Origin of the sequence: Amycolatopsis sp. NPDC059235 (genome assembly GCF_042754125.1) — a bacterium.
Lineage (GTDB): Bacteria > Actinomycetota > Actinomycetes > Mycobacteriales > Pseudonocardiaceae > Amycolatopsis > Amycolatopsis albidoflava.
Genome location: NZ_JBHZAG010000047.1, coordinates 1 through 57,671, shown reverse-complemented (window position 1 = coordinate 57,671; position 57,671 = coordinate 1). Strand labels below are relative to the sequence as shown.

39 protein-coding genes and 2 pseudogenes (1 of these 41 running past the window's edge) are annotated in these 57,671 nt (G+C 69.2%); 12 read left to right on the top strand and 29 right to left on the bottom strand.

The window, feature by feature from the left end; translation table 11 throughout:
• Window positions 1–10,648: the 5' portion of a TcdA/TcdB catalytic glycosyltransferase domain-containing protein gene (locus ACFXI3_RS27265; RefSeq protein WP_378403216.1), read on the bottom strand. Its footprint begins 293 nt before the window's first position; 10,648 of the gene's 10,941 nt are visible here — the first part of the coding sequence; the start codon lies at window positions 10,646–10,648; its stop codon lies off the left edge, out of view.
• A gap of 733 nt (window positions 10,649–11,381) precedes the next feature.
• Here ACFXI3_RS27265 and ACFXI3_RS27260 point away from each other — a divergent pair.
• Window positions 11,382–11,750 carry a hypothetical protein gene (locus ACFXI3_RS27260; protein ID WP_378403214.1) on the top strand — a complete coding sequence of 123 codons (369 nt, stop codon included), beginning with the start codon at window positions 11,382–11,384 and terminating at the stop codon, window positions 11,748–11,750.
• A 438-nt stretch (window positions 11,751–12,188) separates the two neighbouring features.
• On the top strand, window positions 12,189–13,076 hold the full coding sequence (locus ACFXI3_RS27255) for a hypothetical protein (RefSeq protein ID WP_378403212.1): 888 nt from the start codon (window positions 12,189–12,191) through the stop codon (window positions 13,074–13,076).
• Between the two features lie 1,318 nt (window positions 13,077–14,394).
• Here the strand turns inward: ACFXI3_RS27255 and ACFXI3_RS27250 are convergent.
• From ACFXI3_RS27250 to ACFXI3_RS27185, 14 genes are all read right to left on the bottom strand, one after another.
• Window positions 14,395–15,150, bottom strand: a complete 756-nt coding sequence (locus ACFXI3_RS27250; RefSeq protein ID WP_378403210.1) for a hypothetical protein — start codon at window positions 15,148–15,150, stop codon at window positions 14,395–14,397.
• The gene (locus tag ACFXI3_RS27245; protein ID WP_344284478.1) at window positions 15,147–15,545 is read right to left on the bottom strand and encodes a YbaB/EbfC family nucleoid-associated protein; all 399 of its coding nucleotides are present in this window, start codon (window positions 15,543–15,545) and stop codon (window positions 15,147–15,149) included. Before ACFXI3_RS27245 ends, ACFXI3_RS27250 begins: the two co-directional genes overlap by 4 nt.
• Before the next feature lie 17 nt (window positions 15,546–15,562).
• Window positions 15,563–18,850: a right-handed parallel beta-helix repeat-containing protein gene (locus tag ACFXI3_RS27240; RefSeq protein ID WP_378403208.1), complete on the bottom strand. Its 3,288-nt coding sequence runs from the start codon at window positions 18,848–18,850 to the stop codon at window positions 15,563–15,565.
• A 19-nt stretch (window positions 18,851–18,869) separates the two neighbouring features.
• Window positions 18,870–21,302 carry a hypothetical protein gene (locus tag ACFXI3_RS27235; protein ID WP_378403206.1) on the bottom strand — a complete coding sequence of 811 codons (2,433 nt, stop codon included), beginning with the start codon at window positions 21,300–21,302 and terminating at the stop codon, window positions 18,870–18,872.
• 13 nt (window positions 21,303–21,315) lie between these two features.
• Entirely contained in the window at window positions 21,316–21,546 is a 231-nt protein-coding gene (locus tag ACFXI3_RS27230; RefSeq protein ID WP_063631965.1) for a type VII secretion protein EccB, read from the bottom strand.
• A 16-nt stretch (window positions 21,547–21,562) separates the two neighbouring features.
• On the bottom strand, window positions 21,563–22,948 hold the full coding sequence (gene eccD, locus ACFXI3_RS27225) for a type VII secretion integral membrane protein EccD (protein ID WP_378403204.1): 1,386 nt from the start codon (window positions 22,946–22,948) through the stop codon (window positions 21,563–21,565).
• Entirely contained in the window at window positions 22,945–26,961 is a 4,017-nt protein-coding gene (gene eccCa, locus ACFXI3_RS27220) for a type VII secretion protein EccCa (RefSeq protein ID WP_378403202.1), read from the bottom strand. Before eccCa ends, eccD begins: the two co-directional genes overlap by 4 nt.
• Window positions 26,958–30,644 (bottom strand): hypothetical protein, encoded by a 3,687-nt coding sequence (locus ACFXI3_RS27215; RefSeq protein ID WP_378403200.1) that lies wholly within the window; start codon window positions 30,642–30,644, stop codon window positions 26,958–26,960. The genes eccCa and ACFXI3_RS27215 overlap by 4 nt, the downstream gene beginning before the upstream one ends.
• Window positions 30,645–30,710: 66 nt before the next feature.
• The gene (locus ACFXI3_RS27210) at window positions 30,711–31,265 is read right to left on the bottom strand and encodes a hypothetical protein (RefSeq protein WP_344284500.1); all 555 of its coding nucleotides are present in this window, start codon (window positions 31,263–31,265) and stop codon (window positions 30,711–30,713) included.
• A 44-nt stretch (window positions 31,266–31,309) separates the two neighbouring features.
• Window positions 31,310–31,609, bottom strand: coding sequence for a WXG100 family type VII secretion target (locus tag ACFXI3_RS27205; protein ID WP_116206728.1), 300 nt, complete (start codon window positions 31,607–31,609; stop codon window positions 31,310–31,312).
• A gap of 31 nt (window positions 31,610–31,640) precedes the next feature.
• Window positions 31,641–31,979, bottom strand: coding sequence for a WXG100 family type VII secretion target (locus ACFXI3_RS27200; RefSeq protein ID WP_344284506.1), 339 nt, complete (start codon window positions 31,977–31,979; stop codon window positions 31,641–31,643).
• A gap of 416 nt (window positions 31,980–32,395) precedes the next feature.
• Window positions 32,396–32,944, bottom strand: coding sequence for a DUF1062 domain-containing protein (locus ACFXI3_RS27195; protein ID WP_378403198.1), 549 nt, complete (start codon window positions 32,942–32,944; stop codon window positions 32,396–32,398).
• 209 nt (window positions 32,945–33,153) lie between these two features.
• Window positions 33,154–33,798: a response regulator transcription factor gene (locus ACFXI3_RS27190; RefSeq protein WP_378403196.1), complete on the bottom strand. Its 645-nt coding sequence runs from the start codon at window positions 33,796–33,798 to the stop codon at window positions 33,154–33,156.
• Entirely contained in the window at window positions 33,786–35,021 is a 1,236-nt protein-coding gene (locus tag ACFXI3_RS27185) for a sensor histidine kinase (RefSeq protein ID WP_378403194.1), read from the bottom strand. Before ACFXI3_RS27185 ends, ACFXI3_RS27190 begins: the two co-directional genes overlap by 13 nt.
• A 126-nt stretch (window positions 35,022–35,147) precedes the next feature.
• Between ACFXI3_RS27185 and ACFXI3_RS27180 the strand changes: the two genes are divergently transcribed.
• Window positions 35,148–35,927, top strand: coding sequence for an ABC transporter ATP-binding protein (locus ACFXI3_RS27180; RefSeq protein WP_378403193.1), 780 nt, complete (start codon window positions 35,148–35,150; stop codon window positions 35,925–35,927).
• A 3-nt stretch (window positions 35,928–35,930) separates the two neighbouring features.
• Complete coding sequence (locus ACFXI3_RS27175; protein ID WP_378403191.1) at window positions 35,931–38,432, top strand: ABC transporter permease; 2,502 nt, start codon at window positions 35,931–35,933, stop codon at window positions 38,430–38,432.
• 10 nt (window positions 38,433–38,442) lie between these two features.
• Here the strand turns inward: ACFXI3_RS27175 and ACFXI3_RS27170 are convergent, their stop codons facing one another.
• Window positions 38,443–39,468 (bottom strand): bile acid:sodium symporter family protein, encoded by a 1,026-nt coding sequence (locus tag ACFXI3_RS27170; RefSeq protein WP_378403189.1) that lies wholly within the window; start codon window positions 39,466–39,468, stop codon window positions 38,443–38,445.
• 100 nt (window positions 39,469–39,568) lie between these two features.
• On the opposite strand from ACFXI3_RS27170, the gene ACFXI3_RS27165 reads away from it, so the two are divergent.
• A complete protein-coding gene (locus ACFXI3_RS27165) occupies window positions 39,569–40,435 on the top strand; it encodes a LysR substrate-binding domain-containing protein (protein WP_344284524.1) in 867 nt (288 codons plus the stop codon).
• Here the strand turns inward: ACFXI3_RS27165 and shbA are convergent.
• A complete protein-coding gene (gene shbA, locus ACFXI3_RS27160; protein WP_344285332.1) occupies window positions 40,409–41,092 on the bottom strand; it encodes an RNA polymerase sigma factor ShbA in 684 nt (227 codons plus the stop codon). The two genes, ACFXI3_RS27165 and shbA, sit on opposite strands and share 27 nt — an antisense overlap.
• 51 nt (window positions 41,093–41,143) lie before the next feature.
• A pseudogene (locus ACFXI3_RS27155) lies at window positions 41,144–41,299 on the bottom strand (sigma factor-like helix-turn-helix DNA-binding protein); the annotation flags it as partial.
• A 702-nt stretch (window positions 41,300–42,001) separates the two neighbouring features.
• On the opposite strand from ACFXI3_RS27155, the gene ACFXI3_RS27150 reads away from it, so the two are divergent.
• Window positions 42,002–42,271, top strand: coding sequence for a WhiB family transcriptional regulator (locus tag ACFXI3_RS27150; RefSeq protein ID WP_020660750.1), 270 nt, complete (start codon window positions 42,002–42,004; stop codon window positions 42,269–42,271).
• 168 nt (window positions 42,272–42,439) lie between these two features.
• On the opposite strand, the pseudogene ACFXI3_RS27145 reads toward ACFXI3_RS27150, so the two are convergent.
• From ACFXI3_RS27145 to ACFXI3_RS27125, 5 genes and pseudogenes are all read right to left on the bottom strand, one after another.
• A pseudogene (locus ACFXI3_RS27145) lies at window positions 42,440–43,519 on the bottom strand (RNA polymerase subunit sigma-70); the annotation flags it as partial.
• Between the two features lie 29 nt (window positions 43,520–43,548).
• Window positions 43,549–45,099, bottom strand: a complete 1,551-nt coding sequence (locus tag ACFXI3_RS27140) for an MDR family MFS transporter (RefSeq protein WP_378403186.1) — start codon at window positions 45,097–45,099, stop codon at window positions 43,549–43,551.
• Between the two features lie 28 nt (window positions 45,100–45,127).
• Entirely contained in the window at window positions 45,128–45,736 is a 609-nt protein-coding gene (locus ACFXI3_RS27135; protein ID WP_344284532.1) for a TetR family transcriptional regulator, read from the bottom strand.
• Between the two features lie 88 nt (window positions 45,737–45,824).
• A complete protein-coding gene (locus tag ACFXI3_RS27130; protein ID WP_378403184.1) occupies window positions 45,825–47,282 on the bottom strand; it encodes an MFS transporter in 1,458 nt (485 codons plus the stop codon).
• 103 nt (window positions 47,283–47,385) lie between these two features.
• A complete protein-coding gene (locus tag ACFXI3_RS27125) occupies window positions 47,386–47,871 on the bottom strand; it encodes a MarR family winged helix-turn-helix transcriptional regulator (RefSeq protein ID WP_378403182.1) in 486 nt (161 codons plus the stop codon).
• Between the two features lie 107 nt (window positions 47,872–47,978).
• Between ACFXI3_RS27125 and ACFXI3_RS27120 the strand changes: the two genes are divergently transcribed.
• Window positions 47,979–48,722, top strand: coding sequence for an SDR family NAD(P)-dependent oxidoreductase (locus tag ACFXI3_RS27120; RefSeq protein ID WP_378403180.1), 744 nt, complete (start codon window positions 47,979–47,981; stop codon window positions 48,720–48,722).
• Between the two features lie 158 nt (window positions 48,723–48,880).
• The gene (locus ACFXI3_RS27115) at window positions 48,881–50,107 is read left to right on the top strand and encodes an LCP family protein (protein WP_378403178.1); all 1,227 of its coding nucleotides are present in this window, start codon (window positions 48,881–48,883) and stop codon (window positions 50,105–50,107) included.
• Here ACFXI3_RS27115 and ACFXI3_RS27110 read toward each other — a convergent pair.
• From ACFXI3_RS27110 to ACFXI3_RS27095, 4 genes are read right to left on the bottom strand one after another with little or no spacing between them, the layout of a single operon-like run.
• Window positions 50,104–51,456, bottom strand: coding sequence for a sensor histidine kinase (locus tag ACFXI3_RS27110; RefSeq protein ID WP_378403177.1), 1,353 nt, complete (start codon window positions 51,454–51,456; stop codon window positions 50,104–50,106). The genes ACFXI3_RS27115 and ACFXI3_RS27110 overlap by 4 nt on opposite strands.
• Window positions 51,453–52,133, bottom strand: a complete 681-nt coding sequence (locus ACFXI3_RS27105; RefSeq protein ID WP_378403175.1) for a winged helix-turn-helix domain-containing protein — start codon at window positions 52,131–52,133, stop codon at window positions 51,453–51,455. Before ACFXI3_RS27105 ends, ACFXI3_RS27110 begins: the two co-directional genes overlap by 4 nt.
• 50 nt (window positions 52,134–52,183) lie before the next feature.
• Window positions 52,184–52,357 (bottom strand): hypothetical protein, encoded by a 174-nt coding sequence (locus tag ACFXI3_RS27100; RefSeq protein ID WP_378403173.1) that lies wholly within the window; start codon window positions 52,355–52,357, stop codon window positions 52,184–52,186.
• On the bottom strand, window positions 52,354–52,749 hold the full coding sequence (locus ACFXI3_RS27095; RefSeq protein ID WP_378403171.1) for a hypothetical protein: 396 nt from the start codon (window positions 52,747–52,749) through the stop codon (window positions 52,354–52,356). Before ACFXI3_RS27095 ends, ACFXI3_RS27100 begins: the two co-directional genes overlap by 4 nt.
• Window positions 52,750–52,891: 142 nt before the next feature.
• Here ACFXI3_RS27095 and ACFXI3_RS27090 point away from each other — a divergent pair, with 142 nt between their 5' ends.
• Window positions 52,892–53,263 (top strand): helix-turn-helix domain-containing protein, encoded by a 372-nt coding sequence (locus ACFXI3_RS27090; RefSeq protein WP_344284560.1) that lies wholly within the window; start codon window positions 52,892–52,894, stop codon window positions 53,261–53,263.
• Between the two features lie 19 nt (window positions 53,264–53,282).
• Here ACFXI3_RS27090 and ACFXI3_RS27085 read toward each other — a convergent pair whose 3' ends face one another.
• Complete coding sequence (locus ACFXI3_RS27085) at window positions 53,283–54,404, bottom strand: epoxide hydrolase family protein (RefSeq protein WP_378403169.1); 1,122 nt, start codon at window positions 54,402–54,404, stop codon at window positions 53,283–53,285.
• A gap of 118 nt (window positions 54,405–54,522) precedes the next feature.
• Here ACFXI3_RS27085 and ACFXI3_RS27080 point away from each other — a divergent pair, with 118 nt between their 5' ends.
• Window positions 54,523–55,107 carry a CGNR zinc finger domain-containing protein gene (locus ACFXI3_RS27080; RefSeq protein WP_378403167.1) on the top strand — a complete coding sequence of 195 codons (585 nt, stop codon included), beginning with the start codon at window positions 54,523–54,525 and terminating at the stop codon, window positions 55,105–55,107.
• Window positions 55,108–55,129: 22 nt separating this feature from the next.
• Here the strand turns inward: ACFXI3_RS27080 and ACFXI3_RS27075 are convergent, their stop codons facing one another.
• Window positions 55,130–55,894 carry an IclR family transcriptional regulator gene (locus ACFXI3_RS27075; protein WP_378403165.1) on the bottom strand — a complete coding sequence of 255 codons (765 nt, stop codon included), beginning with the start codon at window positions 55,892–55,894 and terminating at the stop codon, window positions 55,130–55,132.
• 157 nt (window positions 55,895–56,051) lie between these two features.
• On the opposite strand from ACFXI3_RS27075, the gene ACFXI3_RS27070 reads away from it, so the two are divergent.
• Window positions 56,052–56,762, top strand: coding sequence for a CoA transferase subunit A (locus tag ACFXI3_RS27070; RefSeq protein ID WP_344284572.1), 711 nt, complete (start codon window positions 56,052–56,054; stop codon window positions 56,760–56,762).
• Window positions 56,759–57,388, top strand: coding sequence for a CoA transferase subunit B (locus tag ACFXI3_RS27065; RefSeq protein WP_344284575.1), 630 nt, complete (start codon window positions 56,759–56,761; stop codon window positions 57,386–57,388). Before ACFXI3_RS27070 ends, ACFXI3_RS27065 begins: the two co-directional genes overlap by 4 nt.
• Window positions 57,389–57,671: the final 283 nt, after the last annotated feature.

The following is a 57,671-nucleotide window of genomic DNA, read 5'->3' as shown; positions in this document are numbered from 1 at the left end:
TCCTGGCGATTTCCTCGAGCAGCAAGGCCCGGCCGCCGGGGGCGCTCAGGACGGCGTCCAGGGTGCCGTGTCGGTCCAGGATCTCGACTGCTTCGGCGATTCGGGTGACGTCAGAGCCGTCTCGGGTCGCTTTGGCCAGGTCGGAGAGGGCTTCGGTGGCGTCCGGCTTGCCCAGCAACGTGTCGGTCACGCCGTGCAGGTGAAGGACGGCGTGCTGCTCGGTGAGGTCGTCCTGGAGCGCGGCGAGTTCGCGGGCGGCGGTCCAGATCAGGTCCGGTCGTTCGTGCCGGGCGACGTCCTCGGTGAGCGAAGCCGCCGATTCGCCGCGGCCGAGTTCCGCGAGGACCCAGCCGAGCAGTTTGGCGGTGCCGTCCCGGTCGCTCAGCGCGATCGGCCCGGCTGGCGGGGTCGGGCGGAACCACCAGCGGTGCGTCGCGGTTCGCACCAGCTCTTGGAGCAGCAGGTCCGTTTCGGCGGTTCCGTTGAGCAAGTAGTCCGCGGTCGGGTGTGCGGCAGCCGACGGCCGGACGGTGACCGCGTCGGCTGGACGGTCGGTGCCGTCGGTGCGCAACTGCTCGGTGAATTTTCGGATGGCTGTCGCGTCGGTGGTCAAAATGGACAGTCCATTAGGGACGGACACATCGGACGGTGAGTAATGCACTCCGACGGTACGGCCGCGGTGCGTCCAGGGCCGAGGTGTCGCGGATGCTGGGCCGTCGTCCAGGCCGCGGAAGACCCTTGGCGTTGGCGTGCCAGTCGACATCTCGACAGCGGGGAGGGAAATCTTGACGCGACCGTCCCCTTCGGACACTCGGATCTTCACCGGGACACGGTCCAGCACCTCGGGGCCTAGGGCATCGGCGAGGTTCCCGGCCAGTTCGCGGGCCGCGGCGGTGGCGTGCGCGCGGCCGTCCGGCCCGGTTCCGGTGACCTCGATCGGCGGGACTGGGCCGTCCGTCGAACGAAGACGGGAGATCAGGTTTTCCAGCGGGGTATCCGCGACCAGGATGGCGTCGGCGGCATGCATCGTGGCGGCGCGCTGGACCTCGCCGAGGTGGTAGTGCACGCGGCTGTCGTCGATGGTCAGGAGCGCGCGGGCGGCTGGCGGCAGCGGGACGTCGTGCACCTCGCCGGTGTAGCTGCTGCGGTCGGTGACTGTGCGGACGAGAGACGACAGCTTCGGATCGGCCGCGATGTAGGACAACGCCGACTGCCACACCAGATCCGGATCGGCGTGCCGCCGCACCGCGGGTTCGACCGCGGTCAGATGCAGGTCGCCGTCTCGGTTGTGCAGGCCGCGCACCAGGGTCTGGATCACGCGCTGAGTGAGTTCCAGCGTCTCGAACCGGTCCGACAGCGGAGCTGGATCGCCTTGCGGCGGCAGGAGCCAGCTGTGGTCGCTGTTCATCCGGATCTCCGTCATGCCCGGCAGTTCGAGCGCGGAGTTCAGGCCGATCCGCCGGGCCGTTTCGGTCATCGCGACCGGGCCTGAGCGGTACATCACCGACTGCCGGTGCACCCGGCCCATCGGCGTCGCGAAGAAGCCCTGCCCGAGCGAGTCGACCTCGCGCGGCATCAGATTCGCCTGGGTTTTCCCGTAGTTCTCGCGCAGCTGGTCCAAATAGGACGCGGCGAACGGATGTCCTTTCGACATGGTGAACGCCGAGTTCGCGATGTTCCCGCCGACCCGGTGCACCGCGTAACCGGCGTCGGACTCGGCGGCGCGGACCACGTCGTCCAGGGCGTGCACGACGTTGTCCCCGTCGGTGTAGAGGCCGCCGAACCGGTGCATCAGTTCGAGCCGCAGGATGTCGCTCGCCGCCGCGAAACCCGGGCCGGTCTGTTTGACCAGTTCGGACAGGTAAAACTCTTGTGTCCGCATCGGATGTTCGCTGGTGAACACCTCGTCCACATTGAGCAGTTGGACTCGGTGTTCTGCCGCCCAGCGCAGCAGATCACGGACGTCGTGCAGCGGATCCAGGCCTTCCTCCGGGGCCGCGGTGGTCAGCGCCAACTCGGTCTGCCAGCGCGGCACGTCCGTCCACAGGATCGGGACGATGCCGTCGCCGAGGCGGTCCGCCGCGTCGCCGAAGTTCCGGCGGAAGGTGTGCATGGTGCCGGTGTCCTTGAGCGGGCCGCCCATCCAGATGGCGTGCATCAGCAGCGGGGTCGAGGTGGTCTTGGCGAGAGGTGCGACGTCGCCGGGCGCCCACGCGGCCAGCCGATCGTCCGGGCGTTCCTTCTCCAAGGTCCACTCGCGATTGTCTTCCAGGTGCGCGGGGTCAAGGTGCTCGCTGCTCAGCTGGTAGCCCTTGGCGAGGTCCAGCAGGTCCAGGAAGCTGATGCCCTGACCGGCGGTGAGGTTGCGGAAGTCGTGTCCACGCAGGAAATCCGGCGGTTCGGGGGCGCGGTACAGGCCGAACAGATCCGGTCCCAGCAGCGGAGCCGGCGGCGGGTTGTTCACTGCGGTCTGACGCAGGTCGGTCACCAGATCTTCAGGCGCGGAGTAATGGTGCTCTTCGGCGCGCGGTGCCGAGTCTGTTGTGGACTGTACCGGAGAATCGCCGAAGGTGCGGAACTGGCCGCCATCGGTGACTGCGGTGAAACCTTGCGTCGCACCGATGGCCTTGCCGAGCGTGGCCGAATCCCGGCCGAACAACGCGGGTTTGGTCGGCGCGTGCACTGTGGACGGTCCACCGAGTTCGCGGAGCGCGCGCTGGAAGTCGTGTGCGAGGCCGCCCGGACCGTCCGTCTGGCCGGTGCTGCACGCGATGAGCGTGACCGAGTGGGATTGGGCCAGCGGAGCGGCTTGAGCCACGATCCGGGCGAACGTATCGCCGTCGACTCGCACCGTCCGGCCGCCCAGCAAGGTCACCTTGACCGATTGCTCGCGGCCGTGGGCGAAGACGAACAGAGAGTCGTCATCCCACGGTGCCGCGGTGTGGTCGGCCCACTCGCCGAACCGGCGTCCGGACAGGTCCGGCGTGGTCCCGGCGGCGTTGGCCTGCTTCAAAAGCGGGTCGAACTTGTCCGGCGTCGCACCCTCCGGAAGCGTGCTGACTGTCCTGGAGTTGTTGGCCACCCACTCTCGCTCGACGCTTTCGGTGTGCTCGTCCGCCGGGAGGAACGAGACCGCGCGAACCCGGCCGGTGTTGTCGCTGATCGTCCGGATCTGGATCTCGGCCGGGTCGAAGCTGTACGGTCGATCGGTGTCAGCGTCCCGGCCGGACACTGTGTCGTTCGCCTCGACAGTGCCCGCACGGTGCTGTTCCGGGATGTTCTCCGGCGGCCGCGGCCAAGCGTGCGCGGTGATCTGGTTGTCCACTTCGGACTTGGCCTGCCACCACTTCCGCAGCGCCTCGTCGGCTTTCTCCCGGGCTTGCTGGATCCGGTTGTTCGCGTCGTCCTGCCGTGCGGTGTGGTCGGTGTGATTGTTGCGGTACTCGTCCAGCACCGCCAGGATTTCCGCGGCGCGGTCCTGGGCCGCCTGCCGCTGCTGGACCAGCTCGGCCTGCTCGTTCCGGATCTGCTGGGCCTGCCGCTGCGTGTCCCAGGCACGCGCGACCAGATCGCTTTGCGCGACGGAACCAGGTTCTTCGCCGAGCGCCAGCGAAAGAAGCTGCTCGTCGAGTTCATTGAGCCGGGCGATTTCGTCATTGCCGGCCCGCAGTGCTTGGCCCACGTCACGGGCCTCGTTCTGTGCGGTCCACACCGCTTGCCGCATTTGCTGTACTGGATTGCCGTCGACTGGAAGGTTCAGCCCGCGGGCACCGTCGGTCGTAGCGCGCACATTGTCGTTCTCGGACAGCCAAGCATCATCGAAGTCTCGCTGCGCCTTTTCGAGTTCCTCTTCCGCGGTGCGCCAATCCTCTGCGGCTTTCTTCACTGTGTCTTGCGCTGAAGCAAGCGTTTCAGGCAACGGCTGGCCGAGCGACTGTTCAAGGTCGGTTTCGCTCATCCGCGTCCGCGAAGACTGCGGCACCCGCACCTCGACCGCCGCGGTCTTGCCGTCGACTGTCGCGACGATCCGGTACTCGACGTCCAGTCCGACCAGGCCGGTCCGGCCCTTGTCCTTGCCGACGACAGACCGCTGCGCGGCAGCGGTGCTCGACGTCGGATCGCTCTGGCCGACCGGGCCTCGGACGTCGAGCCCGCCCCAGGCATGCGTGTTCCGGCCCGGGTCGGTGATTCCGCCGGTGCCGATATTGCCCTGTTGTTCGCCGGTGACCGTTTCCTTGGCCTCGCCGGTGAACGTGGACCCGGATTGGTCCGAGCGCTCCAATTTGACCGAATCGCTGAGCCCGACCAGATCCGGTTTCACCACGCGGGTGTACACCTTCACCGAGGCGTGGCTGCTGCCGGTCACGGCGGAGGAATGCAAATCCGGAGTCGCGAACGGCTTGCCGACCATGTTCGGGAGATGCGCTTGCAGCGTCTCATTGGTGATCGAAGACGAGAGTGTGTTGTGCGCGCCCGTTCCAGGTCCGGTGAGACCGTTGCCCGCACCGGCAAGTCGCAAAGCGCGGAGGGCACCAGCGCGGACATCTGCAGCACCACGGAGGCCTTCGACTGTCGAAGACTTCGGCAGAGGGCCGAACCCTTCCTGCTGCCATGCTGCGAGACGGTCCGGAGTGGACTCCGTGGTGTTGAGTTCGGTAGTTCGCGATCCGTACAGTTTGGTGTGGTACTGCTCGTCGCCGGAGATCTTCTGGTCGTCTGCGGACGACCTGGACGTCACGGTCGCCTCTTGCGAAGCGACCGGGTAGGTGCGCCCGTCCCTGGCGACGACCAATTCGAACTGGAACTGGTGTTGATACCGCGCCGACGGTCCGCTCGAGGACGAGGTCAATGCCGTGGTCGTGGCCTTGTTCTCGACGGTCTGGTCGCTCTTCGCGCGCGTCCCGGAGGCTCCCAGGTACGCGCCGTCGTAACCGCTGACCTTAGGCTGGCTGTCCTGGAACAAGCCGCGACCGGCACCGCGGATCTGCCCGCCGTAGGACGAACCGTGGCCGGAATTCTCTTTGTCCGTCACAGTCGAGTTGACGACGTGATCGACCTCGCTGCCGTCGTGCTTCACATCGAGGAACTGCGTGTCGAGGATCTTCGCTTTGAACAGCAGCTGGTAATTGTCCGTCCAGAGCACGCCCGGGTCTTGCGCCACTAGGGACACGCCGCCGTCCAGTGCACCGTCCACAAGGGACGTGACTGCTTCCGGAGACGCGGTGTCGAGTGTCCGCTGGAGGTTGTTCATTGAATCGTCCAGCACCGATTTCGGCAGCAGCTTGTCGCCGAGCTTGCCGAGCTGTTGCCGGGCGTCCTGCACCAGCTTCGAGAGGTTGGGCGCGTCTTCCAGCACCGCCGAGCCGAGCGAGCTGGATTTGCCGCCGACCAGCGGCGGAGCCGAAAGCTTGCCCGGTGCCGGGGTGCGCGGGTCGACCGGCGGCAGCAATCCTTCGGCACGAGCCTCGTCCTCGGTCATCGCCACGAAGACCGAACCCGGCAGGTGGACGTCCGCGCCCGCTCGCGAAGTCGGCCCGTTGATCAAGCTTTCCTGGCGGCTTTCCGCGATCAGCCGGACCTTGCTGTCGTACTGGACAAGCACTGTGCGACTGTCCGAAGAGGATCGGTTGGTGTGGTCGATGCTCGCGGTGATCTCATGGGACGAGCCGGAGCTGCGCTGCCACGGGCTCCACTTCGCGGTGCCGAAGAGCTGGCCTTGGCCGTGCGTGTCGGTGCCGGTCGGCCGCACGGTCAGTCCAAGCTGGACGTTGGCCTCGACGGATTGTTTTTGTGTCCCTTCGTAACCGGCCTTCGATCCGCCGGAGTACGTCCGGTCGCCGCCGCCGGTTTCCGCCACTGCGACGAGTTTCGGATTGCTCAGCGAGATGCCCATGCCCAGGCCGCCGACCCGGTCGGCTACGCGGCGTTCGTAGCGGAATCCGTTCGCGGTCCCGCCCTGCTTCAGCAGTTTCGGTGTGAGACCGCGGAAGTTCTCCGGCGAGAACATCCGGTCCACGCGGGCACGTGCTTCGCTGCCGGACAGACCGAGCACCGCGTCGCCGCCGGCGGCGCGCTGGAGCTGGCGCAGCGCCTCGTCCCGCAGCGCCTCGGTGTTGGCGAACGCCTCCACGTGCAGGAACTTCGGCGTCGTCTGGTTCTGTTGCTGAGTCAGCAGGTCGTCGATGCTCGGGGTTTCGTTCGGGGTCATCGACACGACCCCCGGTTTGCCCGGCTTGAACGCGGACGGATCCTTGGTCAGCGCGGTGCCGTCGTTGATCCACAAATCGACTTTGCCGGAGATCGGCGGCAGATCCGGATCGCCGGTCTTGGCCACAGTGGACACCTTGGGCGTGACCCGGAACGGCGACCCGGGCGTTAGCCGCCGCACCCACGGCCGGTTGCGGGTGTAGCTGGTGATCTCGACCTCGAACTCGACGTCGTGTTCGAAGACCTGCGAATTCGGGCTGCCGCCCTTGCCGGTCGTCGTGGTCACCGTCGGGCCGCCGGAGTTCTTCCACGTCCGGTTGTCCGAGTATTGCAACGGAGTGACGGTCGGGCTAATGCCGAGGTTCGCGCCCGCCGTCGCGCCCGGAATGATCACCCGGCCTTCGACGCCGACCGACCAGCCGCGTTCAGTGGTGGTCGCGCTGGTCAGCGACGGGCTCGTTTCGTTGCTGTTCTTGACCGAGCGGCCGTCCGCCTGACCGAGATGACGGCCCGGCCCGGGCTTGGCCTTGACCGTGACGTTGATGTACTCGTCGGTGAACAGGCCGCGCCGCTTCAGTTGCGCTGAAACGCCTTGCGTGAACAGACTGTCCATTTTGCCCCGGAGGGAGGCGACCGAGAACGTCGACGTGATCTTGCGGAGGTTCGCGAACCGGTCGGCGATGTCCCGGCTGGAGCCTTGGTTGTCGCTCTGGAGCTGGTCCCAGCGCGGCAGGAACTTGTCCGCGCCGGGCAGATTCCGCAGCGCGTTTTCGATCTGCGGCTGGACGCGGGTCGCGGGCTCGAACGATCCGGGCCGGGCGGTGCCAGCCGCCATGGCGGCCGCGAGATACGGGGGTTCGTAGCGGGGGCCGACGTCCTTGAACTTCACTGGGGTGTTCTTCGGAACCGGCAGTCCCTGGGCTTTCGCCTCGGGCAAGCCCATCCGCGTGTACGACGTGGCCTTTACGGTGGTCTTCTCGCCGTTCGAGGTGGTGACGTCGAGGTCGACAGTGACCTTGTACAGGCCGATGTCGCCCTTCGCGTTCACTGTGGACTTGTTGGTGAAACTGGTGCCGCTGGTGGACTGTTGGTTGACCTTCCGGGAATAGCTGCCGCTGACCCCGCCAACGCCGCCGACCGTACCGGGCACATAGGACCCGCCGCCGAAGATCGCGTTGACCTCTCCGCCGTATTTGGAGGAGACGGTCGTGCTTCCGCCGTTCACCGCGGAATCGTTGAACCGCAGCTCGCTGTCGCCGGGAATCGTGCCGAGGTATTCGACGTTCGTGGGCCGCGCCGCCAGCTGCACGGCTTCGCGGTGGGCGCCGTGCGGGCTGAGCAGGTCGTTCGACACCACCGGATTGCCCTGCATCGCGGTGCCGAGCATGCTGCGCACCCCGCCGCGGCTGAGGAACTCGCGCAGCGAGGCGCGGCCCGGGGAGCCGAATTTCGTCACCGAGGGGTGCAGGTTCTTGCTTACCTGATCGAAGAGGGCGTTCTCGTCGAAATCGACCGCCTCTGGAGAGAGGAACTCGATTTTCTTGGCCCAGTCCGGTTTCGGCTCCGCCGGCCCGACAGTCGGCTCCTGTTTCAGGTTGGCCAGATCAGTGGAAAGAACCAGTCCAACGTGTCCGTCCACTGTAGAACCGACCAGCCCGCCGGTTTCGTTGCTTACCGTGATTCGGTAGGTCACCGGGGCATCGGAGCGTTGCATATCGCCCGCTGTGCGGATCACGCGCTGCTCGGTGCCGGTCGTGGTGCCGGTGTGCTCCGCGGACGGGCTGGCGAGTTGCGCAGTACCGCCGACGGACGCGTACGGACCGGCCGGGAACATCGCGAAGTACGAGCTGCCAACAACTTTCGCGGTGGTGTCGGTGTTCGGGCTCGCGTGGGTGGTCTTGACCTCGTTCTTGACGTCGCCGATGGTCGGCTGCGGCAATTTCGTGATCTGGTCGGCGTCGACCGCGCTGAAGTCCGGTTCGGCGGTGACGTGCACCTCGTACCACTTCTCGCCGACCCGGACCATCGACTTGCGGCCATCGCCCATAAAGGACTCGAACTCGGGGCCCGAGAGAGAATCGGTGATCGCGTCGATTCCGTGCGCCCGCGACGGGTTCTGCTGGTTCGGGTTCAGGCGGTGGATCAGGTTTTCGATGCTCGTGCCGACGTCCTTCGCGCCGCGGACGTCGACCGGGACCACCGAACCGAGCGCTTTGCCGTCGCGGACGAACTCGGGCAACCGATCCGCGAGGGGACGAGTGTCCGGTGGTTCCTCGGTTTGCTCGTCCGCGACCAGTACGGCGTCGTCCTGCTGCGTTGTCTGGCTCGAGTTGGGGGCTTTGATCGGTGTGTGAAGACTCGGCTTGCCGTCCGGCTCGGGCTGTGCGCGGTTGCCCTCCGGGTGCGGCTGCGGGTTCGGTGCGGGGGCGTCGCCGAGGTGATGGTCGCGGATGTTCGCGGTGTTCGAGACGGCTTCGAGCTGGTCGAGATTGCCCTGGTTTAGCCGCGAATCGTGCCATGCGTCCGGCCCCATCACGCCAGGCTGATCGCCGCGGTTGAAGAGCATCTCGTCGTTCTTGTAGCCGTCGCTGAGGCCGAGGAAATGCATCAGCTCATGCGTGACGCCGAACGCTGAATCGTGCACGTGCCAGTTGAGCTGGTTCGTCTCCGGGGTGTTCGGGTCCACAGTGGAATCGTGCAGGTTCACCGGGATCCGGCGGCGGGGGTCGGCCTGCCAGCTGGTGTCGTCCGGATGGACGTCGTCGGCGACCCGGACGTCGAGGCGGACGTGCAGCTGGTCGCCGCCGGGCAGCCGGGAGGACTGGTTGACCCATTCCTCGAGGTGGTCCCGCAGTTCCTGAATGAATTGTTCTCGCTGCTCAGGCGACACTGATCCCGAATGCGAGGTCAGGTCGATCGGAATGGTGTGCTCGCGCACCCACTGCCCCGGCGCGATCTCGAACCGCCGCACGTCGAACCGGATGTGCGCCATCGCGCCGGCAAGCTGACCGCCCCGGAGCCCCGCGCGGTTTCCGGTGAACTGCTCGGCGATCTTCTTGATCGGATCGAACCGCTCCGAGGAGAACCTCGTGACCGGCGCGGTGTCGCGGCGCCCTTTCCAGTCCTTCGGCGCCGGCAGGGTCTTGGGGTTCGGCTTCGGCGCTTCCTTTGCCTGCCCGTTGTTTTTCGGTGCAGCAGCGGGAGTCTGCGTATTAGACGAACGGTTTCCGCTGAGATTGTCGACGAGGGCTTGACGCGTCGCCAGCGTGAGATCAGCGAGCTTCTTGCCGTCCTCGACGTTCTCCTTCATGCCCTTCACCAGCGAGGTGCGCTCGTTCTTGGGCAGATTCGCGACAACCTCCGAAAACACCTCCGGCCTGGTGGGCGTGGCACCACTCGGCGTGATCCCGTGGAACGCGGCCTTTGCGGCGATCTTGGCCAGATTGGGGTCGAGAGTCGTGTGATTGCCGAGATAATGGCCGATCTGGTCGGACCACCTGGTCTCGTTGGCATGACTCTGGGCCAGCGCGGTGATCCCGTTCGGATCGGTGCCGACCTTGCCGGCGATGCGCTGTCCGTCGGTCTGAATGGCGAGATCGGAGGAGAATTTCGCGATCGCCGCCGGATGGTCGCTGTATTGCCAGCCCGGATTGCGTTGCGACAGAACCGAATCGACGATACCTCGTCCTTCTTTGGCTCCGTAATCGAAGCTGCCCGTGTTCGGGTTCTTGATGCCGAAGGTGACATCGTTCTCGAGCTTGTTTCCCGGCATTCGCACGAAGGTATTCGGCTCCGGAAAATAGACCGTCCGCGAGTCGACCCCGGCCAGCGCCTGCCGAACATCAAGATCCAACTGCGCCGCGCGATGCGCGAGGTCCCCGTCCTCGGGCCGGACGTGATAGCCGCCGCTGATCACCTCCGGCGGGCCCTCGGGATTCTGCTGGACCGCAGTGTTGACCGCGTCGAACAGCGGCCCCGTGCGAGTGTTAAGGGAATGGACGTCGGCGTCGCCGGTGTGCAGGTAGACCTCGTTGTTGCCACCGGCTTCGCGGATCTGCTCGGTGAGCTTCTCGGTGACCGGGTTGCGGGCGATCGTTTCGCGGATGCCGCCGTAGGGGATGGTCTTCTGGTCGATGACCGGATTGCTCGGATGTTTCCAGGTGAACCCGATTATCGCTACCGGAAAGCGGTTGTCCCAGGTATTCTGGAATTGCTGGATCTTGTGATTGATGGCTTGTTCTGAGCCTGGTGTGCCGTTGATGCCGATGACGAGGCCGAAACGTCCGTCGGCGGAATTCCCGGTGAACCCGGTGGAATACTTCTCCGCGAGGGCGTGGAGTTTGTCGTCCGGAGTCGCGGCGACGGTGGCCACGACGCCGATGCTGTTCCGGTTGCCCTCGTTGCGGGTGCCGAGGTCGCCGATGACGCCGGTTTCGTGCACGACGGTGAACTTGAAGTTCTTGTGGTGCTGAGCGAAGTCGCCTTTGCCACCGGTGACCGGGGGCTGCTTGCCGACGTTCGGCCCAGGGCCGGTTGCGGGGTTCGGTTTTTTGGGTGCGGCGACGGGGGTATGGAGGTTGTGGTCTGAGGGGTTTGGTGTTGGTTTTCTGGGTCCGGCGACCGGCGTGTGGGGGTTGCGGTCTGAGGGGCTTGACGTTGGTCCTTTGAGTGCGGCAACTGGCGCGTTGCGGTTATGTGCTGAGGGGCTTGGCGTCGGTTTTTTCGGTTCGGCAACTGGCGCGTGGCGGTCGCGGTGCGGCGGGTTCGTCGCGGAGGTTGGCTTCTTGGGTGCCGCGACCGGCGTGTGGAGGTTACGGCCTGAGGGATTCGGCTTTGCGGGCGCGGCGACCGGGTCGCGGTTGTCGCGGGAGTGCGGGGCAGCGGTGGGCTTGGTGCTGATCGGTTTCGCCGGAGCGGGGGATGGACTTGACCCGTTTCCGGATGGTTTGGCAGTGGTGTTGCCCGAGGTCTGCTCCGCGACAGGGGTGGGCTTCGTGCTGGTGTCAGGGGAGGGGCCCGTGCTTCGACCGGGGTTTGGCGACGGGGCAGGACTTGGGTTGGCCGAAGGATTCGGTTTGGCAGACCGGTCCGGGCTCGGAGCAGTGTCGGGAGTCGGGCTGGCGGATTGGTTTGGACTCGCAGTCGTCTGACTGGGATTGGCAGTGGTGGTCCGAATGGTGCTCGGATCGGGTGACTTCGAGGGGTTCGTGACCGGGGTGGGACTCGGGCCGTCGACAGTGTCCTTCGGAGCGGGGCTCGGGGTCGAGCCGATGCCTTTGACACTGGTCGACGTCGGCGGCGGGACCGGCTTGGGCTCCGCGGTGAAAGCGGGGTCGGCGGAGTGGTTCGGACTGGGCCTGACGCTGGTCGAACCTGGCGTGGGGTTCGGGGAGCGGACAGAGTCGGGAGACGGGTTCGTGCCCGAGGCGTGGTTGGCGGTCGGGCTCGGAGCGGTGGTGGCGTTCGGACCGGGCGACGGGTTCGAAGTGACGTTGACGTTCGTCGCAGGGTTCGGGTTGGCCTGGAACTCCAGATCGGGGTGAGCCGTCGGGTTCGAGGAGTGGGTCGCCTGGCTGGGGTCGACGGCGGAGTGCGGGGCGGGGTCCGCGCTCCGGTTTCCGCCGAAGCCGGGGAGACCGGGGTCGTGCTGCGGTGCGGGGTTGCCGCTGGCCGCGGGTGGAGCGGAGGGGTGATGGCCGGCGGGGGACGGGGTGTGGCCGTTCGTGCCGACGGAGTCGGTGGGGTTTCCGGTTTCGACGGAGCCCTGCGTTGACGGTTGCGGGGTCGCGTCTCGGATACCGGCGGTGTCCGGTGGCGGAGTGGGTGTGCCGGTTCGGACCGAGTCCGATGTGGACGGGGGCGGGGCGGCCTGGTGGTCGGCACCGCTTCCGCCTTGGTTGACGGGGGCGGCCGGGTTGGTGTTCGTGCCCGGGTGGGTGGTGGTGCCGGAGTTGGGGTTCGAGTTCGGGTTAGTGCCCTGATTGCCGGTCGTCGTGCCGGGGCCGGAACTCTGGTTGCTGTTCGGGCTTGGAGTGGCGGCTGGGGTGTTGGAGTTTTGGTTGCCGCTCGGGCTCGTGCCGTTCTGGTTTTCGGTGTTGGGGCTGGCTCCGGGCGGGTTCGAGCTGGTGACGGCGGTGTTGTGGTTGGAGCTGCCGGACGAATCGGTGCTGCCGGCGGGGTTGGCGTTGCTGCCGGGGGCGTGGGGGCTCTGGTTGGGATTGCTGGCCGAACCGTTTTCGGGAGTGTTGTTGCCAGCGGGGTTGGAGACATGGGTCGAGTCGTTGCCGCCGGGGGTGTTCGCGGGGTGGGAACTGTTCGCCGGGTCTGGGCTGGCGGTCGAGCCCGGGCTTGGGGAGGTGGCGTTGCCGGTTGAGTGCGAGCTGCTCGGGGAGTTGGGGCTGGTTGCCGAGTCCGGGTGGTTGGCCGAGCTGGGGTTGCTCGTCGAAGTCGAGTTGGCGGTCGAGCCCGGGACTGGCGAGTTCGCGTTGCCGGTCGAGTCGCTGGGGGAGTTTGAGTTGTTCGTCGAAGGTGGGCTGCCTGCGGGGTTTGGGTTGCCGGTTGAACTGCCGTCGCTCGTCGAGTGCGAGCCGTTAGCGGAGTTGGTGGCGTCTGAAGGGGTGGGGCCACTGGTCGAGTTCTGGCCGCTCGCGGAGTTCGGGCTGGTAGCGGAGTTGGGGCCGCTGGTTGAAGGGGAGTTGCTGGCGGAGCGGGGGCTTCCGTTGGAGGCGCCGTCGTTTGTGGAGTTCGGGCTGCCGGGCGAGTTGGGGTTGCCCGTTGAGGTGGCGCTGCTCTGCGGTGTCTGGTGGCTGCCTGTGGAGTTGTTCGGCGGTACCTGGTTGCTGCCGGTGGAGTTGCTCGCCGGAGGTTGATTCGTCGCGGTGGTGGAGTTGGTGTCGGGCGAGTGGGCGTTGTTCTGGCCTTCGCCGTGGGGCGCGTTGTTGCTGGAACCGCCGGAGCCGTTCGAACCACTCTGGCCAACGCCGCCGGAGTTGCCAGGTCCGCTGGGGCCAGCGGAGTCGCCCGAGCTGCCGGGGCCGCTGGAGCTGCCGGGGCCGCTGGAGCCGCCGGGACCGCTGGAGTCACCGGAGCCGCCGGGGCCGGCGGAACTGCCGGGGCCGCCGGAGCTGCCAGGCCCGCTGGAGTTACCGGAGCCACCCGGGCCCCCAAGACCCCTGGAGCTGCCGGCACCGTCGGAGCCAGGCGGAGTGGGGCCGTTGACCGGCCCTACCTTGATATTCCCCGTCCCCTCGCCCCCGCCGGGGTCGTTCGGGCCTTTGCCTTGGCCCCCGCCGTCCTTGCCGCCGTTGAGTTTGTCGTGCAGGTTTTGTCCGGCGTGGTGCGCGCCGTGGGTGGCGGCGCCGCTCAGGCCGCCGTTGAGGGCTCCCCAGCCGAGGCTGTCCAGGTCTCCGCCGAAGAGTCCGGCGCCTGCCAGGCCGACTACCACCTCGGTGGCCGCTTCCACGCCGGCTGCGCCGAAGACGTTGTGGCCCCACTTGCCCAGGCCGCTGTGGGCACCAGCGGCGAAGGCACCGCCGATGGCGCCCAGCGCTGCGTTTTGGCCGATTTGTTTCCAGTCGAAGCCATCCCGATTGCCCTGCGCGATTTGGATGAATTCGGCCAGCATCTCCTCGGCCGCTTCTTCCGCGGCCTCCTGCGCGGCCTCGCGCGCGACCCTCGACAGCAGGCTCATCAACCGCGACATCAGGGAGCGTTCGATCTGCATGACGGCGGTCCGGCCTGCTGCCCAGATTCCCGGGATCAGCGGAGCGGTGAACGGGTTCGTCATCGCCCAGATCAGGTCGGCGGCGGTTACCGCGATCGAAATGAGGATGCCGTATTTGGCGTTTTCCACGTTCAGCGCGTATTCGCGCAGGGCCGCGGCTTGTTGCTGGGCTCGGTAGGAGAAACCGGCGCCCATGGTGCTGAGCTTGTTGGCGTAGTCGGCGAAATTGGTCGCTACGTCTCCGCCGACGTTGGAGACGACCTGTTCCGCCAGTTGGCTGAAACCGGTGCCCGCGGCGGAAATTTGCTGCGCGACTTGGTCCCATTCGGCGGCCAGTTCGCGTGCTTTGTCCTCGTCGCCCTGCGGCCAGGCGTCGCCCGCGATGATGTAGAACACCCAGTTCAGGCTGGGGTCGACCATGAGGCTCATCGCGGGGTCACCTCCTTACACAGGGCGAAAAAGAGTCAGGAGACCGGCGGCTCGGTCGGGATCGACTTCGTTGGTTCCCGACCTGCGGGCAGCCAGGCCTCGGCGGGTTCCAAGGGTTGCGTCGGGGTGGTCACCTCGCCTTCGGGCGTCTCCATTTTGTCCTCGACCGCGTGGACTGGCTTTTCCGAGCGGACGAAGACAGTCGGCTGCAGACGGTTCACCACCTTGTCCTGAACCGGACGCTCAACCGCCAGCCGCCTCAACTGCTGAGGTTCCTCGCCGGGCTTCGACGGAAGCGGTTCCTCGCCCCGATCAGGGATTCGCGCTCGCACGCTCTTCGCCTGCGTCCAGCCAGCTTCCTTGCCGAGCAGTTTGCCTTGGATTCGCACGCCGCGCCGGTATTCGGTCGGAGGTTCCTCGGTGCCGCCGGGGTCGGCTTTGCGGACCTTGTGGTTCAGGTCGGTGAAGTTCTTGAACAGGGCATTCGACCCGTCGTACGCGCCCTGGTCGGCCTCGCGGAACGACGTCGCCATGTCGCCGATCGCGTCGCGGGTCGCTTCCACCGCCAGCGCCCAGGCGTTGATTCCGTTGTAGATCTCGGCCGCCGACTGGATGTGCGTCTTCGAGAATTCGTTGCCGTTCTTGTCGTTTCCGGCCGCGTCTTCGATCCGGCCGGGGTTCGCCAGGCTTTGCACCAGCTGGGCCAGCGTGCGCAGCTCGGCGCTTTTGCCGTCGAAGCCGTCGCGGCCGCCGTCTAGTCCGTCGGCGTCGACGAAAAACTGGTCTGTCACGGCAGATTCCCTTCGTCGAATCCCGGCACCCGCGCCGAGAACAGGGCGTTGACGTCCACTTTTCCGCTCATCAGGTCCTGGGCGGAGATACCCGGCGGCAGCATGGGGGCCATCAATTCCGCGGCCGCGGCGACGGACTTTTGCCGCGCGGCGGAGATGGTTTGCACGATCACCGAAGCCAACTCCGCAGGGGCCATGCGTTTGTAGGCGCTGGTGGGGAAGGAAAGTTCGGTAAGTTCACCGGTACGGCCGACGGTCGCGGTTACCTCGCGGCGGGCGGACGTGACGGTGCTGGTGGCGGTTTCGACGTCCTGGCGGGCTTGGTCGAAGTGGTCGCGTTGGTGCTGGTAGGCGGCCATCGCGTCTTCGAGCATCTGTTCGTGTTGCGAACTCATCGGTTCCTCCCGGTGGGTCAGCCGACCGAGGCCAGACCGGGCCCGAGGGCCATGGCGCCGGTGTCGGGCGGGCGGATGCCGCGCAGGTCGGCGGCGGCGAGGGTGCGCGACGCGGCGGCTGCCGAGAGCGTGCGGGCCAGTTCGTGGGCGGCGTGCGCGGTGTGGTCGGACGCGGCGGAGAGTTCGTGGGCGAGTGCGTCGCGGACGTCGTCGGGGACCTCGTGGCCTCGTCGGATCAGGAGGCGTACGGCGATTTCGGCGAGTTCGTCCACTGTGTACTCGCCGAGTTGCCAGCCGTACGGGAAGGCGTCGCGCAGGGTGGGCAGTTGGGCGAGCAGTTCGCCGACGCGGTCGCTTTCGCCGGTGAACACCACAACAGGATCGGCGGGGCGTCGGGAGACCATTTCGGACAGTGCTTCCAGGGCTTCGATGCCGGGGGTGTGCGGCGAGGTGTCCCAGTCGCCGTCCAGGTCGACGACCAGGGTGCCGCCGGAAGCGTCTTCCACTGCGGCTCGGACCAGGTGCTCGGCTTGGCCCGGCCATTGTGGCGACAGCTCTTCGGCGAGGTTGCGGTGAACCACCTGCCCCGTCGGAGTCATGCCGAACTCGGAGAGGATTTGTGCGTATAACCGAGCGTATTCGGAACGCCCGGTGCCGCGTTTGCCGCTGATCACCAGGTTTGCCTGGTGGCCTAGCGGTTGCCGTTCGTGGGTGAGCCGGCCGAGTTTGAGCAGAAGGCGTTCGGCGTTCTCTCGTACCGATTTCTGGCCGACCAGTCCGCTGAGGCGCTTCCAGCCCGCGCTGGTTTTGACAGCGGCGGCGGGGTCGGCGGTCACCGAAACCGAGGACTTCGCCGCGGAGGGCAGTTGCGTCAGCTCGGCCTGGAGGTCGTCAGCGGTGAGGCGGTTCAGCTCGATGTCTTTGGACGGCGGATACAACGCCAGCCGCGATGCCTGGTTGTTCACCATCGCCTCGAACAGCTTCCGCGCGACCCGACCATTGCCGAACGTCGAGTTCTTCGGCACCCGCTCGAAATACTCGCGCAGCGCGGCCAGCGCGTCGTCGGTCATTTCGTAGTAGTGCTTGCGGGTCAAACCGGTCGTGATGGTGACCAGTTCGTCGACGCTGTAGTTCGGGAATTCGATCGTGCGGGTGAACCGCGAAGCGAGACCGGGGTTCGACTGCAGGAACTGCTCCATCTGCTCGGAATAGCCCGCGACGATCACCACCAGCGAATCGCGCTGGTCCTCCATGATCTTCATCAGCGCGTCGATGGCTTCCTGCCCGAAATCCGGGCCGGAACCGCCGGTCGGCGCGCTCAGCGTATACGCCTCGTCGATGAACAGCACCCCGCCGACGGCCTTCTCCACGACCTCGGTGGTCTTGATCGCGGTGGACCCGATGTACTGGCCGACCAAGTCCTGGCGGGCCACCTCGATCATGTGTCCCTTCGACAGGATGCCCAGTTCGGCGAGCACCGTGCCGTACAGCCGGGCGACGGTCGTCTTGCCCGTGCCGGGCGGGCCCGCGAACACCAGATGCCGCGACATCGGCGGCATCGGCAGGCCCATCCGCTCGCGCATCTGGGACATCTTGATCAGGTTGATCAGGCCGGTGACCTCCTTCTTCACCCCGGCCAGCCCGACCAGCGCCTCCAAATCCCCCAGCGGACCTTCGAGCACCTCTCCGGCGGCCTCGCTCACGGTCTGCTCGGCTGCGACGTCACCGGGCAGGCCAACGAGCACTTCGAGCGGCCGGGCGGAATCGGTGAGCAGGTTGTCGACGTCCGCGTGCTCGCCGCTCACGAGTTCGCCGGAGACGTCGTTGACCACGCAATCGCGGATGCTGACCGGCTCGGCGGTTTCCACGTGGAAGCCGTCCTCGCCCGCGCTGAGGATTTCGCATTCGGTGAACGACGCCTGGGCTCCGACGTACACGCCGTTGCCCCGCGCGTTGCGTACCCGGCAGCGGGAAGCGGTGAGCGTTGAACCTGCAGCGACGGTGATGCCGTCCACTGTGGAGTCGATGATCTCGCAGTCCTGCAAGGAGATTTCCGCAGTGCCGGAAACATGCAGGCCGCCGCCGCGCACCTGCACCGACTTCGCCGAGGACGGCGCGCCGCCGGCGAACGAGACCGCCTTGTCCGCCGTCGAATCGACCCGGATGTCGGTCGCGGTCAGGCGGGCGTCCTCAGTGACCTGCACCCCGGCTTCCCGCCCAGTGTCGATGGAGGCATCGGCAAGGTCCAAGGTGGACTGTCCGGAGAGGACGATCCCGACCCCGCTGTCCGGTGTCATCCGCAGCCCGCCGACGGTCACGGCGGCATCCGCGCTGACCGACATCGCGGTGTGCGTCGACCCCCGAACGGTCGCGCGCTCGAACCGCGGCCGCGCCTGATCGTCGACCAGGATCGTCACCGGGGAACCCTCGAAGGTGCAGTCCACGAACTGCGGCGCGGCGGTTCCGGTGGCCTGCACCGCGTTCGTGCCAGCCCCGGCGAACACGCACTCGCGCAGCAGCGGCTCGGCGGACGCGGCGATGTGCGCGGCCTGCATCGGTGCCGACCGGAATTGCGACGACGCAACGGAAACCCGGCCCTTGCTCGTCACGTAGAGGTCGACGTTCGCGCTGTCCCGCACGGTCAGCCCGGTGATCGTCGCGCGCCCCTGCTGTTCCACCACCATCGCCGGTTTCTGCGCCCCGAAGATCTCGCATTGCTCGACAATCGCGACCGCTTCGCCGTTGACGCACACCCCGTTGCCCGCCGCGCCGCGCACCGCGCATCGGCGCAGCAGCACCGAACCGGTCTCGGCCACGACCACGCCGGACGACGCGGCGTCCACGATCTCGGTGTCCTCAATGGCCGATTGCGCCGGCGAGGCGATCACGACCCCGGCACCGCCGGTGCTGGTCACCGTGCAGCCCCGCAGCGCGAGCGAACCTTCCAGCCGGGCCAGCAAAGTCGCCCACGAATTCCCGGACAGCCGGCAGCCGTCCAGTGCCGCCTCGCCGCGGACAACGTCCACAGTGACCAGTTGGTCGTCGGTGCCGGTCAGGACGAATCCGCTCAACTGCACCGCTTCGGCGTTCGCGACGAGCACGCTTCCGGTGCCCGCCACGATTTCCACGGTGCCCGCCCCCTGTTCGGCCACCAGCGACACCATCCGGTCCACCACGAGGTTTTCCTCGTACCGTCCCGGGTGGACACTGATCGTCGCCCCCGGCTGCGCCTGCGCCAGCGCCGCGCCGATGGTTCCGAACGCACCCGGCCGGTCGCCGCCGACCACGAGCAGCTGTCGGTTCATCGTCTCCGCCTCTCCGCACTCACGCCAGGCCCGGGAGCGCCCCGAACCGCTCCGCCGCCTGCTCGTCCATCACGGTCCGGACCAGGTCCTCGCCCGCTTCCGCCCACGTCTCGAGCGTCTGCCGGAGCGAGTTCATCGCCAGCTCGTCCAGCGACGCCCGGTCGTTCGCGACCCGGCCCGTCTCGTCGATCTCGCTCGCGGTCAGCTCCCGCAGCAGCACCGCGCCCCGCGCGCCCGCGGCTGGTTTCCGCGTTTCCAGCACCTTGAAACTGGTCCCCGGCACGAACAGCACCCGGTTTTCGACGCCGCCCTCGTTCGGTTCCAGCAATTTGGTGCGCCGCCCGGTGATCGACCACACCAGCACGTCCGTCTCCCCGTCCACAGTGGACGACGGTTGCGTCAGCGCGTTCAGAAAGCCCCATTCGGTCAGCACTTTCCGCCCGTCCAGCAGCGGCCACGCGGACAGCGGCAGCTTCGTGGCGAAAGTGGCCGGACCGCGGTGCGAAGGCAGCCTGCTCAGTCCGGCCACGACGCACCGGGCGACCGGCACGTGCGGGCCGTTCGCGCCGCGCCGCAGTCCGGCGTCGATCGTCGATCCCTTGGGGGACAGGTAAAGCTGCACGGCGACCGCGTCGGTCAGCACCTCGGCCGACGACGACGTCGACAGCACGCCTTGGAAGCCCGGGTGCTCGGACAGGATCCGCGCGACGGTGTTCGACATCAGGCCGTACTCCGCGCCCAGCGATTTGCGCAGCCACTGGCGTTCCTTGTCCGCGCCGCGTTTGGGCAGCAATGCGGTCGATTCCGCGCCCGGGGTTTCCTGAAAGCGCAGCTGCGCCGGTTTCGAAGCGGGTTCCGGTTTGTCCGAAGTGGACTCCGGACTGGATGGCGCCTTCTCCGCAACCGAGTGAGCGGTTTTGGCTACCGGCGGTTCGACGGGCTTAGCCGGGGCGACGTCGGCCGGAGCAATGCGACTGACCGGCACCGCCGCGGGAGGAGCGGCGGCGACCTTAGCCGGAGGAACAGCCGGAGCAACAGGTACAACGGCAGGGCTAGGAGCCGCGATCGCCCCAGGAACCTCCGTAGGCGCGGCAATCCCCAACGCAGCCGGAGCCGCGGGCAAATACGCCGCCGGAGGAGCTGCGGCAACAACCGGCGCGGGATGCCCAGACTCGATCGCCTCCAAAGCCCGCGTCACCACCCGAGGCCGCGCACGCTCCGCAAGCAACGCAGCAGCAGGCAGTACCCGGCTCATCCGGCGAGTCTCCTCGTCCAGCCGCGCCAGCAAATCTTCCGCCAGCAACCGCATCCGCGACACCGAGCTCTCGTCAGCCGCGTCGAAGGTCAAATTGTGCACCGCGGCGTCGAGAGTGATCTCGCGGACCGCGGCCGACGACGGGCCGTCCTGCGGCGGACGCACCAGCAGACCCGACTGCACGACCTCGACCACCGCGTCCGGCGAGTACCAGTACACCGCGGGGGAGACCTGGTCGAGTCCGTGGATCGGCGGACGGTGCGACAGCAGCTCAGGCAAGACGGAAGCCGAGCCCGGTTCGTACCCGAGCTCGGTGGTGAACGGACGCCAGCCGAACCGCCCGTCGTGCATCACGGTCCGCAAGGTCGGCAGCTGCGGCGAACCGACCGGCACGCCCGCGTAGAACGCGACCGGTTTCCCGAGCAGATCCGCCAGCGCCTGTCCGATGCTGGCCTCGCCGGGCACCGACATCGGTCCGTACTGCACGAACCGCGCCTTGGCTCGCACCTTCTCCGGCAGCTGCACCCACAGCCGGGCCGCGTCGTCCAACGTCAGCGGCGGGCAGCCGGGGCAGCCCAGCACGATCGTCATGGTGTCGTGCTGTGCGGGCATCCGGGAGATCAGCGCCGTGCGGTGGTGCCGCTGGGGAGCGTCGAAACCGACCGGACGGACCCACAATCCGCCCGGAAGCGGTTCGGCGACCCCTCGCGAACTCGTCGGCGTCAGCTCGGCAGCGATGCCGGAATCCCACGCGGGGCGCGGGAACCGCTTCGCCTCCCAGGAAGGCGGACGGCCCGGCCGGAAGCGCACCCAGCCGCCGCCGCGTCCGGCGTGGACGAACAGCGCGCCGCCCGCGCTCGGGATCACCGAACCGTCCGGCGCGAGCACCGGGCGGTTGATCCGCTCGGCCAGCCACTGCCCGGCCAGCGCGGTCGTCTCGCGCGAGCGGCCGCCGATCACGAGCCGGACGCCGCGTCGCCGCCGGGGGAGCGCCTTGGCCACCGATTCCCACATCGCGATCGGCGAATCGACCGGCAGGTCCACGACGACCAGGTCGTGTTCGGGATCGGCCGCGACGCCGAGCGCGAGCGACTGCGCCTGCACGGTCATCCCCTCCGCGAGGTGCACGACCAGCGCGTTGCCCACGGTCTTCTTCTCCAACGCGCCGTCGTCGCGCCGGATCAGCGAAAGCTCCATGGCTGCCTCCTTCTCAGACTCGGCGGCCGACGGCCGGGGCCGCGCCGGTGTGGTGCGCGATCAGCCCGTACACGAAGAACCCGACCGCGATCAGCAGGCCGAGGACGAGCCCGACCAGCAGGCCGACCCAGGCCCGCCGCGCGGGCACGTCGAGGTGGCTCGCGTCGCCGAGCACCAGCGCCGAGGTCATCCGCCCGATCAGGAACGAATACGCCTCGACGTGGTCCTTCTGCGTCTGCACCATGTCACCCCTCCATCGCTTAGGAAGTGAGCCCGACGGCCCACGCGTAGACGCCGAACAACTGCAGCAGGATCGGGATCATCGCCACCGCGCTCAGCGTTTCCAGCCAGTTGGCCAGGTGCCCCCAGATCGGCAGCAGCCGCCGCGGCGGCGGGCGCAGCATCGCCAGCAGGAGCAGGAAGAACACCAGGCACAACCCGGCGAGACAGGCGCCCCGCCACGGCGTCGGCAACGGCTGGATCAGCGACAGCCCGAGCAGCACCAGGCCGATCGCGCCCGCGGCGGCGAGCGGAACCCGCTGCCACACGCCGAGCAGCGCGCGTGAACGCATCAGCACCGCGGCCGACACCAGCCCGCCCAGGATGGTCGGGAACAGCCCGTGGCCGACCAGGAACGGGAAGCAGCCGACGAAAACGGCGGTGGCGGCAAGGCAGGCGATGGTGAGGTAACCGTCGGCGTATCCGGTCTGGTGCACCATCTGCGCGGCGGGCATCGGCTCGATGTCGTACTGCAGTTCCCCGGCCGAACGCGGCAGCTGCGGGCCGCGGATGCGAGCGAACCGGATGCCGATCCGCGGTGCGAACACCATCAGCGCGACCAGCACGAACGACACCAGCCCGGCCGCCTGCTCGGTGGTGAACCCGGCGCCGAGGTGCAGCCACAGCGAAAGCGCCCCGGCGAGTCCGGTCGCGACCACCGCGCCGAACGGCACGAACGGGACGGCGTGCGACCACGCCGCCCGCCCGCCGAGCACGAGACCGCCGGCCAGCGCGAAGGTCAGGCAGCCGGTCAGAATCGGTGCGCCCTGCAGGTCGAACGCCGGATCGAGCCCGGCCACCGCGACCGCGCCGGCGAGGAACGCGAACGCGCAGCCGCCGAGCCCGAGCAACGTCAGCAGGGCCTTGTCCTCGGAACGCACCCCGGTCGCCACGGCCGCGACGAGCAGCCCGAGCGACAGCACGCCGCCGCCGATCGCGGTCAGCCCGGCCGAACCCGGGTAGAGCAGCACCTTGGCGACCACCGCGAGGGAGAAGATCGCGAACCCGAGGAACAGGCCGCGGTTGAACTCCGGACGCCAGCGGCCGGGGTGCCGGCTCACCGCGGTGGCCATGCCGTCCGCGATGTCGTCGAAATCCAGCTCCGGCAACGGATCCGCGCGAGGGCGCAGGTGGAATTCCTCGCCCTCCTTCCAGTCCAGCGATTCCGGCGTGCCCGAGGCGTCCAGCGGCTCCTCGCCGAGCCGCTGCAGCACCCAGGCGTCGCCGAGGTCCTCGCGACCGCCGGTGTGCTCCAGCAGCACCGGCAGCAGGCTGGTCAGCGGGACGGACATCGGCACCGCCAGATCCGCCCGGCCCTGCGGCCCGTACACGGTGATCCGGCACAGTTCGCCGGTCGACGCGGTCATCGCACGCCCCTTTCGGTCGTCGCGAGCGGGGACCAGCCCTCGCCGGCCCGGTCTTCTTCCGCGATCGCGGTCTGCACGAGCTTCACGCCGCGGCGGGTCACCAGCTGCGCGCGGCCGGCGGGCAGCTGGCGCGGGGCCGCCTCGCCGAGGAACTTGCCCTCCTCCTTGGGGTAGGAGAACACCACGCCCGGGCTGCCGAGCTCCCAGATCCGGCGGACCACCGAATCGCTCAGCGCGCGCATCGCACCCGAGGTGCTGCGGCTGAGGATCAGGTGGAATCCGATGTAGGAACCCTGCGACAGCAACGACAACAGCGGTTCCAGCGGCGAACCCATGCCGCTGGTGAGCAGCTGGTAGTCGTCCACCACGAAGAACAGCCGGGGGCCGGTCCACCAGTCGCGGCGCTTGAGCCGGTCCGCGGTGATGGTCTGGTCCGGTACGCGCGGGGTGAGCGAAACGCTGGCCTGCTGCGCCAATTCCTGCAGCGCTTCGGTGGTGGTCGCGTACCCGACGCGGTATTCCTCGGGCACCTCGACGTCCAGTTGGCGGCTCGGGTCGGCCAGCACGATCTTCGCCTCGCTCGACGAGTACCGCGCCAGCACCGATCGCAGCACCACCCGCAGCAGGTTGGTCTTGCCGGTTTCGTTGTCGCCGAAGGCAAGCAGGTGCGGAGTGGCGGCGAAGTCGTGCCACACCGGCAGCAGCCGCTGCTCGTCCTGGCCGAGGGCGATCCGCAGGTCGCCGTCCGGCGCGGGGAGCTGGGCCATCGGCAGTTTCGCGGGCAGCAGCCGCACCGACGGCGCGGGTGCGCCTGGCCAGAACAGATGCACCTCTTCGGCGACCGCCTTGGCCGCCGCCGCGAGGTCGTCGGTGTTCCCGCTGCCGTCCATCCGCGGCAGTCCGGCGAGGAAGTGCAGGCCGTCCGGGGTCAGGCCGCGGCCCGGCTGGTTCGGCACGGTTTTCGCTTTGCGGGAGCCGATTTCCGACTCCATCGGGTCGCCAAGGCGCAGCTCGAACCGCGTCTGCAGCAGGTCGCGCAGGTACGGGCGGATCTCCGACCAGCGGGTCGCGCCGATCACCACGTGCACCCCGAACGACAGCCCGCGCGAGGCCAGTTCGCCGATCTTCTGCTCGAGGTCGCTGTAGTCGTTCTTGAGGCTGTACCAGCCGTCGACCACCAGGAACACGTCGCCGAACGGGTCCTCGATCCGGCCGCTGCGGCGCAACGCGCGGTAAGCGTCCATGGATTCGATGCCGTGCTCGGAGAACAGCGTTTCGCGGCCTTCCATGACCTGCGAGATTTCCTCGATGGTCCGGACGACGCGGTCGCGTTCGAGCCGGGTGGCGACCGAACCGACGTGCGGCAGCCCGGACAGCGACATGATCCCGCCGCCGCCGAAGTCCAGCCCGTAGAACTGGACCTCCTGCGGCGTGTGCGTCATCGCCAGCGCCAGCACGAGGGTGCGCAGCAGGGTCGACTTGCCGGTCTTCGGCCCGCCGACCACCGCGACGTGCCCGGCCGCCGACGAAAGGTCCGCCGTCAGCAGCTCGCGGACCTGCTCGAACGGCCGGTCGATCATTCCCATCGGCACCCGGAGCTTGCCCCAGTGCGCCGGGTCGGCCACCGCCATGCCGCGCACCGGGTCCGGCGTGACGCTCGGCAGTAGCGAATCGAGGCTCGGCGATTCGGCCAGCGGCGGCAGCCACACCTGCCGGGCCGCCGGGCCCGCGCCGGTCAGCCGGTCGATGAACGCGTCGGCGAGCGTCGGCCCGCCCGGCACGGCGGCTTCCAGAGCGTCCACATCGGACTGCTTCTCGGCCGGTTCCGGCTCGTCGTCGCGGATGATCAGCTTGGCCGGATGGGACTCGGTGCGGAACGGGACGACCTCCCGGCTGGCCCGCGCCGCCGCGACCGCGGAGTTCTCGCCGTTGCCCGCGGGCACCGGACCGGAGACGTAGGCGGCCTTGAACCGCACCAGGTTCGTGGTGTCGATCTTCAGGTAGCCGTTGCCCGGTTCCGGCGGGAGTTCGTATGCGCTGCCTGCGCCGATCACGCTGCGGGACTCCATCGAGGAGAAGGTGCGCAGCGCGATCCGGTACGACAGGTGACCTTCGACGCGGTGGATGCGGCCCTCGTCCAGCCGCTGCGAGGCGAGCAGGAGGTGGACACCGAGGCTGCGGCCCAGGCGTCCGACGGAGACGAACAGCTCCATGAACTCCGGCTTCGCGCTCAGCAGTTCGGAGAACTCGTCCACCACCAGGAACAGCGTCGGCATCGGGGCCAGCTGTTCTCCGGCCGCGCGGGCCTTCTCGTATTCGTACAGCGAGGGGTACCCGCTGGCGCGCAGTTGTTCCTGGCGGCGCACCATTTCGCCGTTGAGCGAGTCCTGCATGCGGTCGACCAGGGGCAGTTCGTCGGCGAGGTTGGTGATCGTCGCCGAGGTGTGCGGCAGCCGGTCCATCCCGAGGAACGTCGCGCCGCCCTTGAAGTCGACGAGCACGAAGTTGAGGATCTCCGATGAATGCGTCGCGGCCAGGCCGAGCACGAGCGTGCGCAGCAGCTCCGACTTGCCGGACCCGGTCGCGCCGATCAGCATCCCGTGCGGGCCCATGCCGCCCTGCGCGGATTCCTTCAGGTCCAGCTCGACGATCTCGCCGTCCTCGGTCACGCCGATCGGCACGGACATCCGGGCCCGTTGCGCCGCGCGCGGACGCCATTGGCCCGGGATGTCGAAGGTGTGCACGTCCTTGATGCCTAGCAACGCGGTCAGCCCGAAGTCGCTTTCCAGCGGCTGGTCGGCGATTTCCAGGGTGCCGCTGGTCCGCTTGGGCGCGAGCAGCCGGGCGAGTCCTTCGGCCTGGGTGACCGACAGCTCGTCGCGGGTCGCGGAACCCACTCCGCTGCCCGCCGGGAACTCGACCAGACCGTCCTTTGTGGTCAGTCGCAGCACCTTGGGGCCGCCGGGGAGCGCGCCGGTGACGTCCAGCAGGACGACGTTTCGCAGGCCCGCGCCGACCAGCCGCGACGACTCCGGGATCGCCGCCAGATGCGCGACGACCACCACGAACGGCTCGGTCGTCGTCGGCCCGACGGTCTTGTCGTGGTCGTCGCGATCGGCGACGTCCGGGCCGAGGAGGTCCATCAGCTCGTCATGGTCGGCGGCGAGCAGTCGGAGCGGGCCGGCGGCGTCACGGAGAGTCGGATGGTTGTTGTGCGGCAACCACTTCACCCAGTCCCACTGCGCCTGCGCGGCTTCGGTGGTGAGCACCGCGAGCCGCAGTTCGTCCGGCGAATGGAAGGCGACGAGCTGCGCGAGCATCGCCCGGACCAGCGCGACGGCCGCTTCCGGATCGCCGTCGAACTCGACGCTGGTGAAGCTCCGGAGCCCCACCGCGGTCGGGATCCCGGACAGCGTGCGGTAGGCCTCGGTGAACCGGCGCAGCGAGATGGCCGACAGCGGTTCGAGGTCCTCGATCGGCTTGGTCACCGGCGGCACCAGCTCCAGTGCCGACTGCTGCGTGCCCAGCCCGATCCGCACCCGCGCGAAGTCCTCGTGGCTGATCCGGCGTTCCCACAGTCGCGGCCCCATCGCCAGCGACCACAGCGAATCCGGGGACGGGTTGTTCCAGGCCACCGCGTGCCGCTGGTCCTCGGCGGTCGAACGGGCCCGTTCGCGGACCTGGCCGATGTAGCGCAGATAGTCCCGCCGCTCGGCCTGCATCTTGCGCTTGCGCTCGGCGGCGGCGCGGGACAGTTGCCCGAGGCTCATCGCGATCATGGACACGCCCATGCCGCCGCCGATGACGTAGGTGAACGGCGAACTGCCCGCGACTCCGGAGAACGCCAGCACCATCACCAGCGACCCGATGGCCATCGGCAGCATCATCAGCAGCGAGTTGAAATCGCGCGCCGCCGGTTCCGCCATTACCGGCGGTTCTTGCAGTTCTTCTTGGCCCTCGGGCATTTCCGGGCCCGCGGCGCGCGGGCCGCGCTTGACGGTTTCCGTGCTCATTCGAGCACCCCCGGGGAGCTGCGCCGGGCCGGCTTGCCCCAGGCCGCGTCGTCCTGCCGCAGCAGGTCGGCCATGGTGCGTTCCTCTTCTTCCTCGGTCTCTTCTTCCGCCGTGTCCGGTTCCGGCTCCAGGGGTTCCGGCGCGTCGCCGCAGGTGGGCAACTCGTCGGGGACGACCTCGGCCGGTCCGCCGCGGACCCGCTGGTAGGTGCCGAGCGCGGGTTCCTCGCCGGCTTGGTTCGGCCGCCACGGCTCGTCGCTGCGCTGGACGAAGTCGGTGGTGATTTCCTCGGGACGGTCTTCTGCCGCTGTGGTGACCGGCAGGAGAGCGGGGAGGAATTCGGCGGTGCCCACGTCCCAGGCCGAGGTGTCCTCGTGGTCGAGGGGCTGGACGACCGCGATGCGGACGAGGTCGTTGTCTTTGCTCGTGGTGGCCCAGCCGGTGTTGGCGGGTGCGTCCACAATGGACGAAGGTGCCCAGGGTTCCTGGACTCCGGTGAGCAGTTCAGCGGAGTCCGGTCGTTGGGGCGTGCTGGTCCCGTTGCTGTTTGAGGGGACGATCGGGATGCCAGCGCCGGTCGCCCAGCCCGCCGAGGCGCTTGGCGGGGTTTCGCCGTGCGGGGCGGGGTTTCCGATGCCTGCCGGTGTGCTCGCGGCCCAGGGTTGCTGGACGTCGCCGAGCAGTCCGGCGGAGTCGGGTCGTTCAGCGGGCGTCCCGTTGGCTGTGCTGCCCGGCGCGCCCGGTGCCGGAGGAGCCCAGCCGGTTGATTCGCTCGGCGGCGTCTCCCCGGACGCGCTCGGGTCGCCGACGCCGCCGGGGAGATCGGCCGTCCACGGTTTCTGGACGTTGCCGAGCAGCCCGGAGGAGTCCGGTCGTTCGGCGGCGGGGGTGTTGAGGCCGCTGCCGCCGCCCATGCCGGCGGGCGGGATCATTGGCGGGGTTCCCGGGGTCGGGAGTTGTTGTTCGTGGTTGGCGACGGGCTCGGGCAGTTTGGGCAGGTCGCTTTCGCCGAGTCCCTTCACCCCGGGGCCGCCCGGCTCACTGCCCGGCCCGCCGACGCCGTTGCCGTTCGCGCCGAGGCCGCCCAGCTCAGTGCCCAGCCCGCCCATGTCGCTGCCGTTCGCGCCACGGCCGCCTAAGCCGTCGCCGGTTCCGCCGCCCGTACCGTCGCCGGTTCCGCTGCTCGCGCCGGGCGGCGGGGCCCACTTGGCCGAGGTGAGCGGGGGCGTTTCGCCGTGCGAGTCGGGGTTGCCGATGCCGTCCGGCGGAGCGCTCACCCACGGCTCTTGGACGTTGCCGAGCAGCCCGGAGGAGTCCGGTCGTTCGGCGGCGGGGGTGTTGAGGCCGCTGCCGCCGCCCATGCCGCCGGGCGGGATCATTGGCGGGGTTCCCGAAGCCGCGAGTTGCTGCTCGTGGTTGCCGAGGGGATCGGGCAGCTTGGGCAGGTCGCTTTCGCCGAGCCCCTTCACCCCGGGGCCGCCCGGCTCACTGCCCGGCCCGCCGACGCCGTTGCCGTTCGCGCCGAGGCTGCCCGGCTCACTGCCCGGCCCGCCCAGGCCGTTGCCGTTCGCGCCAGGGCCGCCCAAGCCGTCACCGGTCCCGCCGGGCGGCGGGGCCCACTTGGCCGAGTGCAGCGGTGGCGTGTCGCCGTGAGCATCGGGGTTGCCGACGCCGTCCGGCGGAGGGCTGATCCACGGTTTCTTGATGTTGCCGAGCAGCCCTGACGAATCCGGACGTTCCGCGGCAGGCGTGTTCATTCCGCTGCCGCCGCCCATGCCGCCTGGCGGCACCATCGGCGGAGTCCCGCCACCGGGAACCTGCTCGTGGTTCCCGACCGGATTCGGCAGCTTCGGCAGATCGCTCTCGCCGAGGCCCTTGATCGCGCCCGGACCGCCGACGCCGTTGCCGCTCGCGCCCGGGCCGCCCAAACCATCGCCGGTTCCGCCGCTCGCGCCGGGCGGCGGGGCCCACTTGGCCGAGGTGAGCGGGGGTGTTTCGCCGTGAGCGTCCGGGTTGCCGATGCCGGCGGGCGGAGGGCTGATCCACGGCTTTTTGATGTTGCCGAGCAGCCCGGACGAATCCGGTCGCTCCGCGGACGGCGTGTTCAGCCCGCCGCCACCGCCCATGCCGCCGGGCGGCATCATCGGGATGCCGCTGCCGCCCGGGTTCTGGTTGCCCGGCGGGTTGCTGAGGCCCGGCGGCAGGTGCGCCGGGTTGAGCGCGTTGTTCGCCAGGTTGCCGCCGGAATCTCCCGGGGGCGGCGGAATCGACGCGGGGTTCACATGCCCGGACCCACCCGAACTTCCCGGCGGGGCGGGGACGGACGGCGGGTTCACGTGCCCGGACCCGCCCGAGCTGCCCGGCGGGGCGGGGATCGACGGCGGGTTGACGTGGCCGGACAGGTTGTTGCCGGAAGCTCCGGGCGGAGGCGGGATCGACGGAGACTTGAGGTTGTTCCCTCCCGAAACATCACCAGGCGGCGGGGAAACCTTAGGCGGCTTCACGCTGCCGGAATCGCCCGGCGGCGCCGGGATCGACGGCGGGTTGACCTGCGAACCCGGTGGCTTCTGCAGGTTCGGCGACTTGTTCCCGCCCACCCCGTCAGGCGGCGGCGGAATGGAAGCAGCGGTAATCGGAGGCGGCGTGCCGTTGCCCCCGGGACCCTTGAGGTCGCCCGGCGGCGGTGACACGAGGGCGTTCTTCAACGGCGGCGGCACGTTGCTCCCGCCCGGACCGTTAGGACCGTTGACCCCGTTGGGCGGCGGCGGAATCGCGGCCTTGTTCACCGGCGGAGGAGCACCGTTGCCACCGCCCGGAGGCGGAGACACAGGCGGCGGTTTCGGAGCAGGCGGCGGCTGCGTCACCGGTGGCGGCGGCGGGGAGGCAGGCGGCGGGGGAGGAGTCACCGGCGGCGGAGGCGGCGGAGGAGTGGGCGGCGGCGGAGGAGGCGGCGGTGGCGGGGGAGGCTTGGGCGTGTTGCCGTCACCTCCGCCAGGTGTCGGGGGCGGGGTCGTCTTGCCCGCGTTGACATGCACGGTGTTGTACTTCTGCGCGAGCTGCCCGCCGACCTTGCGCATGTCGTTGGTCATCATCTCGACGGCCTCGGGGAACTGCGAGATGTACGCGCGCCCGTCGCTGAGGTGGTATTTGCTGCCCTGGGCGAGGACCTGGCTGGCGTAATAGCTGTCGATGTAGCGGATCGTGTCCTGCGCCCACTTGAGATACGCCGCGGAATTGACGAGGTTGTTCGGCACATTGTTCGACCCGCCGCCGTCGCCGATCCGGTCCGCCAGATCGGAGAACTTGTTGCCCAGCGCGGTCATCATGTCCTTGAACTTCGTCGCGGCGTCGCCCTTCCACGGACCGTCCGGTCCGGCGAGGGCGGCGGTCTGGTCCTGAATGGACTGAGCGACCATCGCGAGGTTCTGCTGCGTCTCCTGAAACACCCCGGCCGCGTCCTGAAGCGACTGCCAGTTGACGTTGCCGTAGGCCTTGTCCCGGTTGTCCTGGCCGCCCGACAGCGAACCGCCGCCGAGGATCGCCGCTTCGATCTGCTTCCACGTCAGGCCGTCGAAATCCTTCGACGGGTCACCAGTGCTGTTCTGGTTGCCGGTCTGCGTGGTGTCCGGCCAGACCCCGTTGTCGTCCGAGGTGAACCCGTGGGTGTTGTTGTCGTCCGCCATCTTCCCTCGATCGCTTCGAACCTGAGAGACCCCGGCGAGAACCGGGAAAGACCGCCGCCCGTCCGGTCAGGGTTTCTGACCGGCGCCGGTGATGTGGCCGCTGACTGTGTTGAAGTACTGGTTGTAGTCGTCGGCCGACATCTTGTTGACCTCGTCGGCGTTGTCGTACGCCTTCGAGGCCTTGTTCACCGCGTCCGCCACCTCGTCGAGCGCTTTGCAGAGGTCGTGGATCGCGGTGCGGGTGGTGTCCCGCAGCGAGTTCGCGCCCTGGATCGGCGTGAAGATCTTGTTCTGCGCCGTCAGGAACACACCGGGCTTGAGCTGGACGCCGTCGAGTTTCGCCGGCAAATCCTTCAGCGGCCCGTCCGCGAGCGACTGCAGGTTCTTCGCGAACGTGCGCATCGCCTCGGTGTTGACCGCGGTGACGCCCTTGCCCGGATGCTCGGAACCGCCCGGCACCGGCGGCGGCTTGCCGACGTCGCCCGGCGGGATCCACTCGTTCTTCACATCCGGCGGAGCCTGGTCGCCCGGACTGTGGAACTTGCCGTCGTCCGAGGTCTTCTGATGATGGTTCGACGAATCGTTGTTCATCCCGTAGTTCGTGTCACCTGGCGCGACCATGGCCGGTCACCCTCCTTTCAGGTCAGTTGCGGCGGGCGGCGGCGTCAGTTCGAGGCGAACCGCTTGGCGTTGTTGCCCTCGGTGTTCGAGGTGCCCTCGTTGATCTGGCCGAGGGTCTGCGCGGCGGCGTCGAGCGCCTGCGGCAGCGTGAGCGCCGCCTGGTGGCAGTAGTTGTAGGTCTCGTGGAACATGTCCGCCGCGACACCGGTCCAGTTTTCGCGCTGGCCCTCGATGACCGCCTTCATCTGGTCCAGCAGTTCGGTGATCTGGTTCGACTGCTGCTTCGCCTGCCCGACGGTGTCCTGCATGGTCGCGAAGCTGATCTGGAACTGGCCCAAAGCCATGGGAAGCGTCCTTTCGTGGGAAGGAAGGGGATCAGAAGCCCTGCAGGCCGCCGCCGCCGATGACCGTCGCGGCGTTGTTGGCGGTGGAGGTGTTGTCCGAGTCCCGGCTGTCGTACTCGCTCGCCGAGGTCTGCACGTTCTGCGAAAGCTCGTCCAGCTTCTGCACGATCTTGCGGACCGTCTGGTCGAACTGGCCCATGGCCTGGTTGAACACGTTCGCCGAGTCCGAGCGCCAGGTGCCGAACAGCGTCTGCATGGTGCCGTCGACCTTCTGGTTCACCCCGGTGATGTTCTGCCCGGTGTCGCTGATCGTCTGCGCGCCCTTGCGCATGACGCTGGTGTCGACGCGGGCGCCGTCCTGCGAAGCCATGCTTTCTCCTCTGGTCGGGTTCTCCGGATATGACGGACTGGCATGCCAGACCGCCGACGTCGCCGCGGATGCCCTTCGTTCGGCCGATACGACAGAGCACGGGGAGACTGCGGACTTACGGTAAGCGCCGGTCTACGGGTTGTCGCCGCGTTGTTCCCTTCTGAACACCAGTGCGCGGACGGCGGGGCAAGCGGCTCCTCCACCTGGGGGGCGCTGAGCTGCGGCAACGCTTTCCGCGCGATCCGGTTACGCACGAGTGCCCGTTCAGGCAGCGCTGTTGCCCGGGTTCGCGGTTCGCGCTCATGCGAGCGGAAGTCGAGAGTGGACCCTGCTGTGTCCGTTGTGGACAGACAGCTGTCCGTGAGGGGAACCCTGAAGGACTCTGAGTCCCTCAGGGTTCCCCTCACGGACTCGGCTCAGTACTTGAGCGTGAAGGCGAAGTCGCCGGAGAGCTTGCCGCTCAGCCGGACTCCCGACACGACCTTCCCCTCGGCGAGCAGTCGCTCGACCTCGGCTCGGGCGAGGCCGCAGCCTTCAGCGATCAGCCGCACCGGCCGGACCGGGATCCGGGCCGCGAAGCCGACCGAGACGTCGATCGCGTCCTGGCCCAAGTGGTCCGAACCACCGGTGTCGAGCCGCCAGGCGCCGTCCCAGTCGAGCGCGACGCGGTTGCGCCGTTGCAGGACCGGATCCTGGAGAAGCTCGGCGGCGAGGCTGGGATCGTTGTGGTGCAAGCGATCCAGCAGAACCGGGCGGACCGAGCGCACCTTCGTCCGTTCGAACACGGTGAGTTTCGCCGTTTCCCCGCAGCCGGTGCAGAGCACGAGGAGCCAGGCGTCGATGAGTTTGTGGTTGGCGTTGACCCGGAACTTGCCGTCGGCCCGGAAACTTCCGGACGCGCAGGTGTGGCAGCGGCGCCGGACGAGCGGCAGGCAAGTGGGCAGGACTGTCCAGTGATAGAGCACAGGAGTACACCGATTCCAGTGAGAATTCCGCAGCACGAAGTAGCGCGGCGCAAAACGCGGCGCGCGACGGGATCAGAGCTTGGGATGCCTCACGCGATGTACAACGGCACGTCCTCGCCTAGCCGACACTGGTCGGGCGACAGTAGCCGCGGGCACCGGCGCGGCTCCACTGGTTTTCCGGCTGAGCTTTTCCGGCCGAGCGCCGCGGGTCAGGCGTTGAGATAGGCGAGCACGGCCCGCACCCGCCGGTGATCGCCAGTGCCCGCGGACAGCCCCAGCCGGGCGAAGATGTTGCCCACGTGCTTGTTCACCGACGTTTCCGCGATGAACAGCTTCCCGGCGATCGCGCCGTTGCCGTGGCCCTCGGCCATCAGCGCGAGCACCTCGCGTTCGCGCGGGCTGAGCACGTCGAGCGCGTTCGCCGCGTGCCGGCGCGCCATCAGCTGCGACACGACCTCCGGGTCCATCACCGTGCCGCCGGCGGCGACCCGGTCCATGGCGTCGCGGAATTCCTCGATCCGCCCCACCCGGTCTTTCAGCAGGTAGCCGACGCCGGACGCGCCGCCGGCCAGCAGTTCGGCCGCGTAGGCGTGCTCGACGTACTGCGACAGCATCAGCACCGGAAGGCCCGGGATCTCCTCGCGCGCCGCGGCGGCCGCTCGCAGCCCCTCGTCGGTGAAGCCCGGCGGCAGCCGGACGTCCAGCACCGCGATGTCCGGCCGGTGCTCCAGCAACGCGGGCAGCACGTCCGGCCCGCGCTCCAGCACGGCGCACACCTCGTGGCCGACCGTGGACAGCATCAACGCCAGGCCCTCCCGGATGAAGGCGTTGTCGTCGGCGATCACGACACGCACGGCAGCTCCGCCCGCAGCACCGTCGGACCGCCTTCGGGACTGCTCAGCTCGAACCCGCCGTCGAAGGCCGCGACCCGGCGCCGGATCCCGGCGAGCCCGGTTCCGAAGTTCTCCGCGGCGCCGCCCTTCCCGTTGTCCCGCACAGTGATCCTGATCCTCTCCTGGTCGAGCGCGAGCGTAATCCACGCCCGGTCGGCCCCGCTGTGCTTGGCGATGTTCGTCAGCGCCTCGGCGACCGCGAAGTAGGCCGCCGCCTCCACCGCGGCCGGGGCCTTTCCGGTGCCGGAGACCTCGACCTCGACCGGGATCGCGCTGCTCGACGCAAGCGCTTGCACCGCGCCGACCAGGCCGCGGTCGGTCAGCAGCGGGGGATAGATCCCGCGGACGATCGTGCGCAGCGACGCCAGCGAATGCTCGGTCAGCTCCTGCGCGTCGTCGACCAGGCTAAGTGCGTTGGCGGGCTGGTTCTCGAGGGCGTGCTTGATCAAGCCGAGCCGGAGCGAGATGGCGACGAGCCCGGCCTGGGTGCCGTCGTGCAGGTCCCGTTCGATCCGGCGCAGCTCGGCGCCGTGCGCTTCGAGGGCTTCGGCTCGGGTGACGGTCAGCTCTTCGATCCGGCGGGTCTGCCTGCTGCCGCGCGGCGGGCGCAGCAACGCCCGGGCGAGCATCGCGTGCCCACGGGCCAGCAGCGGTGCCAGGAGGACCAGCCCGGCGGCGTACCCCAGGCCGATGCCGGTCGCGCCGAAGGCCTCGGCCCAGCTGGTGACGGGTCGGAACGTGAGGTGTGCGGCGGGCGGCAGGAAGGTCCACCAGATCGGTGCGGTGCCCCAGCAGAGCGCGCCGGACAGCAGGCTCAGCCCGATGAAACACAGCGGGGTGCCGACGATGGTGTTGGCGGCGAGGAATGCCAGGTCCTTCCAGACCGCACGGTCTTTGAGCACGCCGAGCGGCGACGTGGCCGCCGCGTACTTCTCGCCGACCGGCGTGCCCAGCAGCCGTTCGACCCGTTTCCGTTGCGCGCGGGCGAACCGGCGCAGCACCGGGACGAGGAGGACCAGCAGCGGCAGCCCGATCCCGACCAGGCTCAGCAGCAGGCTGCCCGCGGTCAGACAGAAGAGCAGGAGGCCGCCGAGACCGACCGCGGCGCCGACGGCGAGGTACCGGAAGGACGTGCCGAATCCGGCGAGGTAGTCCCGGACGCCGGGCCGGTTCGCCGCCTCCATCCGACCCCCCCGGAAGATCGCAGGTGCAGTTTTCTGCACCTGGGATCTGCAGGATACGTGCTGTCCGGCGGGTTCCCGGCTCCGTAGCGTCCGGGACAAGCAAGATCACCGCACCCGGAGGACGAAGTGGCACGCGAGAAACGGCAACGCCCGGCACCGGCCGAAACCGGAGCCCCGCCGGACGAGGTGGTCTCGCTGCGCTCGGTGCGCAAGACCTACGGTTCCGGCACCGGCGAGGTGACCGCGCTGCGCGACCTGACTGTCCAGTTCGGGCGGGGGTCGTTCACCGCGGTGATGGGCCCGTCCGGCGCGGGCAAGAGCACCTTCCTGCACTGCGCCGCCGGACTCGACCGGCCGACCAGCGGAACGGTGCTGCTCGGCGGCACGGACCTGGCCGGGCTGGACGAGACCGCGCTGACCGTGCTCCGCCGCGAGCGGGTCGGGTTCGTCTTCCAGGCCTACAACCTGCTGGCGTCGCTGACCGTCGCGGACAACATTTCGCTCCCGATGCGGATGGCCGGGCTGACTCCCGACCAGGCCTGGCTGGAGGAAATCGTGTGGTGGGTCGGGCTCGCCGACCGGCTGGACCGGCGTCCGGCCCAGCTGTCCGGCGGCCAGCATCAGCGGGTGGCGATCGCCCGCGCGCTCGCGCCGCGGCCCGAGGTGGTGTTCGCCGACGAGCCGACCGGCGCGCTCGACACCAGGACCGGTCGTCAGGTGCTCGAACTGCTGCGGAAGCTCGTGGACGAGACCGGCCAGACGGTGATCATGGTGACGCACGATCCGGTGGCCGCGTCCTACGCGCACCGCGTGGTTTTCCTCGCCGACGGCGCGCTCGCCGACGAAATGACCGAGCCCTCCCCAGACCGCGTGGCGGAGCGGATGACCACGCTCGGGGAGTGGTGAACTGTGCTCGAACTCGCGGTCAAAACGCTGCGCGGACGTGCTTCCGGTTTCGCGGGCGCGTTCGTCGCTCTTCTCGGCGCGGCCATGCTGGTCACCGCGTTCGGCATTCTCCTGCAGTCCGGGGCGGAAGGCGGGGTGGCGCCGCAGCGGTACGCCGGGGTGCCGGTGGTCGTCGGCGGCCCGAAATCGTTCGACGTGCGGGAAAACGGCAAGACCAAGTCCAAGACGCTCAAGGAACCGGCCCCGCTGACGCGCGAGACCGTGCGGAAGATCGCCGGGACCGACGGCGTCGGCTCGGTGGTGCCGGACGTGAGTTTTCCCGCCGTGCTGGGCGATACGACTGCGACCGGGCACCCGTGGTCGAGCGCCCGCCTCGGTCCGTTCGATCTCGTCAACGGCCGCGAACCGCAACGGCTGGGCGAGGTCGTGCTGGACGCCGGACTGGCCAAGGAGCCCGGGGCTGTGGTCCGGATCCAGACGACCAAAGCCGCCGCCGACTACCGCGTCGTAGGCGTGGCGAAACTGTCCGGTGTGGACGGAGAACTCCGCACTCCCGTCGTGTTTTTCGCCGACGCGGAAGCGGAAAGCTTGGCCGGACGCGGCGACCGGGTGGACGCCGTCGGAGTGTTTCCCCGGCCTGGCGTCGATCCCGACGAGCTGGCCGACCGGCTGACCGCACAGCTGGGCTCCGCTGCGGAGGTGACCACGGGAGACGACCGGAGCCGCATCGAGAACCCCGACGTCGCCTCGGCAAGCAGCTCTCTGCAGGAGATCGCGGGTTCGCTCGGCGGCACGGTGATGCTGATCGCGATTCTGGTCGTGGCAAGCACTCTCGCGCTGAGCGTCCACCAGCGCCGCCGCGAATTGGCCGTGCTGCGCGCGATCGCGGCGACTCCGCGCCAGATCTGGAAGATGCTAGCGGCGGAAGCGCTGGTGTTGTCGGTCGTGGCGTCCGCGATCGGGTGCCTGCCGGGAATCCTCGCGGCGCAACTGTTGCGTGGTGCGCTCGTCCTGATCGGCGTCGTACCGAGCGATTTCTCTTTCTCTGTAGGCATTCTCCCGATGCTCGTCGCAGTGCTGGCCGGGGTGGCGACGGCGCAGATCGCGACGTTCGCGGTGGCGTGGAAAGCCTCGTCGGTACGACCGGTCGAGGCGTTAAGCGACGCCGCCGTCGAGCAGCCAGGAATCAGCGGCGGCCGTCGGACACTCGGCGTGCTCTTGGTGCTGCTCGGCCTGGCCGCGTCACTGCTCCCGGTGTTTTTCTCCGGCGTCTTCGCCGTCGCGGGCGCTGGCAGCGGCGGGTTGATCATGATCGTCGCGGTCCTGCTGCTGGCACCCCCGATCGCGGCGTTCGCGACCCGGCTGCTGGCCAAGCCGATCACCCGGCGGTTCAAGGAATACGGCTACCTCGCCGCCGCCAACACGCGTGCGAACGCGCGCCGGCTGGCCGCCGGGATCGGACCGCTCGTGCTCGCGATCGGGTTCGCCTGCGTGCAGCTTTTCATTCCCGCCACCCTCGGCGCCGCGGCCGCCGACGAGGCCGACGAGGGGATCACCGCGCAGTACACGCTCACCGGCGAGGCGGGCGGCCTGCCAGCCGACGCCGTTCGGGACGCCGCCGCATTGCCGGGGGTGGAGTCCGCGACCGGGGTGACGCGCGTGCAGGTGTTCGCCTCGACGAAGGTGCTCGATTCGCCGGAGATCTTCGACTTTCCCGCGCAAGGCATCACCGTCGACAACGCTACCCAGACGATGGATCTTGGTGTCTCGTCAGGAAACCTCGCCGATCTGCGCGCGGGCAAGGTCGCCTTGAGCGCAAGCGCGGCGAGCACCCTCGGCGTCAAGGTCGGCGAGCAAATCAAGCTGAACTTCCCGGACGGCTTCGCGGCGACCCCGGCCGTCGTCGCGATCTACCAGCGGGGCGCGGGATTCGGCGACGTCACCCTGGCGCACGAGGACGTGTTCGCCCACAGCGCCCGGCAGCTGGACCAGCAGATCCTCGTCCGGGCCCGCCCAGGGACAGATCTGGCGAGGCTGTCCGAGAAATATCCGGGATTGACCGTGTCCGCCAAGGCCGGCCTGTCCGAAGAACAACGCGACGCGGCGACGGCCTCGGTGCTGAGCAGCGCGTTGCCGCTGGTGCTGGTCTTCGCGTACATCGCCCTCGCGGTGGCGAACACTCTGGTGATGACCACGCTGGCCCGGACGCGGGAGTTCGCGCTGCTGCGGCTGGTCGGCATGACGCGGGACCAGGTGCTGAAGGTGCTGCGGATCGAGGCGCTGACGGTGGTGCTGATCGCGGTGGCGGTCGGGTCGGCGGTCCCGCTGATCCCGCTGGCCACGGTGAGCCTCGGCCTCACCGGGTCGCCGATTCCGAGCATTCCGCCGTTGCTGTACCTGGGGATCGTCGCCGCGACCGTGCTGGTGGGCGCCGCGTCGGTGCTGGTGCCCGCGAAGTTCGCGCTGCGCGCCCGGCCGGTGGACGCGATCGGCATGCGCGAGTAGCAGTTCCGCGTCACCCGACCGCGGCGAGTTCCCCTGGTTCCTCCGCGGCCGCCTGCCGGGCGTAGCGGCGCGCCATCGCCGCGCACACGATCAGCTGAATCTGGTGGAACAGCATCAGCGGCAGCACGATCAGCCCGACCTCGGCGTGCCCGAACAGCACCGTCGCCATCGGCAGGCCGCTCGCGAGGCTCTTCTTCGAACCGCAGAACATGATCGTGATCCGGTCCGCGCGGTCGAATCCGAGCAGTCTCGCGCCGCCGCTGGTCGCGCCGAGCACGGCGGCCAGCAGGACGCAGCAGACCGCGACGAGCGCCAGCAGCGGGCCGACGTCCAGCTGGTGCCAGATGCCTTCGGTCATGCCCTCGCTGAACGCGGTGTACACCACCAGCAGGATCGAACCGCGGTCGACGATCTTCAACGGCGCGGAATGCCGCTGCACCCAGCCGCCGATCCAGCGGCGCGCCAGCTGTCCGGCGACGAACGGCACCAGCAGCTGCAGCACGATGTCCAGCACCGCCGAACCGCTCACGCCCGGGCCGTCGGTGGCCAGCAGCAGCGCGACGAGCAGCGGCGTCAGCACGATGCCGAGCAGGTTGGACAGCGACGCGCTGCAGATCGCCGCCGCGACGTTGCCCTTCGCGATCGAGGTGAACGCGATCGACGACTGGACGGTCGACGGCAGCAGGCAGAGGAACAGCACGCCGGTGTACAGCGGTGACGTCAGCAGCCCGGGGGAGAGGAACGACGTGGCGAGCCCCAGCAGCGGGAAAAGCACGAAAGTGGCGCAGAGCACCGTGACGTGCAACCGCCAGTGCCGCATCCCCTCGACCGCTTCCTGGCTGGAAAGCCTTGCGCCGTAAAGGAAGAACAGCATTCCGACGGCGATCTTGGTCGCCACGCCGAACCCGGTCGCCACCGCGCCGGACGCCGGCAGCAGCGAGGCGATGCCTACGGTGACGAGGATCAGGGCGATGAAGGGGTCGATCCGCAGCTTGGCGAGCAAGGCCGAGACGGGGCGGGCGAACGAAGCGAGCACGGTGGATCTCCTTTCCCGACCATTCTCTCGTCGCCGCCGGTCATTCGGAACCCCGATGACCGTACTGACTGCCATTGCGAAAGCCGATAAGATGTGACGCATGCTGGATCCGCGGTTGTGCCGTTCTTTCCTTGCTGTGGCGGAAACTCGCAGCTTCACCGCGGCGGCGAGGCGATTGGGTGTGGGGCAGCCCACAATCAGCCAGCACATCCGGCGGCTCGAATCCGAGGCAGGCGGATTGCTGTTCGCCCGCGACACGCACGCGGTCGACCTGACCGCGCGCGGACAGGCGATGCTCGGGTTCGCCCAGACCATTGTGGACACCGAGGACCGCGCGGCCCGGCACTTCCGCGGCGCGCAGGTGCGCGGCCGGGTCCGGTTCGGCGTGTCCGAGGACTTCGCGCTCGGCGAGCTGCCGGAAATCCTGCGGCGGCTGCGGGAAAGCCATCCGCTGGTGGACGTCGAACTGCACGTGGAACTGTCCGACGTGCTCGCCCGCCGGATCGCCGACGGACGCCTCGACCTGGTGCTCGGCAAACGCCGCCCGGGCGCGCCCGGCCCCGGGCGGCTGCTGCGCCGCGAACCGCTGGTGTGGATCGGCTCGCCGGCGACGGACCTCACGCCGGGTCATCCGGTGCCGCTGGTGCAGTACCCGATGCCGTCGGTCACCCGGCAGCTGGCGGTGGAAACGCTGGAACGCGCGGGCCTGGAATGGCGGGCGGCCTGCCTGACGTCCAGCCTGACCGGCCTGCGCGCGGCGGCGGCTGCCGGGCTCGGAATCACCGTGCACGCACGGAGCCTGGTGCCGTCCGATCTGATCGAATTGCCTGCCGAGCTCGGCCTTCCGGACCCGGGCGACGTCGATTTCATCCTGCTGTCGAGGGACGGCAGCGAGGGCCCGGCAGCGGCGCTGGCGGAGTTCGTGGTGGCGCGGATCGGGTCAGCGGCGCCGTCGTTCGAGGGCTGACCGGAGCCGCAGCAACGCCCGGTGCTGCGCCACCCGAACCGCCCCCGGCGTGGAGCTGACCGCTTCGGCCGCCTCCTCCGCCGACAGCCCGACGACAACCCGCAGCAGCACAATCTCCCGCTGTCGCTCTGGCAGCAACTGCAGCAGCCGAGCCAGCTGCCGATTCAGCTCGGCCCGCAACGCCCGTTCCTCCGGCCCGTCGGCAAGATCGACCGCCTCCGGCAACTCGGCCATCGGCTCGGTCCGGTTCCGCGCGTGCGCCCGATGCGCGTCAGCCACCTTGTGCTGCGCGATCCCGTAAACGAAAGCCAGAAACGGCCGCCCCTGATGCCGGTAGCCAGGCAGCGCGGTCAGCAGCGCCAGGCAGACCTCCTGCGCCACATCGTCCGCCGAGGAATACGCGTCGGCTCCGCCCAGCCGGGCCCGGCAGTAGCGCACGATCAGCGGCTGCACCGCCGCGAGCAGGTCCTGTGCCGCGTCCGGATCGCCCTCGACCGCGGCGCGCACCGGGCCGTCGAAGCCGAATCGGGCGACCGGGACCCGCGGCGCGGCCAACGCGGTCGCCTCGGTTTTCACGCGGGTCAACGCTTCTTCGACGTCGAGCGCCGAGCGCAACGCGCCGACCAATGCGGCGTCGGCTTCGCGCAGTGCGGTCATCAGGGCCTCCTCGCGACCGGCCAGGCCGAGCCGGTACTTCAGCCGTTCCCGGGCGTGGCGCAGGTTCGAGCGGACTGTGGTGCCCGCCATGCCGAGCGCCGCGGCGATCGCGGCGGGCGAGAATCCGTCGAGCGACCAGGTCAGCACCGTGCGCTGGGTTTCCGGCAGTGTCGAGAGCAGTTCGACGCCCCGCGCGTTCCGCTCCACGACCGCGGCCAGCCGGTCGCCCGGCGGATCCGCGGACGGGGCTCCGCCGTCGAACCACGTCTGCTCGGCGGCGAGCCGGACGGCGGTCAGCCGCACCGCCACGCGCGGGTCGCCCGGCGGCGGCCACGTCCCGGTTTCCTGGACGAACGCCTCCACCGCCACCTCGCGCGCGGTGCCCGGCCCGAGCCCGCCCGCGCACAGGAACGCCACGAGGCGAGGGAAATCGCCCCGGAAAAAGCCGTCGAACCCCGCCACGCGCACCCCCTCCCGAACCCGGACCTGTCGAACAGGTGCGGTGGCGCGCCCGTGGGATGTAACGATCCGGTCACGGAAATGTGGTTAAGGGCGGGACTGGCGGGTACCTGACTCGGACGGGCGGTTCGCCCGCGACGGCGGCGGAAGGGGGAAACGGTGCCCGGAAAAGGAAAACTCGGACTCTTCGGGACCGGCGGGCGGTGCGCGAGGGGGCCGTAGCACGCCCCGGCGGCAACCGCGTCCGCGATGTGAGCTGAATCGAAATTTCCCGCGCGGACGGTGATCGGTGGTAACTTGGAAAGCCGGTCGTCCGCCGGGTCCTTCGCGGCCCGGGGCGGTTCGGCCGAAAAGCCCACCGAACACCCTCCGAAGGCATGGCGTGCCCGTGCGCGCGGAGAAGTCGGTTGACCACGGTTCGACAATGAGGACAGGAGGTGAAAAGCAACAATGGAACTCACGGCCACCAGCTGGCTCGCCCGCGCGGCGTGCCAGGACGAGGACCCGGAACTGTTCTTCCCGATTTCCGACATGGGTCCGGGGGCGCAGCAGGTCGCGAAGGCCAAGGCGGTCTGCGCGCGATGCCCGGTCCGCGCGGAATGCCTTTCCTATGCTCTCGACAACGGTCTCGGCAACGGGATCTTCGGGGGAACCACCGAGCTGGAGCGCCGGAAGCTGGTGCGAACCGGCTCCGCCGCCGCACAGCATCGGGTCGCCTGACCGCGAGCCGGTGACCATTTCCCGGCGGCGAGGGCGCTAGCAGTTTCCCCCACCACGACCGGCGCGAAGCCCGGAACTCGGTGGTACCGCCCGGGCGGTGATCGCACACCAGCGATCACCGCCCGGGCGTTTTTATCGCTGATCCGACCGGAAGCGGGTGCGAACCGGTCAGCCGCCGATCCGCCTGAGGCGACCGGTTTCCGCGGTGGCTGTAGCCGGATCAGCAATCATCGGCACAGTTTCTTCGAACGTTTCGGCGAGTCCGTACGGCGTCAATGCCGCTGTTTCGAACGCGGCCATCGCCGTGACCAGTCCGTTTCGCACGGTGAGCACGCAGACGCCGAATGCGCGATAAACGGATTCGCCGGGCCGGCGCAGATATCCGGCGACGGCGGGCTGCCGGTTCGCGCGCACCGGCACCATCCGGAAACTGCCCCGGTAGAACGGCGACTGAGGATCGAAACTCGGCCCGAGCGCGCCGAGAATCCGATCGCGACTGTCGAACCACAACGAATACGGCGGCATCACCGCACGCGCGTCCTCGCTCAGCACGGCGGCCACGGCTTGCACGTCCGCCGATTCGTAAGCGGCGACGAACTTCCGCAGCAGCGCTGTTTCCTCGGCGGTCGTGCTGTCCGGAGCGGACCATTCGGCGCGTCGCGCGGGCAGCTTGGCGCGCAAGGTCTCCCTGCCCCGCTGCAGCGCGCTGTTCGCCGAGGCCACCGAGCCGCCCAGCAGTTCGGCAGTGTCCTTTGCGGACCAATCGAGCACGTCGCGCAGGATCAGCGCGGCGCGCTGCCGCGGCGGCAGCAACTGGATGGTGGCGAGGAACGCCAGTTCGATGGTTTCCCGTTCGACGACCGCGGCGCCGGTGTCGTCCGGCGCCGCGGGGTCGAGCAGCAGGTCGGGAAACGGGCTGAGCCACGGCACGTCGAGCGCGGAGATCTCGCCCGCCGGGTCGGCCGCCGGACCGAGCTGGTCCGGCAGCGCGCGGCGCGGCCGCCGGGCGAGCGCGTCGAGGCAGACGTTCGTGGCGATCCGGTACAGCCACGTCCGCACGCTCGCCCGCCCGGCGAAGCCGCCGCGGCCTTTCCAGGCCCGGAGAAACGCCTCCTGCGTGAGATCCTCGGCCTCCTCGAACGAACCGCTCATCCGGTAGCAGTGCACGCGGATCTCGCGCCGGTGCCGCTCGAGCAGGGTCCCGAACTCCTCGTCGCTGGTCACCCGGGCAACGGTAGCTCGTGAGTGGCTATACCGGTTCTAACCGGCACAGACACTCACGAGGCTGCCTCGTCCGCCAGCCGTTCCAGGCCGCTCTTCGTCTTGAGCGGCAAGTGCTTCAGGAACGCGACCGCCACCACCACGAGCAGCGCGATCGGCGCGCTGATCAGGAACAGATCGCTCGTCGCGATGCCGTACGCGTCCCGGATCACCGCCACGACCGGAGCGGGCAGCTGCGCCAGGTCGGGCACCTTCCCGCCGCCGCCGGCGGACGCGGCCGGGCCGAGCCCGTCGGCGACGAGCGTGCCGACCCGGCTGGCCAGCACCGCACCGAGCGCGCTCACGCCGATCGACCCGCCGAGGCTGCGGAAGAACGACAGCGTCGAGGTCGCCGCGCCCAGATCGGCGGCGGGCACGTCGTTCTGCGTCACCAGCACCAGGTTCTGGTTGAGCATGCCCACGCCGACGCCGAGCACCAGCATGAACAGGCTCAGCTCCAGCAGCGACGTGTGCGCGTCGATCAGCCCGAGCAGGCCGAGCCCCGCCGCCATCAGCACCGCGCCGAGCAGCAGGAACGGCTTCCACTTGCCGGTGCGGCTGATCAGCTGGCCGGACACAGTGGACGACACGAGCAGCCCGAAAATCATCGGCAGGCTCATCAGCCCGGCCACCGTCGGCGATTTGCCGAGCGCCAACTGGAAGTACTGGGACAGGAACACGGTGCCGCCGAACATCGCGACGCCGACCAGGAAGCTCGCGACGGTGGCGAGCGTGACCGTGCGGTTGCGGAACAGCCTCAGCGGCACGACCGGCTCGCGCACCTTCGACTCCACCCACACCGCGAGCACCAGCACGAGCACGCCGGCGGGCACGAGCACCGCGGTCTGCCAGGAACCCCACTCGAAAGTCGAGCCCGCCAGCGACGACCACACCAGCAACGTCGAGACGCCGAGCATGATCAGGAACGCGCCGAGGTAGTCGACGTGCACTTCCCGGCGCAGCGTCGGCAGGTCCAAAGTGCGCTGCAGCAACAGGATCGCGGCGAGCGCGAACGGCACGCCGAGGAAGAAGCACCAGCGCCAGCCGAGCCACGAGGTGTCCACGAGCACGCCGCCGATCAGCGGGCCCGCGACCGTGCCGACGGCGAAGACCGCGCCGAAGACGCCGGAGAACTTGCCCAGCTCGCGCGGCGAAACGATGGCCGCCATGATCACCTGGGCGAGCGCGGTGAGCCCGCCGCCGCCGATGCCTTGGGCGATCCGGCTGAGGATCAGGACGTCGATGTTCTGCGCGAACCCGGCCACCAGCGAGCCGACCACGAACAGCCCGAGCGAGAGCTGGATCAGCAGTTTCTTGTTGTACAGGTCGGAAAGCTTGCCCCAGAGCGGGACGGTCGCGGTCATCGCGAGCAGTTCGGTGGTGACGACCCAGGTGTAGGACGACTGGCTGCCGCCCAGTTCGGACACGATCCGCGGCAGGGCGTTCGCGACCACGGTGGACGCGAGGATGGCGACGAAAATGCCCATCATCAGGCCGGACATCGCCTGCAGCACTTGCCGGTGGCTCATCGCCGCGGGCGCGGGCGATTCCGCGGTGGACAGGGACATGACAGTCCTTTCCGGACTACGAAGGATTTCAGCGAGGGTCGGGCAGGCCGGCGGCAGCGGCGGCGGCGGCCTCGTCGAAGATTTCGAGCAGCGGCTGGGCCCCGTTCCGGGCGGCCCAGCGGCTGAGCGAGGTGTTGAGCACTCCGCCCGCCACCGCGAGCAGCAGCGAGGGGAACAGGTCGTTCTCCGCGTCGGTGCCGCTGCGCTGCGCGATGGCGGCGACCATCGGATCGCGCGAGCCGGAGTTGAGCACGGTCGCGCGGATCAGCAGCGACGGATCGCCGTGGATGATGCGCAACCGGGTCAGCCATTCGTCACGGTCCCGCTCGATGTCGGCGAGGTCCTCCCGGACGGTCGCGATGAACGCCGGAAAGGCGTCGATCCCGTCCGGCTGCGCGACGAACCGGGCGATCGTCTGCTCGGCCCGCTCCGCGTGGTCGGCGTACGCGAGCAGCACGGCGTCTTCTTTGACCGCGAAGTAGTTGAAGAACGTGCGCGCGGAGACGCCCGCCTCCGCGGCGATGTCGTCGACAGTGACCTGGTCCAGACCACGCTCGTCGATCAGCCGAAGCGCCGCGAGAGCGATGGTGCGGTGGGTTTCGAGCTTCTTGCGCTCGCGAAGGCCGGGAGGGGGCACTGGATCAGCGTAGCGAGATCTTGCAGAGTCTGCAAAGTTGCAGTTTGTGAACCAGGGCACGCCCAATGTGGCGTCGGGGAACCCCGCTTCACGAAGCGGTGCGGGAGGCCGGTTCCGGGGCCGTGGCGTCGGTGTCGTCGGGGCGGGCGCGACGGGGGAACAGCGGGGAGATGAGCAGGAACAGTGCGATGACGATCGCCTGGACCACGAGGGCGTCTCGGAAGCTTTCGGTGACCTGGCCGGTGAGTGCGCCGGCGAAGAACACCGTGCTGAACACCGCGACACCGACCGATCCGCCGATCGACTGGACCGCGGACAGGACGCCGGAGGCGGAACCGACCTCGTCGTCGTCGACGGCGCCGAGCACGGTGTTGAACACGGCGGCGATCACGATGCCCGCGCCGATGCCGGCGACGGCGCTGCCCGGCACGATCTGCCAGATCGTGAAACCGGCGGTGTCGTCGAGGGACAGCCACAGCCAGGCGATCCCGGCGAGCTGGACGACGGCTCCGGCCTGCAGCACCCGGCGGCCGAGCCTGGCGGCGAGCAACCCGCCGCTGATGGTGCCGCCGACGGCGGTGCCCAGTGCGACCGGGAGGTTGCCCAGCCCGGCCTGTCCGGCGGTGAAGCCGTGGCCGAGCTGCAGGAAGAACGTCAGCACCAGCTGGGTGCCGATCAGCCCGCCGAAGAACAGCGCGACCGCGACCAGCCCGACGGTGAACGCGGACTTGCCGAACAGGCTCGGGGTGACCAGCGGCGCCCGGCCCCGGCGCACGGTGCGGCGTTGCCACAGCGCGAATCCCGCGTAACCGATCGCCGCGGCGGACAGCGACAGCCACGTCCACAGCGGCCACCCCGAGGACTGCCCTTCGTTGAGCGGCAGGACCAGCAAGGCCGAGGCCGCGGCGACGAGCACGGCTCCCACGACGTCCACGCGCACCGTCCGGGTTCCCTCGCCGCGGGGCACCAGCCGCCAGGCCAACGCCCAGGCGGCAAGGCCGACCGGGACGTTGACCAGGAACACCAGCCGCCAGCCGAGGCCGAACAGGTCCCAGTCGACCAGCGCGCCGCCCAGCACCGGGCCGAGGACGCCGCCGAGGCCGAGCACCGGACCGAACACGGCAAGCGCTTTCGTGAGCTGCCGGGGAGCGAGGTTGTCGCGCAGAATGCCGAGGCCCTGGGGCAGCATCATCGCCCCGGCCACGCCCTGGACCAGCCTGAAAGCGATCAGCAGGCCGATGTCCGGCGCGGCCGCGCACAGCAGCGACGCGAGAGCGAAGGCGGCGAGTCCGGCCAGGAACACCGGACGGCGTCCGTAGCGGTCGCCGAGTCGTCCGCCCAGCACGAGGCCCGCGCCGAGGGTCAGCGCGTAGCCGCCGATGACCCACTGCAGCCCGACCGGGCTCGTCCCCAGCGACCGCTCCAGCGACGGCCCCGCCACATTGACGATCGTCGAGTCGAGCAAGTCCATCAGCTCGACCACGAGCACGGCGGCCAGCAGCCACCCCATCGCCCGCGGCGCGGCCTTCTTCTCGGGTACGGACACGGTTTTCTCCGAATTCTGGTGCTGGCGCTCGTTTTCCGGGCGCGTTCGTACGCCGGGCGGGCATTCGCGCGGAACGAATGCGCCCGGTCGGGGCAGGCGGCGGTCAGCCCTGGGGGAAGGAATCCGCGGTGTCGGTGTAGATCCGCACGACACCGGCCAGGAACGCGTTGACGACGTCCCGGTCGCCGGGTTTCAGCCCCTCGACCAGGCCTTCCACGCCGTGCAACAGCGGGTGCAGGTGGCCGAAGAGCCGCTCCGTCGACTCCGCGACCGGCTCGACCAGCACCTTGCGGCGATCGGTGGCGTGCGGGCGGCGGACGACGTGCCCGGCCTTCTCGAGCCGGTCCACGATGTGCGTGCTCGCCGCGGTCGAGACCCGCAGCCGGTCCGCGAGGTCCTTCGCCGTCAGCGGGCCGTCGGTGGCGAGGTGCTCCAGCGCCGCCAGGTCCGTGGCGTTGATCCCCAAGGCTCCGCTCAGGCGTTGTTCGATCACCCGCGTCAAGGTCCCCACCTCTTGCAGGCGCTCCATCACCGCGTTGCCCACGCCGGGGGATTCGGTTCGCCGCGAGCCGCGGGCTGAGGAGGTCATGGAAGGAAGACTACTAGATAAGTAACTAACCAAGTTAGCGAAATGATGTGACGAACGGCACCGGGTCGGCCGCGACAGCGACGGCACAGCTGGCAGACTCACCGACCGTGAGCGGAACGGTGCTGGTACTAGGCGGACGCAGCGAAATCGGAACGGCGGTGGCCGTCCGGCTGGCGCGCGCGGGTGCGAAGCGGTTCGTGCTGGCCGCGAGGCCGGGTGCGGACCTCTCGGCGCAGACTGCCGAACTGCGCGAGGCGGGCGCGGAGTCTGTCACGACTGAGGACTTCGACGCCGACGATCTCTCCGCACACCGCCCGCTGCTCGACCGGGTCATCAAGGAACACGGCTCGCTCGAGACGGTCGTGCTGGCGTTCGGCATCCTCGGCGACCAAGCCCGCGCGGAGACCGACGCGGCGCACGCCACCGCGATCGTCCACACCGATTACGTCGCCCAGGTGTCCGTGCTCACTCACACGGCGGAACTGTTGCGCACTCAGGGTTCTGGAAATCTGGTCGTCTTCTCGTCGGTCGCCGGGATTCGCGTGCGACGGGCGAATTACGTGTACGGCTCGGCGAAAGCCGGGCTCGACGGGTTCGCTTCGGGACTGTCCGACGCACTGCACGGCACCGGCGTGCACCTGCTGCTCGTGCGGCCGGGCTTCGTGATCGGCCGGATGACCGAAGGAATGTCGCCCGCGCCGTTCTCCAGCACCGCCGATCAGGTAGCCGACGCGACAGTTTCCGCCTTGCGCCGGCGTCGTGAAGTGGTGTGGGTGCCGGGCATGTTGCGCTTGGTGTTCGCGGCGATGCGGTTCGTGCCGCGCGCGGTGTGGCGGCGGATGCCGCGCTGAACTCCCTGTGCCCGAAGGGATACCGGCTGTCGCGGCGCACTCGGCCGAACGGGCAGCATCACATCTTCGCGACAGGTTTCTCAGGCTATTCCCAGCTAACGCGGTGATCCTCGAACGCGGGGGTCGAAATCCGTCCCCGGGGAAGCGAGGAACCGGCCGTGCTGATCACGTCCCGGGGCCGCCGGATCGGCGGCCGTGCGGTGCTGGGGGTGGTGTCCACCCTCGTGCTGGGCGCCACCGGATTCGCGTGGTCGCAATTGCACTGGCTCGACACCAGCCTCGTCACCGCCGACGTCATCCCGCCTTCGGCGCAGGTTCCGGACACTCCGGCCGGGGAACCGCTCACCGTCGCGCAGAACATCTTGTTGGTAGGTCTCGATTCCCGCACCAAACCGGACGGAACGCCGCTGCCGCAGAACGTGCTCGACGCGCTGCACGCGGGCGGGAGCGACCAGGGCGGCAACACCACGGACACGATGATCGTCGTGCACGTCCCGGTCGGCGGGGCGGCGGCGACCGCGATTTCGATCCCGCGCGATTCCTATGTGGACATTCCGGGTTACGGCAAGCACAAGATCAATTCGGCCTACAGCCGTGCCCGCGCCGATCAACGGGGAAAGCTTGCCCAGCAAGGGATGAGCGGGCCGCAGCTGGAGGTGGCCGCCGACGCCGCCGGTGCGAAGTCGGCCATCGCCGCAGTGCAACAGCTCACCGGGCTCACCATCAATCACTACGCCGCGGTCAATCTCTCGGGCTTCGCCGCGTTGAGCCAGGCGGTCGGCGGAGTGCAGGTATGCCTGAAGGCTCCGGTGAACGATTCCTTCTCCGGAGCGAATTTCCCCGCCGGTGTGCAGACGATCTCCGGCACCCAGGCGCTCGCCTTCGTGCGGCAGCGGCACGGCCTCCCGAACGGCGACCTGGACCGGATCGCGCGGCAGCAGGCGTTCATGTCGGCGATGGCGAAAACTGTCCTCGGCTCCGGCACCTTTACTGATCCCTCGCGGCTTTCGTCCCTTGTGGACGCTCTGGAAGGTTCGGTCACCCTTGACCACGGCTGGAACCTGTTGAGCTTCGCCGAGCAACTGCACGGCCTCTCCTCGGGCGCGATCGCGTTCGGCACGATCCCGGTGCAGAGCCTGTCGCTGGCCACCCCGGCCGACGGCGACGCGGTGAAGGTGGATCCGGCGCAGGTGAAGCAATTCGTGCAGACGCAGATCAGCTCGCCGGACGTCTCGGCGTCCGGCGGAACGGCTGATCCGGGCACGGTCCACCCGTCGTCGAGCGGCGGCGCGGTGCGGCCGATCGCGGAGACCGCCACGCCGACTCCTCCGGCGGGCACTCCGGCGCAGCCGAAGATGACGACCGCCAGCGGATGCGTGAACTAGGCCAGCGGCAGCGCGATCGTGAACGCGGCTCCGCCCTCGGGAGCCGGGCCGGCCGTCAGGGTCCCGCCCATTCGCGTCACCAGCCCGTGCGCCAGCGCCAAACCAATGCCGGATCCGACCGGGCGGCTGTCGCGGTACCGGGCATTGAGGACGCCGCGTTCAAAAGCCACCGGGTAGTCCGCCGGGGCGAGCCCCGGGCCGCCGTCTCGGACCGACAGGTGTGCGTGGCCGTCCGCGACCGTCAGCGCGAACACCATCGGCGCGCCGGCGGGCGTGACGCGTAAAGCGTTCTCCGCCAGACCGTCCACGACCTGGTGCAGCCGCCGGGCGTCGGCGGTGACCATGGCGGCTTCCGGCGGAGACTGCACAGTCAGCGAGACATCGGCGCGGGCGCAGCGCAACTGCCACACCTCCGCGCAGTCTCGAACCAGCGCGGCGAAGTCGAAAACATCAAGGTCGAGCTGGAATTCGTCAGCACCGAGGCGGGCGAGCTCCAGCAGATCGGACACCAGGCGCTCCAGTCGTTGCGCCTCGCGGTGAATCGTCTCGCCGGCGCGGCGGGCGTCCGGTCCTTCGGCGACTCCGTCGGCGATCGCCTCGGCGAAACCGGTCACGGCGGTCAGCGGGGTGCGAAGTTCGTGCGACACCGACAGCAGGAATTCCCGTTGGCGGGCTTCGCTGCGGGCCAGCGCGTCGGCGAGTTCGTTCAGCGAGCCCGCGACTTGCGCGACTTCGGCGGGCCCTTCGACCGGCACCCGGACGTCGCGGCGGCCCGCGCTGAGACTGCCCGCGGCGGCCGCGGCGCGGCGGAGCGGGCGGCCGAGCAATCGTCCGGAGACATATCCGGCGACGGCGGCGACCACAAGCCCGATGCCCAAGGCCAGAAGGATGTTGCGCAGCAACGCGTGTTGGGTCGCCTCGGCGCTGCGCACCGGCTGCACGAGCGCGAACGCCGCCTGCGGGCCGACCGGGCGCACTTCCACGAGGTAATCGACATCGCCGATCGCGACCCGCGCCGAATGGTCCTTTCCGGACGTGAGCCCGGCCCGTTCCGCCGCGCGCACCGCGGTCGCCTGTCCGGAATTCTGGCCGTTGTCCCGGTGCACGACGACCTCGATGCCTTGCCCTCGCACGACCGCGGCCGCCTTGCCGATCGCGAGCCGGTTGCCGATCCCGGCGTCGTCGAGCTGCCCGGCAACGACGTCCGCCTGATCCCGCAGCGACTGCTGCAGCACCGAATCCGCGGTGTTGCGCACCAATCTGGACGCGACGAGCCCGGCCACCAGCACCGCGATCCCGGCGACGGCCAGGCACACCACGGTGATCCGGAGCGCGAGCGTGGTCTTCATCCGGCGTCCGCCGCGTACCCGATGCCGCGAACTGTCCGGATTGGACTGTCGTCGCCGAGTTTCGCCCGCAGCTGCGCGACATGCACGTCGACGGTGCGGGTCCCGGCCGCGGCGGCGTAACCCCAGACCGCGCTGAGCAATTGGTCGCGCGACAGGACTTGGCCGGGATGGCGCAGCAGGTAGGCGAGCAGATCGAATTCGGTGGAGGTGAGCGTGATCTCGGCTTCGCCCGCCCAAGCGCGACGGCCCGGCACGTCAATGCGCACGCCGCCGCAGGCGAGTGTCGTGGATGGACTGCCGGACGCTCGGCGCAGCACAGTCCGTACGCGGGCGGCGAGTTCGCGAGGGCTGAACGGTTTGGCGAGATAGTCGTCCGCGCCGATTTCGAGGCCCAGCAAGCGATCCAGCTCGTCGTCGCGGGCCGTCACGAACAGCACCGGCGTCCAGTCGCCCGCCGCGCGCAAAGCCCGGCAGATCTCGATGCCGTCCATTCCGGACAGTCCGATGTCGAGCACCACCGCGACCGGCCGCAACCGGCGGATCGCCGCGAGCGCCTTCGCGCCGTCCGGCTCGACCTCCACCCCGAACCCGTCGCGCCGCAGGTAAAGCGCGGCGAGCTCGGCGATCGCGGTCTCGTCCTCCACGACGAGGACGAGACCGCGGCCAGCTGACCCCATGCGGGCTCCCGTTTCTCCGGCAGGCTACGTCGGGGGAAACGGTACGCGCGTCACCGCGACCCGTCGCCCGCCATGTCGGACTGGATCGAGTCCAGCGTGGACTGGATGCCGCTCAGCTCGCCGTTCGGCGCCGCCCCCGACGACGGCGCCGAACCGTTGTCGCACGCCGCGCAGCCGAGCCCGACGACGACAGCCGCGGCGGCGACCGCGATCAGCCGCTTCACTTGGGCGCCTGGCAATGCGCGGCGGCGAAGGCGTCAAGCTGCTTCGTCGCGTTGGTCAGCTCGCCGATCCGGCTCTGCCGCTTGTCCGCGCGCTTCTGCAGCCGGTCGGCCTGCGCGGCGTGCCCCTTGGTGCGGGCGTCGTTCGCGCGCGCCTTGAGGTTCGCGACCGACCCCGAGACCTCGGGTCCGCCGTTGATCCGGTTGGTCAGGTTCTGCGCCTGCTTGCGCAGTTTCGGCACCCAGGCCGTGCACATCTGCTGCACTTCCTGCGGGCTCAGCGTGACCGGGGCCGGAGCCGGAGCCTGCGTGTCCGCGCTGGCGATCGGCGCGGCCACGAGCAGCCCGGCCGCGATCCCGCAGCCCGCCAGTGCCATCCGCCTCGTTCCTCGCATCGTTCTCGTCCTCCCGTGTCGGTGTTCCCGGTGACCACCGTCGCGCGCGGGTGTACGAGGGATGTGGGACGAATGTTCGGGTTCGGTAAACCCTGCTGACCCGGGGGAGTGTTACTCTCTTGCGGAGAGCGAGGAGGCCGCCGTGCTGGGAAATCCGTACGACCGCGACTGCCCGACGCGCCAGCTGCTCGACCGGATCGGCGACCAGTGGACGGTGCTGATCGTCGGAGCCCTGGTGGACGGCCCGCTGCGGTTCACCGAAATCGGCAAGCGCGTCGAGGGAATCTCGCAGAAGGTCCTGACGCAGACCCTGCGCAGCCTGGTCCGCGACGGCATCCTGATCCGCACGGCGTACCCGGTGATCCCGCCGAAGGTCGAGTACGAGCTGACCCAGCTGGGCCGCAACCTCGCCGAACCGCTGGAACTGCTGGACCGCTGGGCACGCCGGAACATGGACCAGGTGACCGCCGCCCGCGCGGCTTACGACGCGGAGAACGCCGCTACTGCTTCTTGAGCGGGGCGCTTCCGGATCCTCACCGGAAAAGACGGAAGAACCCGCGCACCTGCTCGACCAGCGACTCCGGCTGCTCCAAGGCGGCGAAGTGCCCGCCACGCGGCAGTTCCTCGAACCAGCGCAGGTCGGTGAACCGCAGTTCGGCCTCCCGCCGCGACGGGCGGGTGATGTCGCGCGGGTAGACCGACAGCCCGGACGGCGCGGTCACCTTGTCCCGGAAGCCGGCGAAGCTCTCCCAGTACAGGCGCGCCGACGAGGTCGCCGACGCGGTGAACCAATAGACCGAGATCTCGTCGAGGATCTGCTGCCGCGACAACGCGTCCTCGGGGCGGCCGTCGTTGTCCGTCCAAGCCCAGAACTTCTCGGCGATCCAGGCGGCCTGGCCCGCCGGGGAGTCGGTGAGGGCGTAGCCGAGGGTCTGCGGCCGGGTCGCCTGGAGCGCCGAGTACCCCCGGCCGGTGCGCTGCATTTCCTTCTCGGCCTCGAGGTTCGCCAGCTCCGCGGGCGTCGGGTCGGCGAACGTGCCCGCCGCCACGGAACCCAGATTCAGATGGACGCCGGCGACCCGCTCGGGCGCCACCTCGCCCAGCGCGCCCGAGACCGCCGAACCCCAGTCGCCGCCCTGCGCGCCGTACCGCTGGTAGCCCAGCGAAACCATCAATGTGTCCCAGGCGCGCGCGATGCGCGTGACGCCCCACCCGGTCGTCGACGGCTTGTCGCTCCAGCCGTAGCCGGGCAACGACGGCGCGACCACGTGGAACGCGTCCGCCGGATCCCCGCCGTGCGCGCGCGGATCGGTCAGCGGGCCGAGGACCTCCAGGAACTCCAGCACCGAACCCGGCCACCCGTGCGTGAGCACGAGCGGGAACGCGTCCGGCTCGGGCGAGCGGACGTGCAGGAAGTGAATGCCCAGCCCGTCGATCGTGTCGCGGTACTGCGGGAAGGCGTTCAGCCGCCCGGCGAACCCGAAGTCGTAGTCCTCCGCCCAGCTGCGGCACAGCTCCCGTGCGTACGCCAGCGGCAACCCCTGCGACCAGTCGTCCACCGGCTCGGACTCGGGCCACCGGGTCCGGCGCAAGCGGTCGCGCAGATCCGCGATCTCGGCTTCGGTGATGCTGACCTCGAATGGCTCGGCGGACATCGCGAGGCTCCTTACTGGTCAAGGCCCCTTCCGCACGGGAGCGTTCCTGCCAGGTATGTTGTGACATGCTAAAGCGGATTTGCGTGTAACGCTACGGGCCAGTGAGGAGACACGTCAAATGCCGGATGCGTATCACAGCCCAGCAGCGATCGAGACAGCCGTCGACCTTGCCAACACCTTGCGCCCGATCAAGGGAGAGGATGCGCTCGAGACCGTGGAGCAGCTGCGAGCCTTCCTCGACGAGCATCCCGAGGCAGGGCCGCCGAGGACGGTCGCGAACCAAGGGGCCGGTCCGCGCCGGCTCACCCGCGCCGACCTGGCGGAAGTCCGCGCGTTGCGAGAAACGGTGCGTGCCGTGCTGGAACGAGCGGCCACCGACCCGGTCGAAGCCGCGGCCCTGATCAACGACGGCCTCCGTCGCAGCCAAGCCACCCCGGCACTGCGTCACGAGGACGGTCGTTGGCGGACCGAGGTAACCTCCGACACCGACCGCTGCTCGGCGCACCTGGCCGCGGCCACGCTCAGCGCACTGGCCTCCGTGATCGCCGCCCTCGGTCCGGCCCGTCTCGGCGTGTGTGCCGGGCTGAACTGCCGGGCCACGTTCGTTGACCTGTCGCGCAACGGCTCGAAGCAGTACTGCACCCGTAACTGCGCGCACCGGGCCAGCGTCGCGGCCTACCGGGGCCGGCGAAGCGCGGATTGAGCCCCGCGACCGTCGCAGAGGGTCAGGGCTGCCGGAGCACGTTCGTCAACGTATGCGCCTCCTTGAGCAGCAACGCTCCCAGTTCAGCCCGGCGCTCCTCCCGGAACCGCGACTCCACCCCAGTCAACGTCAACGCCCACGCGGGTTCCCCGGCCGGCGTGAACACCGCCGCCGCCATCCCCCAGCTTCCTTCGACCACCAGCCCGGGATTGGTCGAATACCCGTCCTCCCGCGTCCGCGCGACCCGGGCCCGCACGTCCTCCGCCCGGTGCGCCGGACCCCATTCGCCGGTGAGGTCCACAGTGGACAGATACTCCTCGACCTCCCGGTCCGGCAGCATCGCCAGCACCACCAGCCCCGCCGACACCACGCCGAGCGGGAAACGGGCGCCCTCGTACAGCACGAACGACCGGATCGGGAAGTCGCCGTCCTCGCGCAGCAGGCAGACCGTCTCGTTGCCGCGGCGGGCGGAGAAGAACGCGCTTTCCCCGGTGGCCGCGGCCAGCCGGTGGACGCTCGCGCGCGCCTGCTGCGTCACGTCGTAGCGCGGGGCGGCGGCCTCGCCCAGCAGGTACAGCTCCGGGCCCAGGTACCAGCGGCCGCTTTGCCGGTCCCGGTCGACGTAGCCCTCGGCGGCCAGCGACGCGAGCAGCCGGTGCACCGTCGGCCGGGCCAGGCCGCACTGGCGCGCCAGCTGCGAGGTCGACGCTCCGTCGCGGTAGGTGGACAATGCGCGCAGGACCGCGGACACCCGTCCGACTACGTGGTCAGGAGGCGAGGTGGGCACGGAGAAGAGGGTACGTCCGCTCAGTGGACGCATCGGGCGCGGGTGTTCGGTGCGCGAGAGGTTTGCCGGGGATCCCGGCGTGTCGGTTGACCCGTTTCGCCTGCGCTGGGTTGTATGCGGGGACTGACCACTCACCGAACGAAGTGGAGAGGATGCCGTGCCGACGAAGTACCGCAGCGCCGCGGAGGCCCTCGACGGGCTGCTCGAGGACGGGCTGACGATCGCGGTCGGGGGCTTCGGCCTCACCGGGAACCCGAACGACCTCATCGAGGCGGTCCGGGACTCGGGCGTGCGCGATCTGACGATCGTCTCGAACAACATGGGAGTCGACGGGGCCGGGCTCGGCATTCTGCTCGACAACCGGCAGGTGCGCCGGGTCGTGGCGTCGTACGTGGGCGAGAACAAGCTGTTCGCGCAGCAGTATCTCGACGGGACCGTCGAGGTCGAGTTCACCCCGCAGGGAACGCTCGCCGAGCGGATGCGGGCGGGCGGCGCGGGGATCCCGGCGTTCTACACCAAGTCCGGGGTCGGCACGCCGATCGCCGAGGGCAAGCCGCACGCCGAGTTCGACGGGGTCACCTACGTGCAGGAGCGCGGGATCGTCGCCGACCTTTCGCTGGTGCACGCGTACGTCGCGGACCCGGCCGGGAACCTGATCTACCGGTACGCCTCGCGCAACTTCAACCCGCTCGTCGCGACGTGCGGGAAGGTGACGATCGCCGAGGCCGAGCAGGTTTCGGACGAGTACCTGGATCCGGAGCGGATCACCACGCCGGGGATTTACGTGCAGCGGCTGATTCAGGCGACTGCGCGGGAGAAGCAGATCGAGAAGCGGACCGTGCGCGTGCGTGAGGAGGCGTCGGCGTGAGCTGGAACCGGGACGACATGGCCACGATCGGGGCTCGCGAGCTTCGCGACGGCGATTACGTGAATCTGGGGATCGGGATTCCGACCCAGGTGGCGAACCATATTCCGGACGGTGTGCAGGTTACGTTGCACAGCGAGAACGGGATTCTTGGGTTGGGGCCGTTTCCTTGGGAGGGCGAGGAGGACCCGGACCTGGTGAATGCCGGGAAGCAGACTGTGACGTTGCAGCCTGGGGCCAGTTTGTTCGATTCCGCTGAGTCGTTTTCGATGATTCGCGGCGGGCATATCGATCTGGCGTTGCTCGGGGCGTTGCAGGTGGGGGCCAACGGGGATTTGGCTAACTGGACTGTGCCCGGGGCGCTGGTCAAGGGGATGGGCGGGGCGATGGATCTTGTCGCCGGGGCTCGTCGGGTAGTGATCATTACTGATCACACTGCCAAGGACGGGACGCCTAAGATTGTCGAGAAGTGCACTCTGCCCTTGACTGGGGCTGGGGTGGTGAATCGGATTATCACTAACTTGGCTGTTCTTGATGTTACTGAGGACGGGTTGAAGTTGGTGGAGTTGGCTCCTGGGGTTTCTCTTGAGGAGGTTCGGGAGAAGACTGGGGCTCCGATCGCGGAGTAACTGCGGTTGGGTATTCCGAGAGCCTCGGTGGCGGGCATCCCGAAGCCCGATTGTGCTGACGGAAGGCGGGGGTTTGTCAAGGCGGGAAAGATGCCTTGACAAACCCCCGCCTTCCGCAGGGCGGCTTCGTATCGGGATGCAGGGTGGGGTCTGGATGCCCTAGGCGGGCAGGTGCGGCTTGCTGGAAGTCCGTGAAGGGCTCCTTGAGGGAATATTATTACAAAAAGGTTGCCAAAACGGAAGATTATAGGGTTTAATAGCGGGGATGGTTAAGACTACGAAA

Bases quoted from the DNA above. Each gene is read 5' to 3' on its own strand.
- ACFXI3_RS27260 (WP_378403214.1), top strand. From the start codon at position 11,382: ATGGTGCTCGGATCGGGTGACTTCGAGGGGTTCGTGACCGGGGTGGGA.
- ACFXI3_RS27245 (WP_344284478.1), bottom strand. From the start codon at position 15,545: ATGAGTTCGCAACACGAACAGATGCTCGAAGACGCGATGGCCGCCTAC.
- ACFXI3_RS27240 (WP_378403208.1), bottom strand. From the start codon at position 18,850: ATGAACCGACAGCTGCTCGTGGTCGGCGGCGACCGGCCGGGTGCGTTC.
- ACFXI3_RS27235 (WP_378403206.1), bottom strand. From the start codon at position 21,302: ATGGAGCTTTCGCTGATCCGGCGCGACGACGGCGCGTTGGAGAAGAAG.
- ACFXI3_RS27230 (WP_063631965.1), bottom strand. From the start codon at position 21,546: ATGGTGCAGACGCAGAAGGACCACGTCGAGGCGTATTCGTTCCTGATC.
- eccD (WP_378403204.1), bottom strand. From the start codon at position 22,948: ATGACCGCGTCGACCGGCGAACTGTGCCGGATCACCGTGTACGGGCCG.
- eccCa (WP_378403202.1), bottom strand. From the start codon at position 26,961: ATGAGCACGGAAACCGTCAAGCGCGGCCCGCGCGCCGCGGGCCCGGAA.
- ACFXI3_RS27215 (WP_378403200.1), bottom strand. From the start codon at position 30,644: ATGGCGGACGACAACAACACCCACGGGTTCACCTCGGACGACAACGGG.
- ACFXI3_RS27210 (WP_344284500.1), bottom strand. From the start codon at position 31,265: ATGGTCGCGCCAGGTGACACGAACTACGGGATGAACAACGATTCGTCG.
- ACFXI3_RS27205 (WP_116206728.1), bottom strand. From the start codon at position 31,609: ATGGCTTTGGGCCAGTTCCAGATCAGCTTCGCGACCATGCAGGACACC.
- ACFXI3_RS27200 (WP_344284506.1), bottom strand. From the start codon at position 31,979: ATGGCTTCGCAGGACGGCGCCCGCGTCGACACCAGCGTCATGCGCAAG.
- ACFXI3_RS27185 (WP_378403194.1), bottom strand. From the start codon at position 35,021: ATGGAGGCGGCGAACCGGCCCGGCGTCCGGGACTACCTCGCCGGATTC.
- ACFXI3_RS27165 (WP_344284524.1), top strand. From the start codon at position 39,569: ATGCTGGATCCGCGGTTGTGCCGTTCTTTCCTTGCTGTGGCGGAAACT.
- shbA (WP_344285332.1), bottom strand. From the start codon at position 41,092: ATGACCGCACTGCGCGAAGCCGACGCCGCATTGGTCGGCGCGTTGCGC.
- ACFXI3_RS27150 (WP_020660750.1), top strand. From the start codon at position 42,002: ATGGAACTCACGGCCACCAGCTGGCTCGCCCGCGCGGCGTGCCAGGAC.
- ACFXI3_RS27140 (WP_378403186.1), bottom strand. From the start codon at position 45,099: ATGTCCCTGTCCACCGCGGAATCGCCCGCGCCCGCGGCGATGAGCCAC.
- ACFXI3_RS27125 (WP_378403182.1), bottom strand. From the start codon at position 47,871: ATGACCTCCTCAGCCCGCGGCTCGCGGCGAACCGAATCCCCCGGCGTG.
- ACFXI3_RS27110 (WP_378403177.1), bottom strand. From the start codon at position 51,456: ATGAAGACCACGCTCGCGCTCCGGATCACCGTGGTGTGCCTGGCCGTC.
- ACFXI3_RS27105 (WP_378403175.1), bottom strand. From the start codon at position 52,133: ATGGGGTCAGCTGGCCGCGGTCTCGTCCTCGTCGTGGAGGACGAGACC.
- ACFXI3_RS27095 (WP_378403171.1), bottom strand. From the start codon at position 52,749: ATGCGAGGAACGAGGCGGATGGCACTGGCGGGCTGCGGGATCGCGGCC.
- ACFXI3_RS27085 (WP_378403169.1), bottom strand. From the start codon at position 54,404: ATGTCCGCCGAGCCATTCGAGGTCAGCATCACCGAAGCCGAGATCGCG.
- ACFXI3_RS27080 (WP_378403167.1), top strand. From the start codon at position 54,523: ATGCCGGATGCGTATCACAGCCCAGCAGCGATCGAGACAGCCGTCGAC.